At 44.7% G+C, this 57,671-nt stretch carries 49 protein-coding genes, 1 pseudogene and 2 riboswitches (1 of these 52 running past the window's edge); of the genes and pseudogenes, 13 read left to right on the top strand and 37 right to left on the bottom strand.

Annotation, left to right across the window (positions count from 1 at the left end; translation table 11 throughout):
* The 12 genes and pseudogenes from A7D23_RS06635 to A7D23_RS06580 all read right to left on the bottom strand — a co-directional run.
* A protein-coding gene (locus A7D23_RS06635; protein ID WP_019226107.1) for an ABC-F family ATP-binding cassette domain-containing protein crosses the window boundary here: on the bottom strand, positions 1-690 show its start. The gene continues 1,182 nt to the left of window position 1, outside the view; the window shows 690 of its 1,872 coding nt (coding positions 1-690); it begins with the start codon at positions 688-690; its stop codon lies off the left edge, out of view.
* 113 nt (positions 691-803) lie between these two features.
* Positions 804-1,644: pseudogene (locus A7D23_RS06630) on the bottom strand (alpha/beta hydrolase).
* Positions 1,645-1,694: 50 nt separating this feature from the next.
* The gene (locus tag A7D23_RS06625) at positions 1,695-2,255 is read right to left on the bottom strand and encodes a PadR family transcriptional regulator (protein WP_019226106.1); all 561 of its coding nucleotides are present in this window, start codon (positions 2,253-2,255) and stop codon (positions 1,695-1,697) included.
* A gap of 123 nt (positions 2,256-2,378) precedes the next feature.
* A complete protein-coding gene (locus tag A7D23_RS06620) occupies positions 2,379-3,422 on the bottom strand; it encodes a DMT family transporter (RefSeq protein ID WP_019226105.1) in 1,044 nt (347 codons plus the stop codon).
* Positions 3,423-3,484: 62 nt separating this feature from the next.
* Entirely contained in the window at positions 3,485-4,297 is an 813-nt protein-coding gene (locus tag A7D23_RS06615) for a carbon-nitrogen hydrolase family protein (protein ID WP_025205727.1), read from the bottom strand.
* 183 nt (positions 4,298-4,480) lie between these two features.
* The gene (nuoB, locus tag A7D23_RS06610) at positions 4,481-5,296 is read right to left on the bottom strand and encodes an NADH-quinone oxidoreductase subunit NuoB (RefSeq protein WP_019226104.1); all 816 of its coding nucleotides are present in this window, start codon (positions 5,294-5,296) and stop codon (positions 4,481-4,483) included.
* 231 nt (positions 5,297-5,527) lie between these two features.
* On the bottom strand, positions 5,528-7,201 hold the full coding sequence (locus A7D23_RS06605; RefSeq protein WP_019226103.1) for an NADH-quinone oxidoreductase subunit C: 1,674 nt from the start codon (positions 7,199-7,201) through the stop codon (positions 5,528-5,530).
* Between the two features lie 90 nt (positions 7,202-7,291).
* The gene (locus tag A7D23_RS06600) at positions 7,292-8,776 is read right to left on the bottom strand and encodes a hydrogenase 4 subunit F (RefSeq protein WP_019226102.1); all 1,485 of its coding nucleotides are present in this window, start codon (positions 8,774-8,776) and stop codon (positions 7,292-7,294) included.
* Positions 8,777-8,787: 11 nt separating this feature from the next.
* On the bottom strand, positions 8,788-9,447 hold the full coding sequence (locus A7D23_RS06595) for an NADH-quinone oxidoreductase subunit K (RefSeq protein ID WP_019226101.1): 660 nt from the start codon (positions 9,445-9,447) through the stop codon (positions 8,788-8,790).
* Positions 9,440-10,435 (bottom strand): NADH-quinone oxidoreductase subunit H, encoded by a 996-nt coding sequence (locus A7D23_RS06590; RefSeq protein WP_019226100.1) that lies wholly within the window; start codon positions 10,433-10,435, stop codon positions 9,440-9,442. Before A7D23_RS06590 ends, A7D23_RS06595 begins: the two co-directional genes overlap by 8 nt.
* A gap of 40 nt (positions 10,436-10,475) precedes the next feature.
* The gene (locus A7D23_RS06585) at positions 10,476-12,527 is read right to left on the bottom strand and encodes a proton-conducting transporter membrane subunit (RefSeq protein ID WP_019226099.1); all 2,052 of its coding nucleotides are present in this window, start codon (positions 12,525-12,527) and stop codon (positions 10,476-10,478) included.
* 33 nt (positions 12,528-12,560) lie between these two features.
* Positions 12,561-13,118: a TetR/AcrR family transcriptional regulator gene (locus A7D23_RS06580; RefSeq protein ID WP_019226098.1), complete on the bottom strand. Its 558-nt coding sequence runs from the start codon at positions 13,116-13,118 to the stop codon at positions 12,561-12,563.
* A 226-nt stretch (positions 13,119-13,344) separates the two neighbouring features.
* On the opposite strand from A7D23_RS06580, the gene A7D23_RS06575 reads away from it, so the two are divergent.
* The 4 genes from A7D23_RS06575 to A7D23_RS06560 all read left to right on the top strand — a co-directional run bounded on the left by A7D23_RS06575 (position 13,345) and on the right by A7D23_RS06560 (position 18,538).
* Positions 13,345-14,523 (top strand): Ger(x)C family spore germination protein, encoded by a 1,179-nt coding sequence (locus A7D23_RS06575; RefSeq protein ID WP_019226097.1) that lies wholly within the window; start codon positions 13,345-13,347, stop codon positions 14,521-14,523.
* 85 nt (positions 14,524-14,608) lie between these two features.
* A complete protein-coding gene (locus A7D23_RS06570) occupies positions 14,609-16,219 on the top strand; it encodes a spore germination protein (RefSeq protein ID WP_019226096.1) in 1,611 nt (536 codons plus the stop codon).
* The gene (locus A7D23_RS06565) at positions 16,216-17,337 is read left to right on the top strand and encodes an endospore germination permease (protein ID WP_348980998.1); all 1,122 of its coding nucleotides are present in this window, start codon (positions 16,216-16,218) and stop codon (positions 17,335-17,337) included. The genes A7D23_RS06570 and A7D23_RS06565 overlap by 4 nt, the downstream gene beginning before the upstream one ends.
* Entirely contained in the window at positions 17,306-18,538 is a 1,233-nt protein-coding gene (locus A7D23_RS06560; protein WP_019226094.1) for a Ger(x)C family spore germination protein, read from the top strand. The genes A7D23_RS06565 and A7D23_RS06560 overlap by 32 nt, the downstream gene beginning before the upstream one ends.
* An 8-nt stretch (positions 18,539-18,546) precedes the next feature.
* On the opposite strand, the gene A7D23_RS06555 is transcribed toward A7D23_RS06560, so the two are convergent.
* A complete protein-coding gene (locus tag A7D23_RS06555) occupies positions 18,547-19,731 on the bottom strand; it encodes a PLP-dependent aminotransferase family protein (RefSeq protein WP_019226093.1) in 1,185 nt (394 codons plus the stop codon).
* A gap of 207 nt (positions 19,732-19,938) precedes the next feature.
* Here A7D23_RS06555 and A7D23_RS06550 point away from each other — a divergent pair, with 207 nt between their 5' ends.
* Entirely contained in the window at positions 19,939-20,652 is a 714-nt protein-coding gene (locus tag A7D23_RS06550; RefSeq protein WP_019226092.1) for a uracil-DNA glycosylase, read from the top strand.
* On the opposite strand, the gene A7D23_RS06545 is transcribed toward A7D23_RS06550, so the two are convergent.
* The 3 genes from A7D23_RS06545 to A7D23_RS06535 all read right to left on the bottom strand — a co-directional run bounded on the left by A7D23_RS06545 (position 20,621) and on the right by A7D23_RS06535 (position 23,457).
* Entirely contained in the window at positions 20,621-21,457 is an 837-nt protein-coding gene (locus A7D23_RS06545; RefSeq protein WP_019226091.1) for a S1-like domain-containing RNA-binding protein, read from the bottom strand. The two genes, A7D23_RS06550 and A7D23_RS06545, sit on opposite strands and share 32 nt — an antisense overlap.
* A gap of 166 nt (positions 21,458-21,623) precedes the next feature.
* Positions 21,624-22,250, bottom strand: a complete 627-nt coding sequence (locus A7D23_RS06540; protein WP_019226090.1) for a carbonic anhydrase — start codon at positions 22,248-22,250, stop codon at positions 21,624-21,626.
* A gap of 22 nt (positions 22,251-22,272) precedes the next feature.
* Positions 22,273-23,457: a Xaa-Pro peptidase family protein gene (locus A7D23_RS06535; RefSeq protein ID WP_019226089.1), complete on the bottom strand. Its 1,185-nt coding sequence runs from the start codon at positions 23,455-23,457 to the stop codon at positions 22,273-22,275.
* Between the two features lie 503 nt (positions 23,458-23,960).
* Between A7D23_RS06535 and A7D23_RS06530 the strand changes: the two genes are divergently transcribed.
* From A7D23_RS06530 to A7D23_RS06495, 7 genes are all read left to right on the top strand, one after another.
* A complete protein-coding gene (locus A7D23_RS06530) occupies positions 23,961-25,331 on the top strand; it encodes a TrpB-like pyridoxal phosphate-dependent enzyme (RefSeq protein ID WP_025205736.1) in 1,371 nt (456 codons plus the stop codon).
* Positions 25,332-25,534: 203 nt separating this feature from the next.
* Positions 25,535-25,669: riboswitch (cyclic di-AMP (ydaO/yuaA leader) on the top strand.
* Between the two features lie 3 nt (positions 25,670-25,672).
* A complete protein-coding gene (locus A7D23_RS06525) occupies positions 25,673-26,869 on the top strand; it encodes an NlpC/P60 family protein (protein WP_019226087.1) in 1,197 nt (398 codons plus the stop codon).
* A gap of 269 nt (positions 26,870-27,138) precedes the next feature.
* Positions 27,139-27,618 carry a DUF456 domain-containing protein gene (locus A7D23_RS06515; RefSeq protein ID WP_019226085.1) on the top strand — a complete coding sequence of 160 codons (480 nt, stop codon included), beginning with the start codon at positions 27,139-27,141 and terminating at the stop codon, positions 27,616-27,618.
* Between the two features lie 200 nt (positions 27,619-27,818).
* Complete coding sequence (locus A7D23_RS06510; RefSeq protein WP_019226084.1) at positions 27,819-29,576, top strand: ABC transporter ATP-binding protein; 1,758 nt, start codon at positions 27,819-27,821, stop codon at positions 29,574-29,576.
* A 161-nt stretch (positions 29,577-29,737) separates the two neighbouring features.
* Positions 29,738-30,256, top strand: coding sequence for a hypothetical protein (locus A7D23_RS06505; RefSeq protein WP_019226083.1), 519 nt, complete (start codon positions 29,738-29,740; stop codon positions 30,254-30,256).
* Positions 30,257-30,344: 88 nt separating this feature from the next.
* Positions 30,345-31,388 (top strand): DUF4474 domain-containing protein, encoded by a 1,044-nt coding sequence (locus tag A7D23_RS06500; RefSeq protein WP_019226082.1) that lies wholly within the window; start codon positions 30,345-30,347, stop codon positions 31,386-31,388.
* Positions 31,389-31,509: 121 nt separating this feature from the next.
* Positions 31,510-32,481 (top strand): DUF4474 domain-containing protein, encoded by a 972-nt coding sequence (locus A7D23_RS06495; protein WP_019226081.1) that lies wholly within the window; start codon positions 31,510-31,512, stop codon positions 32,479-32,481.
* An 82-nt stretch (positions 32,482-32,563) separates the two neighbouring features.
* Here the strand turns inward: A7D23_RS06495 and A7D23_RS06490 are convergent, their stop codons facing one another.
* On the bottom strand, positions 32,564-33,679 hold the full coding sequence (locus tag A7D23_RS06490) for a DUF6765 family protein (RefSeq protein ID WP_019226080.1): 1,116 nt from the start codon (positions 33,677-33,679) through the stop codon (positions 32,564-32,566).
* 91 nt (positions 33,680-33,770) lie between these two features.
* Positions 33,771-34,535, bottom strand: coding sequence for a MerR family transcriptional regulator (locus A7D23_RS06485; protein ID WP_025205739.1), 765 nt, complete (start codon positions 34,533-34,535; stop codon positions 33,771-33,773).
* A gap of 153 nt (positions 34,536-34,688) precedes the next feature.
* On the opposite strand from A7D23_RS06485, the gene A7D23_RS06480 reads away from it, so the two are divergent.
* Positions 34,689-35,174 (top strand): rubrerythrin family protein, encoded by a 486-nt coding sequence (locus tag A7D23_RS06480; protein WP_019226078.1) that lies wholly within the window; start codon positions 34,689-34,691, stop codon positions 35,172-35,174.
* A gap of 568 nt (positions 35,175-35,742) precedes the next feature.
* Here A7D23_RS06480 and A7D23_RS06475 read toward each other — a convergent pair.
* From A7D23_RS06475 to A7D23_RS06375, 19 genes are all read right to left on the bottom strand, one after another.
* Positions 35,743-37,668: an MFS transporter gene (locus A7D23_RS06475; protein WP_019226077.1), complete on the bottom strand. Its 1,926-nt coding sequence runs from the start codon at positions 37,666-37,668 to the stop codon at positions 35,743-35,745.
* A gap of 35 nt (positions 37,669-37,703) precedes the next feature.
* Positions 37,704-38,129 (bottom strand): MarR family transcriptional regulator, encoded by a 426-nt coding sequence (locus tag A7D23_RS06470; protein ID WP_242871506.1) that lies wholly within the window; start codon positions 38,127-38,129, stop codon positions 37,704-37,706.
* A gap of 253 nt (positions 38,130-38,382) precedes the next feature.
* Positions 38,383-39,135: an SDR family oxidoreductase gene (locus A7D23_RS06465; protein ID WP_019226075.1), complete on the bottom strand. Its 753-nt coding sequence runs from the start codon at positions 39,133-39,135 to the stop codon at positions 38,383-38,385.
* Positions 39,136-39,153: 18 nt separating this feature from the next.
* On the bottom strand, positions 39,154-40,032 hold the full coding sequence (gene hslO / locus A7D23_RS06460) for an Hsp33 family molecular chaperone HslO (RefSeq protein WP_019226074.1): 879 nt from the start codon (positions 40,030-40,032) through the stop codon (positions 39,154-39,156).
* A gap of 148 nt (positions 40,033-40,180) precedes the next feature.
* Entirely contained in the window at positions 40,181-41,749 is a 1,569-nt protein-coding gene (locus A7D23_RS06455) for a hypothetical protein (RefSeq protein WP_019226073.1), read from the bottom strand.
* Entirely contained in the window at positions 41,746-43,839 is a 2,094-nt protein-coding gene (locus tag A7D23_RS06450) for an MMPL family transporter (RefSeq protein WP_019226072.1), read from the bottom strand. Before A7D23_RS06450 ends, A7D23_RS06455 begins: the two co-directional genes overlap by 4 nt.
* Positions 43,840-43,886: 47 nt before the next feature.
* On the bottom strand, positions 43,887-44,465 hold the full coding sequence (locus A7D23_RS06445; protein WP_015042807.1) for a TetR/AcrR family transcriptional regulator: 579 nt from the start codon (positions 44,463-44,465) through the stop codon (positions 43,887-43,889).
* A gap of 466 nt (positions 44,466-44,931) precedes the next feature.
* On the bottom strand, positions 44,932-45,852 hold the full coding sequence (locus A7D23_RS06440) for a cytochrome b/b6 domain-containing protein (protein ID WP_019226071.1): 921 nt from the start codon (positions 45,850-45,852) through the stop codon (positions 44,932-44,934).
* A gap of 224 nt (positions 45,853-46,076) precedes the next feature.
* Positions 46,077-46,613: a hypothetical protein gene (locus A7D23_RS06435; protein ID WP_019226070.1), complete on the bottom strand. Its 537-nt coding sequence runs from the start codon at positions 46,611-46,613 to the stop codon at positions 46,077-46,079.
* Positions 46,614-47,355: 742 nt separating this feature from the next.
* Positions 47,356-47,886, bottom strand: coding sequence for a cob(I)yrinic acid a,c-diamide adenosyltransferase (locus tag A7D23_RS06425; RefSeq protein ID WP_019226068.1), 531 nt, complete (start codon positions 47,884-47,886; stop codon positions 47,356-47,358).
* Entirely contained in the window at positions 47,887-49,398 is a 1,512-nt protein-coding gene (locus tag A7D23_RS06420) for a cobyric acid synthase (protein WP_019226067.1), read from the bottom strand.
* Positions 49,399-49,435: 37 nt separating this feature from the next.
* Positions 49,436-50,557, bottom strand: coding sequence for an alkaline phosphatase family protein (locus A7D23_RS06415; protein WP_019226066.1), 1,122 nt, complete (start codon positions 50,555-50,557; stop codon positions 49,436-49,438).
* Positions 50,532-51,617, bottom strand: coding sequence for a threonine-phosphate decarboxylase CobD (gene cobD, locus A7D23_RS06410; protein ID WP_019226065.1), 1,086 nt, complete (start codon positions 51,615-51,617; stop codon positions 50,532-50,534). Before cobD ends, A7D23_RS06415 begins: the two co-directional genes overlap by 26 nt.
* Before the next feature lie 651 nt (positions 51,618-52,268).
* Positions 52,269-53,234, bottom strand: a complete 966-nt coding sequence (gene cbiB, locus A7D23_RS06400) for an adenosylcobinamide-phosphate synthase CbiB (protein WP_019226063.1) — start codon at positions 53,232-53,234, stop codon at positions 52,269-52,271.
* Between the two features lie 81 nt (positions 53,235-53,315).
* Entirely contained in the window at positions 53,316-53,918 is a 603-nt protein-coding gene (locus A7D23_RS06395) for a histidine phosphatase family protein (protein WP_019226062.1), read from the bottom strand.
* The gene (locus A7D23_RS06390; RefSeq protein WP_019226061.1) at positions 53,911-54,306 is read right to left on the bottom strand and encodes a hypothetical protein; all 396 of its coding nucleotides are present in this window, start codon (positions 54,304-54,306) and stop codon (positions 53,911-53,913) included. The genes A7D23_RS06395 and A7D23_RS06390 overlap by 8 nt, the downstream gene beginning before the upstream one ends.
* Positions 54,303-55,076, bottom strand: a complete 774-nt coding sequence (gene cobS, locus A7D23_RS06385) for an adenosylcobinamide-GDP ribazoletransferase (protein ID WP_019226060.1) — start codon at positions 55,074-55,076, stop codon at positions 54,303-54,305. Before cobS ends, A7D23_RS06390 begins: the two co-directional genes overlap by 4 nt.
* On the bottom strand, positions 55,060-55,614 hold the full coding sequence (locus A7D23_RS06380; RefSeq protein ID WP_019226059.1) for a bifunctional adenosylcobinamide kinase/adenosylcobinamide-phosphate guanylyltransferase: 555 nt from the start codon (positions 55,612-55,614) through the stop codon (positions 55,060-55,062). Before A7D23_RS06380 ends, cobS begins: the two co-directional genes overlap by 17 nt.
* Before the next feature lie 106 nt (positions 55,615-55,720).
* Positions 55,721-57,091, bottom strand: a complete 1,371-nt coding sequence (locus A7D23_RS06375) for a cobyrinate a,c-diamide synthase (RefSeq protein ID WP_068883435.1) — start codon at positions 57,089-57,091, stop codon at positions 55,721-55,723.
* Positions 57,092-57,241: 150 nt separating this feature from the next.
* Positions 57,242-57,418, bottom strand: a riboswitch (cobalamin riboswitch).
* Between the last annotated feature and the right edge of the window lie 253 nt (positions 57,419-57,671).

The raw sequence follows: 57,671 nt of genomic DNA, 5'->3' as shown, positions 1-57,671 counted from the left end.
CGTTTTGTAGAGGCTGCTGGTTTTTCTTTCCGTGCTGATTTCCATTTCTTCGCGCTGAGCTTTCAGCTCCAAATACTTGGTATAATTCGCCGGATAGCTATAGAGGTTTCCCCGGCTGATCTCAATCATCCGGTTGGTCACCCGATCGAGGAAATAGCGGTCGTGCGTGATCATAACAATCGCTCCGCTGTATTTGCGCAGATAATTTTCCAGCCAGAGGACCATCTCATTGTCCAAATGGTTGGTCGGTTCATCCAGAATCAAAATTTCGCTCGGTTTGACCAGAGCACGCGCAATCGCAACGCGTTTCTTTTCTCCGCCAGACAAAAAGCTGACATCCATTGAAAAATCCGTAATGCCCAGCCTGGTTAAAATCGACTTTGCTTCATATTCCATCAAGTCCTGGTCTTCGGATGAGGCTCCCAGAAACACCTGTTCCAAAACCGTCAGATGTTCACCGAATATGGGGTTTTGCGGAAGATAACTGATCCTGACGCCGGAAGCCATCGTCACCGTACCGGCATCCGGCGTTTCAATCTCGGCGATGATCTTTAAAAAAGTTGATTTCCCGGTGCCATTAGTCCCGATCACACCGATTTTATCTCCCTCATTTATGAATAGAGACATATCTTTTAAGAGTTTTTTCTCACTATAACTTTTCGTAATCTTTTCTGCCGATAATAGAATCAAATGAAGCACCTCACACTGGCTAAAAATAGTTTCGCATTCTCGCGGTAAAATAACTCCTTGCAAAGGCAGCCAATGTTAAAGATATCATATCGCACCTAAAATTTCTAATAACATTATTCCTGAATTAAAAAATCATAGATTTCCGTGGTTAGATTGGTAAGTGTATGGCCTGCCTCGGGTAGAATATTGATCTTACCCTGCGGAACCAATGTTTCCATCCGCCGAGCAGTCTTCGCCGAATGAAGCATGATATCTTTGCCGCCGACAAATAAAACTACCGGCATCGTCAAGGACTTCAGTTCCTGATCGGGAAAAATGGGTATCATTTCACGGCGAAAGTTGAAACTCTTGCCAATCAGCAATTGATAATCCAGCACGATATCGGGGATAGGCTGATTACCATTCACTTTATAGAAAAGTTTTTTTAGTCCGCGATCTCCAAAACACATATAGAACATCGCTGTAAAAAGGAAAGAACCCTTTTGCGGTCCGACGCCGGATGGGCAAAGCAAAACAAGCTTTTCTACTTTTTCCGGCCGGAAAACAGCATACTTGATCGCGAGCCAGGCACCTAAAGAAATCCCGATTATACTTGCTTTATTGATCGCTAACGCTCCAAAGACATCATCAAGCCACTCCGCATAAGCAGAACTGTCGAAAGGCAGCTGTTCTTCGGCACTTTTCCCAGGTTCCCCTGGAATATCGACGGCCGCGAAAATGCTTCGTATAGGTCGGCATATCACCCAGCCACATCACGGAATTCATCCCGCTGCCATGGAGAAGAATCAGCGGCGGCGCGTTCGGATCGCCTCCTGCTAAAACAAACGTTTTGCCATACCGGGTAGTCAGATGGATCATCTCATATTGCGTTGACCATTGTTCCAATAAAGCATCATATATCCTGAGAACTTCTTTTTTCCCTTCCGGAGTACGGAAGGCCATTCTGTTTTTCATAGCTTTCCCTCCATTCGATATTCATCTGCCATTTTCTTCTTGTCGTGTATTCATTGCTGGAAATCGCTGCCGAGCTTATTCCGGACCGTTTCCAGCCAGCTCAGTTCACTTTCATAGGATGAAATGATATTCTCTTGAATCATCCCCCACATAGTAAGTTCCCTTCTGCTTCTGGCTGGTGAAAACCTGCCTCTGCGGCTTTTCTCTTTTTCCAGGATGATCTGCATTTTTATTTGCTCTTCATATGCCAACAACAAATTTTTCAATTCCTCATCATTCAGGAGATCCGACCAGGCAAGCTGTATCAGAAATGTTTTTTTGATTTCCGCGATTTCCGGCGTTGAAAGCACCCATTTTTTCAATTCTACGATCCCCTCTGCCGTGATCGTATAGATTTTTTTGGCAGGTGAACTTTCCTGCATCTGGATTTCATTGGTCACAAAACCCAGGTTCAGTAGTTCAACCAAGGCTTTATAGATCTGATTGTTATTGCCGGACCAATACATAAACGATGAATCCTGAATAATTTTTTTCAGATCATACCCCGTCAGAGACTGCGTACTGAGAATTCCCAGAATCGCATAATTAATGGACATCATCATGGACATCATTTGTTCGTCTTCACTTCCATTTTAAAAAATACAGTAACATATGTTATTAATAACATATGTTACTGTATTTGTAAAGTGCTATCCCATTTATAAAGAGTTTTAATATCAAATCAGGTCTAATGCCTAATGCTTGTGATGCATATCCGGTGCATGATGATGCGCATGTTGTATGGTTTCATGTTCGTGCGGATGACTGTGCTCCCCTGTCGTAAAATCAGCGTGAACATGGCTATGATGGCCGTCACCATGATGATGGCGATGGTCATGACACAACGCTTCATGACGATGTTGATGGTCATGTTTCTCCCTAGCCGCATAATAGGCCCCGAATATCATTAGAATGGCTGCAATGATAAAATTACTTGTTATGGGTTCTTTGGCGACAATAAAAGATAAGCCAACGCCAATAAACGGTGCAACAGCATAATAGGCGCTTGTTCTAGCCGCCCCGAGGTCTCTCTGGGCTCTGACATAGAAAAGGATACTGAGGCCATAAGCAAAGAATCCCAGTATCAGCGTAAAAAGAATATAGCTGTAATCGGCTGTCATTTGTTTGGTGACAAAGGCAATAAGCAAGGAGCCAGCTCCAGATCCCAATCCTTTAATGACGACAATCTGCATAGGATCTTTCAGCGAAAGCATTTTCGTAAAATTATTCTCTAATCCCCAGCAGAGACAGGCCAGTAATACAAATATTGAGCCTGCGGAGAATGACAGTCCTTGAAGATCTTTTAGTGATAAGAGTATGCTGGAAGCAGTAATGAGAATGATTGCCGTCCAGAGCCTTGGCCCGATTGTCTCCTTAAAGAGCCACAAGGCAAGAAATGCCGTCGCCGCGATTTCAAAATTGCTCAATAGAGATACATTAGCAGCCGCAGTCGTAGTCAATCCGACCAGGAGCAGGATAGGCGCACTCATATCCAAAAGAACCATTCCAATTGTAAAGGGCAGATCCTTCCTGGCAATACCTGCTTCTTTAGATAACGGCTTATTTACTTTAATTATCAATCGCAGCACCAACATGCCGCTCCCTGCACCCAGATAGAGAAGCGCAGCCATCATGATCGGTGATAAATGGGACAATAGCAATTTGGACAATGGCGTGCTTATCCCGAAAAGTGCGGCTGCCAGGAGTGCCTGGAATACTGCAAACTTTTGTTTCTGCATCGAAAACTCCCTGCCTTACCTTGTCATAATCTCCGCGTTACGTGATGACATTTTGAAGTCAGTTAATACAGGTCCGACCTTCTCTGGGCAAGAAGCGGCAATTCACGGCGTACTTTTGTAACTTCAGCCAGGTCCAGATCCTGCATAATAAAACCTTCCCGTTCATCCATTTGCTGCAAGACATTCCCCCATGGTCCGACCATGATCGTGTGCCCCCAGGACGTATATCTGGCTTCCGGATCACGGGCTGGAGCAGCGCCCACCGTAAAAACCTGATTATCCACTGACCGGGTACGGAAAAGGATCTCCCAGTGGGCCGGACCGGTCGTCATATTAAAGGCTCCCGGCACAATAATGATCTTCGCACCCTGATCAACCATAAGCCTCGCCAGTTCCGGAAAGCGTAAGTCATAGCAAATACAGACTCCAATCGTTCCGAATTCCGTGTCAAATACAGTGGCCTTGTTTCCAGGGCTTAAGGTATCCGATTCCCGAAATTGCTGTCCGCCCTCAATCTCGATATCAAAGAGGTGAACTTTGCGGTGTTTGCCTATTTGCCGGCCTTGGCGGTCAAACACGTACGATGTATTATATATCTTGTTCTCCGGATCTCTTTCCGGCATCGAACCTGCAACGAGGTACATTTTATACTGTGCCGCCAGAGATGAAAGCTTCTGCCAGCATGCCCCGCCCTCTTCCTCTGCATAATCAGGAAATAAAGACGTCTGATACGGACAGTTAAACATTTCCGGAAAAATGACCAGATCGACATTCCCTTTAGCCAGGCTGTCCAAATGTTGTTGGAGACGGTTGAAGTTCTCCATTTTGTCTGGAGATACTTGTAACTGAAGCGCTGCAGCTCGAACAATAGACAAGAAGATCCATCCTTTACACGTTTTTTATTCTTATACATTCTCAATTTATCAAGCTGAACAATCATCAAAATAATATAGCACAAAAAAAATCCTAAAATACTTCTATTTAGGATTTTTATCTGCTTACTATCCATTATCATACACGTCCGGAAAAAGTCAACTGGTACCTTGTCAACTCTAACTTTACTTCATCCGGTCCAGCGCTTTCAAGATGCCGTAAATGATGGCCTGAGGCCTCGGTGGGCAGCCAGGGATATAGACATCCACCGGTACAAGTGAATCTATGCCGTTGCTGGTGGCATAGGAATCCTTGAAAATGCCGCCGCTGCAGGCGCAGGCACCTACTGCTACGACCAGTTTTGGATCAGGTGCTGCATGATACGTCTTCACCAGCGCCAGCTGCATATTTCTCGTCGCGGTGCCAGTCACCAAAAGCATATCGGCATGTCTTGGCGACGCCACAAAACTGATCCCGAGCCTTTCAATATCGTTGACAGGATTGTTCAGCGCATTTATTTCATAATCACAGCCGTTGCAGGAGCCAGAATCCACCTCTCTGATCTGCAGGCTCCGGCCGAACATTTTTTTAATCTTTGCTTCCAGGTCCATGCAGACCGCTTTGTAGGAGGTGTCAGGCAGGTTGTTTTCATCAATAATCAGCGTTTGATTTTTGACAGCCACTGTTTTATCCACGTGGAGCATTGCTTTATCCTTTTCAGCCAGCTCAAATTGATTGGTGGTCGTTACTGCGCCTGTCGGACAGACTTCTTCACACAGCACACAGAAGATGCACGCGTCATAGTTAATCCCAATGATTCCTGCTTCCTTAGCCATCACGATTGCCTGAGATGGACAGCGCAGGACACATTCCCCGCAAAAATTGCACTTTTCAGGATTGATTTCGGTCTGCCCCAGGAACGGACCTCCACTGGCGGGTACTTTGGGATATTCCTGGGTAAGCCTTGGATATTGAATGATCTTTTTTAGCGTCTTAAACATTTTTCGTCTTCCTTGCTCGTACCGTATATTTTGTTATCTGGGGTATGTCTGCATGCCACAATACCGCTTTCGGCCTTTTGTGCCATGGATGGCACAAAAGGCCGGAAAGTGGTATTGTGGCCCTCAGACCTGCCCTAGATAATGGTTTTTGATATATATAATAGAGGATGTGCCAAGAATCTGTATAGGTAATTTAAGAACGTGGTACTCATACATAGTACGCCGCTTGCTTTAGAGATCGTTCCCTGCGTAGGAAAGGTTAAAGCTTTTATTGATCAGCGGAAAGTCCGGCACAATATTGCCTTTGACGGCATGACAGAGGGCCGGCCAGTTGCAGAAAGACGGCGTCCGTATTTTATAGCGGTACACAGTATTGTTCTCGCCTGTCATCAGCCAGTGGATGTTCTCGCCGCGCGGGGCTTCGGTCAAGCCGAAAGCAAAGCGATACGGTTCAACAGCCTCAACAAGTTCCAGTACTTTCCCTGAAGGCATTTGATTGATCGCTTGGATCATCAGGTTAATGGATTCAAAGCATTCCTCAATTTTGGTATTCAGCCGGCAGTTGATATCGCCGTTGTAATGTTTCGGGATATTAAAATTGAGCTGCGGATAAGCTGCGTACGGGAAAGATTTCCGGACATCATAGCGCAGTCCTGAAGCCCGGCCACCTGGGCCGACCGCGTTTAGATCGGCCGCAATTTCCAGCGTAAGGATACCGGTATTTTCAATCCTGTCAATAAACAAGCTGTTGGCTTTGATAATCTCGACAGTTTCCTCAAGCTCGCGGCGGATTTTATTCAGCTGGCCAATCAGACTGGTTTCCTTTCCTGCCACAAAGTCTTTTCTAATCCCGCCCGGCTTATTGACACTTCGCAGGAAACGCATGCCGCACAGTTCATCAGCTAAGGCGTAGGCCCAGCCTCTGATCATCCGAAACTGGAACGTTGCAAACCCATAAGCAGCGTCAAGACAAACACCGCCGAGATCGCCCAAATGGCTGGTCAGTCTCTCCAGCTCGGCAAAAATGACCCGGGTGTAGGCTGCCCTGATCGGAGCCTCGATTCCGGCAATTTTTTCGATGGCTTGACAGTACGCCAGGGAATTTGCAAAGGTCTCATCTCCGGAAATCCGTTCTGAAATATACAGGCATTTCTCAATGCTTTGCTGTTCGGCCAGTTTCTCTATTCCTTTATGGACAAAGTACAATTGCGCTTCAAGATTAATGATCGGTTCTCCGGCCACACTGAAACGGAAATGGCCCGGTTCAATGATTCCGGCATGGACAGGTCCGACCGGAATTTCATAGACCCCTTCCCCTTCAACTTTGCGAAAGCTGATTTCTTCTGCAGCCCGCTGTGGTCTGTACCCTGCTGGAAAAGCTTTGTGCAGTGGATAAACCCCGTTCGGCCAGTTGCTATGAAAAACCAGTCTTTTGGCATCCGGATGGCCTATTGGGATGATTCCGAATAGATCCTTAATTTCACGCTCATACGTTGCCGCAGCCTGGATGACATGACTGATTGACGGTATTTCCATTTTGTCAGGACTGACCAACGTTTTTATCACCGGAAGCAACGTATCCTGTCTGTCCGCAAAAACGTAATAAACGCCGAAGCAAGAATTCTGGCTTTGCTCATCATTGGCAAACATCAGAACGAGCGGATAACCCAGTTCTTTATTTAAGTAAGCGCATATTCCAGGAATACTTTCCGAAGCTATTTTTAGGTAAAGCTCATGCTCCCGGCCCTTCCTGTTTCTCCCGCCAATATCGGCCAACTCTGCAACGAAGAACTTTTCTGCGATTATTTGTTTTAATTCAGATGCCTTCATCATCTCTACCTCTATTTTCAGCAATATTTCATTGACTAGTACAACGTTCTCAAATTCCCTGCTCAAATAATTCATCCAAGCTTGATTAGCCAAAATTAGGTCTGGGGGTCACAATGTTGCTATCTTTAAACCATTTTGTTCTAACAGGATTTACGAATCCCTTCCTTAGATTGTACCCAGGACAATGCTCTGGGCCTGAATGATCAGCTCCCGGACTGTTTCCGGCAGATAGATCCCGCCGGCTGCAACGGCTGTCAGTAAAACAACCAGGCAGACTGTTCCGGGAATGTTGATTTCTCCTGTCCTAGGATCAGCAGCCTCCGTACTGTCCGGCTGACCATAAAACATTTTAAACAGCGTCACAGCGATTCCGGCAAAGACAGCCGCCAGAAGCAGAATGAACACAATTCCGACCCAGAGGTTTAATTGGTTGAAGATTGCGGCGGTAATGCTGAACTCACTCGCAAATACGCTGAAGGGTGGTGTTCCGGCAATTGCAAACAGACCTAGCAGAAAGACCGTTCCGGAAATAGGCAGCGTTTTCAAAATCCCTTTGATCTTGAAAATCTGTTTGGTGTCATATTTCTGCATGATATTACCGGCAGATAAAAACAGCATGGATTTGGTCAGCGAGTGATTGATCATATGCAGCAACCCGCCAAAAATAGACAGCGGTGTAAAGATCCCGATAGCAACAGCGATAATTCCCATATGTTCAATACTGGAATAAGCCAGAAGCCGTTTATAATCCTTCTGCGTCAGAATAAATACAGCCGCGGTAGCAATCGATAAAATCCCGATCCCGATGAGGAGCCTCCCGGTAAAGCTACTGCTCCCCTGATTGTGATTCACAATGGCCGTCGTCCGGATAATGCCATACATCGCGCTGTTCAAAAGAACACCGGACAGCATGGCACTAATCGGAGAAGGGGCCTGACTATGCGCATCAGGCAGCCAGGTATGCATCGGAGCAAGGCCGGCTTTCGTCCCGAATCCGACCAAAATAAAGATAAACGCCAGGCGCAGAACGGAACTTTTTAAGGATGCCGCGTTGGCGTACAGCGCAGTCCAGTCCAAAAATGAGCCGTTCTCCAATATTCCGGCCGAAGAAAGGTGTAGTAAAATGATGCCGAGTAGGGCAACTGCAATACCGACAGAACAGATAATCACATACTTCCAGGCAGCTTCCAGCGCATAACGATTGTTATAAAAGCCGACTAAAAAGGCCGAGGCCAGCGTTGTCGCTTCAATCGCAATCCACATCAGACCCATGTTTTTGACTGTCAGCGCCAGTACCATCGTAAAAATAAAGGTCACCATCAGCATATAGTACAGCCGGATTTTTTTGGCCGGCAGCTTACCCTGTTTGACTTCTTCCTCAAGATAACCGATCGAAAAGATGGCCGCCATCAAACCTATCATCAGGACAATATCCAGAATCATCATGCTCAGGGCATCGAGATAGAAAAATCCGCCCAGCGAAGAATAAGCAATCGCTCCATACAGTATGACTTTATAGGTCAGGACAGCTGCGATGATCAGCAGCAGCACAGCAGATGAGACGCTGACGAGGTGCAGCAGCCGCTTCGGTTTAAGTATAAAGAGCAGCAGTAAGGCAATGATTGGAATGACCAGAAGTAAAAAGCCCATATCGTTGTATCTTATCCTTTCAGATTATTGAGTTGATCCGTATCAATGGAGTCGAATTGGTCATTAATTCGAAACGTCAGCATACCCATGATCAGAACGAAGGTCACCAGGTCAATGAATATCCCAAGGTCCACAATGAAAGGCATTCCCTGCGTTGCGAGCATGGCCGTGATATACAGACCGTTTTCAATGACCAGAAAGCCAATGATTTGTCCAAGCGCTTTTTTACGGCTGATCATAAAGAAAAGGCCGATCCAGATCACGGAAACCGAGTTGACGAGCTGCATATTGGACATCCCCTGGCTGCTGCCGTCAATCGTTGCCAGCGTGAAGTAAGAAAAAACAACCAGTCCGCAACAGACCAGAACCAGAATTGGAATATTTAAGATAAAGTCTTTTTCAACTTTGTACCTTACAGAGGCATATGTCCTGTTCAGAAGACCTGGAATGTAGATGACTTTCAGAACAACAATCAGGATACAGACAATCAAAATATCCCAGCGTCCTTCGTCCGACAGGCTTCTGACTCCCATGACCCCGGCAGCCAGAGCAATCAGCATGGACTGAATACGGAAAGACTTGATATAGGAACTGATTCGCTTATTGGCCATAAGCACAAAAGAAGAAAGTAAAATCAGCACAGATAAGGTTTCCAAAAGATTTTCAGACATGATAACCTCCCAGGATAAAGAATTGCAAAATTCCCAGAAAAGCGAGAATAAAAGATAAGGCAGCCAGATTCGGGATACTGAAAAGCTTAAACTTAACTGTATTGACTTCAATCAACGCGATGACCAGCGCCATAAGGGCCACTTTGAGCAAATAAAGCAGAAGTGACAAAATAACAGCGCCGAAGCCCATAAACGGAATCAGCTGGTCATGCGGAATGAAGATATTCACAAACAGGGTGATAAAAACCAACTGTTTCACGGCTGCACCGTATTCCAGTAAAGCCAGGTGCCGGCCTGAATACTCCAGGATCATCGCCTCATGCACCATCGTTAATTCCAGATGGGTGGACGGATCATCGACCGGAATTCTGGATGTCTCCGCAATGATAACGATCAGCAGCGCCAGCCCCACCATCATATAAACCGGATGAGCCAAAGGAAACCCTGTAACCTGTACGGTCTGCATAATGCGAGGCAGTGAAGTGGACCCGGAAAGGAGGCCTACCGTAAACAGGGTCACAAGGATGGATGGTTCAATCAGTGAAGAAATCATGGCCTCCCTGCTGCTTCCCATCCCACCGAAGGTACTCCCCGTATCCAGGGCTGCAGCCATCATAAAAAACCTGCCGAGTGCCAGGATGGAAACGAGCATAATAAAATCACCCGGAATCAGCACCGGTACAATCTTGGTTGACACAGGAATCAGTAGCGCGGCAGTCAGAGCTGTCGCAAAAACGATATACGGAGCTACCTTATAAATCCACGAAGATACCTCTGAAACGACAGAGGTCTTTTGCAGCAGTTTATAAAGATCAAAATACATCTGCAAGACAGGCGCACCTTTGCGCTTTTGGGTCAAAGCTTTGACCTTTTTGATCAGGCCGCTCACAAACGGTGCAGCCAAAAGAGTAACAATCAGTTGAATTAAAATATAGGTGATGCTGTTCATTGCTTCATTTCCTATCCTTCCCGGTGTACAGTCTTTCATTAAACTTCTGCCTCGAATGCAAATCCCTCAGTCAAATTGTTTAAGCCAAACGGTTATAGAGCATCAGTAAGAGAACTGCCGCAAATATATAGATCAAATAACTATGGATGCTGCCGGTTTGAATTTTATACTTTGTTCTTTGGGAAAACTTTTGAAGTCTTTTGATGACAGGATGATAGAGGTAATCTTCAAATATCGAGGCGACCGTCGTCGCATATTCGATTGACTCCGGATAATAGAAGGAGTCTCCCTCTGTCGTAATTTTCCTGGTTGGTCTGAACAGGATCCTGAAAACAATCTTGATCGGTTTGGAAAAACCGGTCGCGCTGTACTGCATGCGTGCATTCAGCGCTTCAAAGCCGCAGTCCCACGTTCCGTATTTTTGTTCGATATATTTACCGCCAACGATCCGGATGACCAGAAGCGTAAACAGGATGATTCCGGCCAAAGCCAGGACCAGGGCCATCGGAGATATAATGCCCGGGGAAACCGTCAGCGGATAATAAACCAGCATAAAGCCTCCCTGAAGCTGACTGAAGACTGAGCCGCCGCCGAGACTGCCAACGACCGGATCCAAGAGCTTTAAGATCGTTAACGGAAAAAGTCCGATCCCGAGACAGATCAACGCAAGAAGGCCCATCCCGATATTCATGGTTTTGGGAACTTCCTGCGCATTCGCCGCTTGTTCGCTTCGCGGAAGGCCTAGAAAGGATATCCCGAACAGCTTCACAAAACAGGCTGCAGCCAAAGCTCCGGTCAAAGCCAGCGCTGCCACGGCGACCGCCGAAAAGAAGTTTAAGCCGAACTGTCCGGGCAGTATATTGGCAAATAAGGACTGATATGTCAGCCATTCACTGATAAAGCCATTAAACGGTACAATGGCCGATATGGCCAAAGAAAAGCATAGGATCATGAAACCGGTAACGGGCATCTTTTTCAGAAGCCCGCCAAGTTTTTCGATATCTTTGGTATGTACAGCATATTGAATTGCTCCGGCTCCGAGAAACAGCCCCCCTTTAAACAGAGTATGGTTGAACGTATGCAGCAGCGCTGCTGTTAAGGCCAGGCCGCCGATGAGCAAATGGTTTTGGGCAAAGGCGATATACGAGACCCCTAAGCCAATCAGGATAATCCCGATATTTTCTACGCTATGAAAGGCCAGCAGTCTTTTAATATTATGTTCCATCAAAGCATAGGCAACCCCAAGTACAGCTGACAGCATGCCCAGAACAAGAATGACAATTCCCCACCAGGTATTCTGCACCCCTAAATAGCAAAGCACAAAACGGATCAGTCCGTAGATGGCCGTCTTGATCATGATTCCCGACATCAGAGCCGAGACATTGCTCGGGGCAGCCGGGTGAGCGTAAGGCAGCCAGATATGCAGCGGGATAACGCCTGCTTTTGTGCCAAAGCCAACCAAAAATAAGATGAAGGCAATGTTTCTGGCCATTTCAGGGATCGCTGCGCCATTTTGAGCTATCGTCAGGTCGAAAGAATGTGTGTAGTGATACATGATCATAAATCCAATTAAAAGACAAGCCGTTGCCAGATGGGTCATTACAATATATAACGTTCCGGCTTGCTGATTTTCTTCTTTTTCCGATTCAAATACCACCAGGAAATAAGACAGCAAAGACATTGCTTCCCAGGAGATATAGAAAAATACGGCATTGGCCGAGGTTAGTACAAAAAACATTGAAATAATAAACATTACATATAGAAAGTTAAACAGGCCGATGTTCCTTTTCCCGTTGTAATGGGAAATATAGCCGATCGAGTAGATCGAAACACAAAAGACCAGGATCGACAGTGCCAGCACAAAGAAAGCAGAAAGATTGTCAATACTGATATTTAGGGTAATGAACGGAATCGCGGATTGTAGCGAAAAAATGTTCAGCGTTCCAACGCCCGAGAAAATCTTTCCGACTGAAGCTGCCGCTGCGGCTGCGGAAGCCAAGATACATAGCGCATTGACAATTACATTGCCGGTATTTTGTTTTTTGACGAAGAGATATCCAAGGGAAATAACAGCTCCGAGCAGATAGCCAAATATTGAGACTAGATATAAATGATGCAGTAAAAGCTCCATGAAACATTCGTCCTCCATATATGAAATCAACGTTTAACCATTTGAACAGATCCCCCGCCAGAAATTCTCCCAAATCTCCTCAAAATGGACAGTCACATCTTCAGGTTGATAAATGAGGATGCTTGACAGCAGCCCGTGCGTCATGGCCGTATAGGATATTGCCACGGATTCGGGGTCTTGGCACCGGATGACCCCTTTATCCATATTGGTTTGAATAATATCTTTAACCATCTGGAACCGCTCTTCTGATAAGCAGTGGATTTTTGCAATCAGCGTTTCAGCGAAAGCTTTAGGTGGAAAAAGCAACAGCCTCTTCCAGAAATACAGTTTGGTCAGCGACTTGTCATAGTAATCGAAAATCATAACGAACATGCTTTTCAGATCATCACAATGCTCGTTGATCTCGAGAAAGTACTGGTTAATTTCCCGATTGATGACCGCATACAATAAATCTTCTTTACTGGAAAAGTGGGCATAGATTGATGCTTTTTGGATGCCAACTTCACTGGCAACTTCGGTTAGGGAAAACTCTGTCCCTTTGTCTGCAAACAGTCTGAAAGCCGAGTCCATCAGCTTTTGCTTCGTTTCCACCGTCGTGTTCCTCCAAAAAACAAAATGCCTACCTAACGTTAGGTAGCCTCAATAAATTATAGGATTGACCCAATAACTTGTCAAGCACTTTAGAAAAGTTCATAAAGTATCTTGCGCCGGAAAATAATAGACTTATAACGTTCATCAAGAAGAAAAAAGTGAGGCGTTACCACTGAATAAACTACTGAAAAAACTCCGTTTTAAATACATAGGGACCCTCAGCGTTTTGCTCTCACTTTTATTATTATGTTCAGGATGCTGGAGCAGCAAGGAAGTCGAAACGCTAGCATTTGTCACGCTAAGCAGCTTTGATTATACCCAAATCAACGGTCAGGATGTTTGGACTGCGGCCACGCTAGTCCTGGGAACACAAGGCAGTCAGGGACAGAATCAAGGAAAAGAGTCAGGTCCGAAAGTCAATACGGAACAGCTTATCACCGGTCAGGGACCAACAATGCAGGCTGCAATTAGAAATTATTCCGCAAAATTATCAACTGTCCCTTTTTATGGTTACGCTACAGGCTTTATTCTTGGGGAGGAGGCTGCCAAAGAAAAGGCACCTGAAATTATCGAACATTATGCCCGCTTCCCGCAGACCAGGCCACGCGATATTATTTTGGTGGCCAAAGGTGAAGCCAAGGAAATACTTAAGACGGGAGGCACAATGAACCAGTTGTTTTCTGAGGAGACATCCCAGTTTATCGATTTAAAAGCCACAAACACCGGCAAATCTTACGGTATGTATTTCTATAAGTTTGTATCCTGGCTGACAAGCACTGACCGTGATGCCGTTTTACCACAAATTAAGATTATGCCCTTGGAATCGGATAACAAAGAATCCGAAGCTAATCCCAAAACTGAAGGAAGCATTATCGAAGGCCTGGGTGTTTTTCAGTCTGGCCATTTGGTGGGCTGGCTTGATGAGGAACAAACGCTTGGTTTTCTGCTGCTGACGCAAAAAATAAACAAAGGCCCGATTTCCATCCCCGTTCAGAAGGACGGAACCATGTTTAACTATTTTCTAAGCAGTTCAACGTATAAAATAAAACCAGTCGTTACCAACGGAGAGATATCTTACCACGTTACAATTCAGACGAAAGGAGAAATTGATGAAAATAACAGTTTAAGGCTAACTAAAGAAGATATTGAACAATTAGAATCTGTTGCTAGTGAAAAAGTAAAAAAAATAGCCACTGCAACAGTTAACCAGGCCAAAACCTACAAGGCTGATTTTTTGGGGTTCTCCGAAAAGCTGCATCAAAAAGATCCCAAAACATTTCATGCTTTGGGATCGGGATGGCGGGAAGCTTTTGTAAACTCTCAAGTAGAAATTAATGTGAAAGCAAAAATCATTAGCACCGGCAGACTGAAAGAAAAACTAGAAGTGAATCCTCCGAATGAATAAAATTCCTTTTAGAGGTGTTCATAAATTTTCCTTAATTGGGAAATAATACTCTATACCTTTTTAGATAGGATGAGGCCAACAAAAGATGTTTATCAATCGACTGACAAGAACCTTAAAAAGCTGGACAAATAAAGCACCTGAACCCACCGCTGCCCCTGAGCCTCCCAAAAAACAGCCGTTGTCCAGAAATTATGAGGATAACATAAAAAAACTGCAGCAGCTTTTTGCCAATTGTTCGGATGTCCAGTTCCATCCATTTCAAATTAATTTGGAAGAACCGGTAAGGGCTTTCATTATCTATGCCACAACTATCACGGATAATCAAGTGATCAGTGATTCTATACTGAAAACCCTGTTGGAAGAGACGCGCAAACTGCAGCAATTGACAAAGGGCGGCAACGCAAACCTGCTGCAGATCATTCAGGACAGCCTGCTGAATCTTACCGAAACCAGCATGGTTTCTAATCTGGATGAAGTCGAACGAAAAGTGTTTGCAGGCAATGCGGTTCTGATCATCGACGGTTCGTCTTCAGCCCTGGCTGCCGGGGTACGAGGCGGCGAAAATAGGTCCATTGTTGAGTCTGATACCGAACCAGGTGTGCGCGGGCCAAAGGATGGGTTCATTGAGTCCATTGATACAAACATGAGCCTCATCAGAAGACGTTTAAAAACCAGCAGACTTAAGCTGGAAACTTTAGAAGTTGGTGAGCTGACCCATACAAAAATTGCAATCTGCTATATTCAGGGGATCGTGAATGAACAACTGCTGCAGGAAGTGAAGCAGCGGATTGGCAGAATCAAAACGGACAGTATCCTGGAAGGCAGTTACATCGAAGAACTGATTATGGATGAGCAATATTCCCTGTTTCCGCTGGTACAATACACGGAAAGGCCTGATAAGGTCACTGCTTCGCTGTTGGAAGGCAGAATCGCGATTCTGGTAGATAATTCTCCGATGCCACTGCTCATTCCGGCGACATTTGTAACCATGCTGCAGGCAGCCGAGGATTATTATCACGGTTCAGTATTTGCGACGTTTACAAGGATTCTGCGCTTGATTGCCTTAAATTTGGCCTTGTTGCTGCCGTCAGTCACCGTTGCCGTTTTCTCTTTTCACCAGGAATTGTTGCCGACGCATCTCGTCAGTTCTGTGGCAGGAACGAGGCAGGGTTTACCGTTGCCAATTGCTTTGGAGATCCTTGTCATCGAGTTTACATTTGAACTTTTGCGGGAAGCCGGTATCCGGCTGCCGAAAACTATCGGTCAGGCTATCAGCACTGTCGGCGGTCTAGTTATCGGCCAGGCAGCTGTCAATGCAGGCCTGGTCTCCCCAATCTCCGTTATTGTCGTAGCGACCACGGCAATCGCGTCTTTTTCGATTCCAAATTATGATGCCGGCTATGCGCTCAGGATACTGCGGTTTATGTTGATTTTACTGGCCAGCATTCTGGGAGGAGTCGGTATCATGTTCGGCCTGATGATCATCCTGATCCATCTCTGCAGCCTACGTTCTTTCGGTGTCCCCTATTTGATTCCGTTTGCTCCTTTAAGCCTTGGCGAAATCAAGGATATCCTAGTCAGGGCTCCATGGTGGGCTATGTCCAAACGGCCAAAGTCGTTCCGTACGGTGGATCCTATCCGGCAGAAAGACAACCAGGGTCCGTCGAAACCAATGGATAGGAGGAAAAGGTCATAAATTCAGAAAAGATATCCGGTGTCCAACTTGCTTCTTTGATGTTTATGATTGTCATATCCACTGCGCTCCTGTTAATCCCCGGCATAACAGCGGAAAAAGCCGCAGAATCAGCCTGGCTTTCCGTCCTGATTGCGCTTGCTGTCGGGATCGTTAACCTCATGCTGATTTATTATCTGGGAAAGCGGTTTCCGAAGCTGACGCTGCCCGAATATGCCGAAATCCTGCTCGGCAAAACCCTCGGGAAGGTCCTGACTTTCTGCTATGTATTATTCTTTTTGATCATAAGTATTACGGTATTAAGAGAATTTACTGATTTTTTGAATATGAACCTTATGCCCGAAACTCCGCCTTATGTTTTTCAAACGGGTTTGATGATTGTGGCTGCCTATGCGGTTGTTAAAGGAATCGAAGTGATTGTGCGGGTCAACCAGTTTATTCTGCCTTTGTTTATACTGTCTCTGGCGATCTTGCTGGCGTTAGCCGTCAGAGATATGGATCTGAGCAATCTGCAGCCTTTTCTGGATAAGGGCGTCCTGTCCGTTGTGGATGCTTCCCTTGTTCCTATAGCCTGGTTTGGCCAGATTGTTATACTCGTATTTTTATTTCCAAAAGTAAACCAGGCAGAGGATATTTTAAAAAATGGCATTTTCGGAATTATCGCTGCCGGTATCCTGCTGACTTTCATTACTGTTGCCACCCTTACTGTTTTTGGGCCGGAATATACGGGTGATATGTACTTTGCTTTTCTATATTTAGCTAAATATATCAAATTCATTACAATTCAAAGGCTTGAATTCCTTGTTATATTTATCTGGGTATCCGGTATCGTCGTCAAAGTAGCCGTCATGTATTACCTGGAGACAATGACCTTAGTCCGGATGTTTTCTCTCCAAAGCAAGAAGTATGTTCTCCTGGGGCTTGCTCTACTAAATATTATTCTGCCAAACTTATTATTTGAGAGTCCTGTTGATGTCGGCCATTTTCTTAAGAATATATGGCCATTTATTGGTTTAACGTTTGAGCTGCTGATCCCTGGTCTGCTGTTGCTGCTGACTGTCATCAAAAAGAAAAAAGTGGGGCGTACCATTGAAAAAACTACTGAAAAAACTCCGTTTTAGATACATAGGGACCTTCAGCGTTTTGCTCTTACTTGTATTATTATGTTCAGGATGCTGGAGCAGCAAGGAGGTTGAAACGCTAGCTTTTGTCACGCTAAGCAGCTATGATTATACCCAAATTAACGGTCAGGATGTTTGGACTGCGGCCACGCTGATCCTGAAGCCGCAAGGCAGTCAGGGACAAGATGAAGGAAAGAAGTCCAGTTTGAGCGGCAATGCAGAACAGCTTGTTACCGGTCAGGGACCAACAATGCAGGATGCAATTAGAAATTATTCCGCAAAATTGTCAACCGTCCCTTTTTATGGTTACGCTACAGGCATGATTATTGGGGAAGAGGCCGCCAAAAAAAAGGCACCTGAGATGGTCGAACATCGTGCCCGCTTCCCGCAGACCCGGCCACGCGATATCTTTTTAGTGGCCAAAGGTGAAGCCAAGGAAATACTTAAGACGAGAGGCACGATGAACCAGTTGTTTTCTGCGGAGGTATCCCAGTTTATCGATTTAAAAGCCACAAACATCGGCAAATCTTATGGTATGTATTTCTATAAGTTTGTATCCTGGCTGACAAGCAATGACCGTGATGCCGTTTTACCACAAATTAAGATTATACCCTTGGAATCGGATAACAAAGAATCCGGAGATAATCCCAAAACTGAAGGAAGCATTATTGAAGGCCTGGGTGTTTTTCAGGCTGGCCATTTGGTGGGCTGGCTTGATCAGGAACAAACCCTTGGTTTTCTGCTGCTGACGCAAAAAATTAACAAAGGCCCGATTTCCATCCCCGTTCAGAAGGACGGAACCATGTTTAACTATTTTCTAAGCAGTTCAACGTATAAAGTAAAACCAGTTGTCTCCAACGAAGAAATATCTTATCATGTTACAATTCAGACGAAAGGAGAAATCGATGAAAATAACAGTTTAAGGCTAACTAAAGAAGATATTGAGCAATTAGAACCTGTCATTAGTGAGAAACTAAAAAAAGTAGCCACCGCAACAGTTAACCAGGCCAAAACCTACAAGGCTGATTTTTTGGGTTTCTCCGAAAAGCTGCATCACAAAGATCCCAAAACATTTCATGCTTTGGGATCGGAATGGCGGGAAGCTTTTGTGAACGCTCAAGTTGAAATTAATGTGAAAGCAAAAATCATTAGCACCGGCAGACTAAAAGAAAAATTAGAAGTGAATCCTCAGAATGAATGAAATCCACATCAGACAAATTCGCGCAGGACACCGGCAAGGCTTTGCAGTCCTTCTTCAATTTTATCGTCAGGCATATTCGAAAAATTGATCCGGAAAGTATTTTCCCTGCCGCCGTTCGGGAAGAATGAACCGCCGGGTACAAACGCGACGTTCTGTTCCAGGCTTTTGATCAGCACATCCCTGGCATTGATATCCGTCGGAAGCTCAATCCAGGCAAAGAGCCCTCCTTTGGGTCTGGTAAAGGTGACTCCCTCGGGGAAATGATCCTCCATCAATTTTATCGTCAGATTGCGGCGTCTTTTATAGACTTTGCGAATTTTTTCAATATGTTCATCGATATTATATAATTCAAGGTATTTGGCAATTTCTCTCTGGGCCAGGGTGTTGCACTGCAAATCCGTTCCCTGTTTTACAAGGACATATTTTTCAACAACCTTCTGATCACCGGCAACCCAGCCGATCCGGTAACCCGGGCAGAATATTTTGGAGAACGTTCCGAGGCTTAAAACACAGCCCTCGTGGTCAAAAGCCTGCAGGGACGGAAGCGGTTCATCCTCAAAACGCAATTCACCATAAGGATTATCTTCAATGATCATGACCTGGTGTTTCATAGCTGCCTTAACCAGGTATTCCCTGCGGGGCAGTGTCCAGGTTCTGCCTGTCGGGTTCTGAAAGTCAGGAATCACATAAATGAGTTTGACGTTGGGCGTACTGTCCAGTATCCTGTCCAGTTCCGCAGGGATCATGCCATCCTCATCCGTCGGCACTTCTTTGAATTCGCAGCCATAAGCTTTGAACGCACTGATAGCAGCAAGATACGTCGGACTTTCGCACAGCACGACATCTCCTTCATCAAGAAAGACCTTTCCGGAAAGATCCAGGGCCTGTTGTGAACCGTGGGTCAAAAGGATATTATCCGGCTCAAATTTGGTGCCCAGCCGGTTATTCATGCGTGCTGCAATCCATTTCCGCAAAGGAAGATAGCCTTCAGTGGTCGTATACTGTAAAGCCTCCGTCCCTTCTTCTTCCAGCACGATCCTGCTGACTTCCTTGATTTCGTCGAGTGGAAACAGCTCCGGTGCCGGGAGTCCGCCTGCAAAGGAGATGATTTCCGGATTTTCCGTGACTTTTAGTATTTCCCTGATTTCTGAGGCTTTTAAATGACTGATTCTTTTTGCATAGTTGTATTCCATGACGCTCTCTTTTTCCTGCCTTTTCGCACAAATTCACATATTTATTAGTATCCCACATTTGATAGGAAGATTAAAGTCCTAATCTAGTAGATCGATTCGTAAATCCCATAACAACAACGGTACCTTGGTTTGCCCGGATTAGCCTCCAGCTTTTGTAAATTAATTTTGCGAGAGAAAAATGTTATAATAAGTAGCGAGGTGATAGGAATGCAGATTCTTAAAAATGACTGGCATGATTTGCTTCATGCCGAATTCGATAAAGAATATTATCAGAAGCTTCGGAGATTTCTAATCGATGAATACCGATCCCGGATCGTCTTCCCGGATAAATTCGACATCTACAATGCCTTGCATTATACGGCGTATCAGGATGTAAAAGTGGTCATTCTGGGCCAGGATCCCTATCATGGCCCTCAACAAGCCCATGGTTTAAGCTTTTCTGTCCAGCCTGGTGTCCAGGCCCCGCCGTCCCTGATGAATATCTTTAAGGAACTGCACGATGATTTGGGATGTTATATTCCAAACAACGGTTATTTAAAGAAATGGGCCGACCAGGGCGTCTTGCTGCTCAATGCTTCGCTGACCGTCCGGTCCGGCCAGGCCAATTCCCACAGTAGCATAGGCTGGTCCAAGTTTACCGATAAAATCATCGCGCTCTTAAATGAGCGGGAAGACCCTGTTGTTTTTATCCTCTGGGGAAAAAATGCCCAGTCTAAGCTGAGCATTCTCAATCCATCCAGGCATTGTATCATCAAATCTGTTCATCCCAGTCCGCTGTCTGCCCATGCCGGTTTCTTCGGCAGCAGACCGTTTTCCAAAGCCAATCAATTTTTGGTCTCGATTGGCAAGAAGCCAATTGACTGGCAAATAGAAAATCTGCCTGCCTCATCTACCACATTAGCCGGATCGCATCGTCCGTGATTTGGACTGCGCCTTCTTTGAGCAGCCTGCCTAACGCCCGCTTGAAAGCGGATTTGCTCATTTGCAGTTCCGACTTGATTTTTTCAGGAGAACTGTTGTCATTGAGCTTAAGCACACCGCCGTTTGCTTTTAACTTCTCTAAAATGACCCGGGCATCCGTCTCTATTTGCTGCGCGATCTCTTGTCTTAAACTTAATTCCAGCTTGCCATCCTGTCTTACCTTCTTGATTCGGATGTCGACCTTATCACCGATCGCGATGCTGCCACACAATTCCTTATTTGGAATCATCCCGTGATATTGATTATCCACGGCGACAAACGCACCAAACTCAGGATTAAAGTTATAGACAGTGCCATGGGCATTGTCATTTTCTTTATAAGGAGAGTTTATTTTGAGCAAATCATATATTTTCATTGTGGCATATAATTGATGGCTGTTATTGAGCGCTAATCCCACCAGGTAGGCTCCGCCTTTTTTGACCTCACTGACTTGCTCTTTAAGCGGCAGCAATAAGTCTTTCTCCAAACCCCAGTCTAAAAAAGCGCCAAATTCTGTCGTATCGACGACAGTTAAAGCAGCCGTTTCACCAAGTACCAGCCTTGGTTTTTTTATGGAGGCCATGATCCTTTCTTTCGTATCCTTATACACAAATACTTCGATTTTATCACCTATTCTGATATCCTTTGGAGCCAGGCTTATCGGTAATAATACACTATTTTGCGTATCGTTCTTTGCATTCAGGATATACCAATTTTGAGATGTTTTCACGACTTTTAGTTCCTGCATTTTGCCATATTCAATCATCCAAATTTCCTCTTTATTTCATATATCTGATATCAGCTCTTAGTATTTCCTATTATATCTTTATTTAGAAGATTGTACTACTATCGGTCATTTTTATACTAAAATCCAGGAAATCATACGATCTTTGACTCCCTGGATCAAACGATATCCAAGTCTTGATTCGCAGTTAATTCACAAGTTCAAATTCACTATTATGCCGATTGTAGCGGAAGACCTCACCCGTTTCAATAATATAGTACCAGCCTTCGATTGTCAGCGTCTGATTCAGGACTCTTTCCTTGATAAACGGATATGATAACAAATGTTTGAGCTGCTCCACAATGTTGATTTGTTCAGTCATCCATTCCCTTTTCGCCATTTCCGATTCTGGAATATTCATTGCTGTAATCTTTTCTTTAACATTCCCTGCCAATTCCAGCCATTTTCGGGTGTGCGGAATCGATTGCATTTCTTTCTCCGAGGCATATAGCGATTTGCACCCTCCGCAATTGGAATGGCCGCAGACTACGATATGCTGAATGCCAAGAATATTGACGGCATATTCAATTGCAGAAGTCGTGGCCAAATACTCTTCTATATTACGGTAAGGCGGTACAATGTTGGCGATATTCCGGATAACAAACAGTTCTCCGGGTAAAGTTCCGGTGATTAAATTGGGTACCAGTCTCGAGTCCGAACAGCCAATGAATAACGTATGCGGGCTTTGAGAATTCCCTAATTCTTCAAAAAGCTGCCTGTGCTCCTGGAAATCCGTTTCTTTAAATTGAATAAGGCCCTGAAGTAATTTCTCCATATTTTACATCCTTGCTTCTTATTTATACCTCGATAATGTCCGTTCCTCCGCCCGTGAGACATCTGCCGCCGGCAGCACTTACCACATAGGTGTCTTCCACGCCCACCATGCCAATGTTGGGCAGACCCTTTTTCGGTTCGAGCGCGATGACCATATTCTCAGTGAGTTCCGCTAGAAAACCATTCGTAATCACAGGCAGTTCATCGACATGGAGTCCAACGCCGTGCCCGAGAAACTTAACTTGCCGTTCCCCATACCCCATAAAGTTCCGTCTGAAGTCTTCACTGAGCGTGCTCATTACCGATTGATAGATTTCCGACGGTATCGCCCCTGGAATCAGTTTTTCTGCCAGACGCTGCTCAATTTCCATACAGGCGCGATGCGCCTTCACAACATCGGCATCAGGCTTGGCTCCAAAAATATAGACCTGGGTTTTATCGGAATGATAGCCATTGCAGCCAAAACCGACATCGACAAAAACCAAATCCCCTTTTTTTAGCTTTCTTTCCCGGCTGCCTAACAAAGGAACGGCAGGACACATACCATAGGCCCCACCGGGGCCGTCAAAGCTGGTTGGGTAAAGAGAGCTTTCGCCAAAACCAATCTGTCCGGCAACCATTTCCGTCTGAAACATGGAAAAACGGCTAACACCATGATGCCCAATCTTAATCATGGCGGCATAAAGTTCCGCTACAAAATTGGCCTCGCTCATACCTTCCCTGAGCAGCGGCGGAACAAGTTCATGCAGCAGCTTACAATGGTTTTTTCCTGCTTGTTCCACCCATTCCAGCTCGTACGGCGATTTGACCGCTCTGACCGACAGCACCAGCTTGTCTACTGAATGAATACTTGTCATCGTGAAGTACTTCTTCAGCCGCTGCAGCATGGCGAGCGGCACAATCTCTGTTTCAAGATACGTATTCCCTAGCCCAGGTCCGATCATCCCGGCCGCATCACGGTAACTTTCCATCGGATAGATCGTTGTCAGAGGCGATTCAGCTTTGGCGCGATCATAACTACGGCGCACAAAATAGTGCCGGGTCCGGTCTTTTTGAATTACAAGCATGCCGTCCTGCATTGTTCCTGTAAAATAATACTGATTCACTTTACCAAGTATAAGGATAGCATCCCATTCAGGATAGGTCTGATCCATGAGGTCGCATAAGTGATTCAGTCTCCGGTCAAGTTCGTTTATCATAAGTGCCACAGCCAATTCCTCCGTTAGACAATGTATCGCGTACTTCTCTAGAGTTTACCATACTTTGCGTTTTTTCAAAATGGTGCAATTCCCTGACTTTGAAGTTTTACATTTTCTTGACAAAAAGTTAATTTCAAGCTAAGATTTAAGCAATATTTGATACTGTTAAACCGCAGAATGAGAGTAGTAACATGATGTTTGCTGTTTCAAGAGAGCCGCAGTCGGTGGAAAAGCGGTAACAGCACTGATGTGAATGGACTCATGAGGGCCGTGCAGAGATTACAAAGAATGATTGATGTAAGCGTATGCAGGCCGGGAACTCCGCCCGTTATGAATGGAGCGTATGTCCGTCATACGTTTTAAGCGGCGTGTAAACGCAAGTTGGGTGGTACCGCAGAGATCAAAGTCTTTGTCCGATAGTTTGGACAAGGCTTTTTTTTAATAGATTTTCGTTTATTCAACGAAGATTAATCAAAAGATAGTTAATAATAATCTGGAAAGGAATGAAGACCATGACAAGCATACCTTACAAAATCTATTTACCTGAAGAAGAGATGCCCAAGTACTGGTATAATGTAAAAGCTGTTATGAAAGAGCTCCCGCCGCCCTTTATTCATCCGGGCACGATGAAGCCCTGCACCGCAGATGATCTGCGGCCGATCTTCTGTGACGAACTGATTGAACAGGAACTGAACAACACGGACGAATATATCGAAATTCCTGAGGAAGTTCGTGAATACTACAGGATGTACCGTCCTTCCCCGCTCGTGAGAGCCTATAATCTCGAAAAGCTGCTGGATACACCAGCAGAAATCTATTTCAAATTTGAAGGCACGAATACTTCAGGTTCCCACAAATTAAACTCTGCAGCTGCCCAGGTTTATTATGCCAAAAAACAGGGTCTATCTTCCCTGACAACGGAAACCGGTGCAGGACAATGGGGTACGGCCTTATCGATGGCCTGTGCGTTTTATAATATTCCATTAACGGTCTATATGGTGAAGGTGTCTGCAGAACAGAAGCCTTACCGGAAAGCCGTCATTGAAACCTATGGTGGAAAAGTCGTTCCATCTCCTTCCGACACGACGGAAATCGGCCGGAAGATTCTGGCTGAAAACCCCGGCACAGGCGGTTCTCTTGGCTGCGCGATTTCGGAAGCGATTGAAACATCTGTCAAAACCGAAAACTGCCGTTATGTACTTGGCAGCGTACTCGACCATGTCCTGCTGCACCAGTCCGTGATCGGTGAAGAAACCAAGCTTGCCTGTGACAAGTACGGCATTGAGCCTGAAATGATCATCGGCTGTGTCGGCGGTGGGTCAAACTTTGGCGGTCTGGTTGCACCCTTCATGGGTGACAAGATCCGCGGCAAAAACAATATCGAGTTTATTGGTGTTGAACCGGCCTCCTGCCCTTCTCTGACCCGCGGTAAATATGCGTTTGATTTTGGAGATACAGGAAAAACGACGCCCCTGATCAAAATGTATACGCTCGGATCAGGGTTCATTCCCTCTCCGAACCATGCCGGAGGCCTCAGGTATCACGGTATGAGCGGAATTGTTTCCAAACTGTACAATGACCGCTATATGACAGCCCGGGCAGTTGAACAGTCCAAGGTATTTGAAGCAGCTACAGCCTTTGCGCGCTGTGAAGGCATCCTGCCTGCTCCGGAATCCGCACATGCTTTGCGGGTTGCAATGGATGAAGCGCTCAAGTGCAAAGAAACTGGTCAAAAGAAGACCATCCTGTTTGGCCTGACTGGCACCGGATATTTTGATATGGCTGCTTATATGAGCTATAACGCCGGCACAATGACAGACTATATTCCGACCGATGCTGATCTGGAAAAAGGCTTTGCTACGCTGCCAAAAGTGGATCTATAGAATCAGCATTCCTAACAGACTTCGTGATAAGGGAATGTATCTAAACACAGCCTATGAAGGGCGCTTCAAATATAAATTGAGGCGTCCTTCCTTTATATCTCTTGGGCGTTGTAGCTTTGCACAGCGTTATAAAATTTTCGTTCCGAGGCAGGATATTTAAATTATGTGTCGAAATATTACAAAATTGCGTATTATAATATGAACTAAATAAAGAGCTGAATCCAGGCCAGCCTGGAGCGGGGGAACTTCTTTTTCTGGGGTGAATCGCATTTTGCGTAGGGCCTATACCTTTGGTCCGAATCCGTCAACTAACCTCGTAAGCAAAGAAAGGTGAAAATTTGATGCATTTTAAGCAGATCATTTGCGTTATCTTGGCCTGCCTTAAAAAAATATCATGGAAATCACCGCGCCTGCTCGGTGGTTTATTTATTACTATGATATTAATCGGGTCGTTTGCCTGTTACCTTGCCGCTCCAATGAATGCCATCGCTGTCTCAGTCAACGGGAAACAACTTGGACTCGTCTTTAACCAGAATACCGCAGATACACTTATGGCGTCTGCAGCCAAAGAAAAACCTTACGAGATGGCCTATACCAATATCACCGTCAGCAATGCCGATTATCTTCGTTCTGCGCTGCGGCCAAACAATGTTGAAGAAAAAATTAATCAACCCTACGATGCCTATCAGTTCGCCATTAATGGTACTGTGATTGCCGTTTTGCCGGACGCGGAAGATATTGATCAGGTCTTAAAAGAATTTCAGGCGTATTACGTGAAACCAACGAAAGATAATGTCGTGACTTCCGTTAAGATCGCCGAAGACGTCATATCCTCCAAAACAACGGCCGGGCTTTCTCAAATTCAATCACCTGAACAGGTTTTGAAATCTCTGATTGACCATAACTCCCTTACGGTCATCTGTCAGGGAAAATATACGGAAACGCAGAAAATCCAATATGATACCATCACCAAGAAGGATTATAAGCTCGGCTTTGGTAAAAAAGAAGTGATTACGGCAGGCAGTGACGGATCGAAGTCCGTAACCTATTCTTATGTCCAGAGTAACGGCAAGTATTCGGAAAAGCAGGTTGTCAAGGAAACGATTCTCCAGGACGCTGTGACTGAAGTGATTGCCGAAGGCCCGACTGCCAAGCCGATCCTGGTTGCTTCCAGATCCAATAGCTATTCAAATGTCGTTGATTATGCACTGGGCTATGTCGGATGCCCGTATGTTTATGGCGGAATAAGCCCCGGCGGGTTTGACTGTTCCGGATTTACCCGCTATGTATACGCTGCGGCCGGTGTCTCCCTTCCCCATTCCTCTTTCGCGCAGTATGCTTCCGGTACCCCGGTTGGCAGGGATGAGCTGCAGCCGGGAGACCTTGTCTTTTTCTCGACCTATGCCCGGGGCGCCTCACACGTCGGTATTTATATTGGCGGAGGACAATATGTGCACGCCTTTAATTATTCAACCGGCGTTGTCGTATCCAATCTAAGCGCGCATTCGTCCAGTTATCTTGGTGCCCGCAGATATTAACAACTTTGCTGGCAAGAGTTATCAAAACGAACACGATGATGCTAATAGTTTACTTTTAGCATCATTTTTATTTGCGAATCTCTTCCTAATCTCAGCTGATCGTAACCGGCATTGCCAGATTGACACTCTCTGTCATAACCGAGCTGTTTGCATTAAAAAATTGAATTTTTCTTTCCAATCCAGTATATTTATACGGGTAAGCAGCAAATTCATTGGTTATTATCATAGAACATATGAATGATCCTATCTGAAAATGGAGGGAAGAAAGAATGGATATGATTGCTTTAATCATTGCGGTTGTTCTCTTTATTGCGGGTATTGTTGGAACTGTTCTTCCCGTTTTGCCCGGCGTCATTTTGATCTATGCAGGCATGCTGGTCTATGGCTTCATGACAGGCTTCGCAACATTAAATGCCTACTTTTTCATCCTGCAGGCCCTGGTCGTAATCCTGCTGTTCTTTGTGGATTATTTTGCCTCGGCTATCGGAACGAAACGCTTCGGCGGAAGCAAGCAGGCAGCCTGGGGCGCAGTGATCGGCACCATTCTGGGTTTGATCGTTCTTGGACCGCTTGGTATCATTCTCGGTCCGTTTTTGGGGGCGATTGCAGCCGAACTGATCCGTGGTACGGAATTAAAGAAGACAATCCAAATTGGTTTAGGTACACTGCTCGGTGTCCTTGGCGGTACTGCTGTCAAGATCGGTGCCGAAATCATTATGATTGTCTATTTTTTCGTGCGCATCTATTAATGACTTTGCATAAATATTCTATAGAAAGCACATTTCCCCTTTGATTTCTGACAGAAATATTAATTTCATTGTTTCCATAGAATGGGATTTATCCACCTGATTTTTTAATTTTAATGAAATATGCTATACTGTTCCGAGAAAAGAGTAGGATTCCTGCAAGTATTTGCAGGCTTTATTTTTAGAAAGTGTGGCTCTGCAGCATGAATATCCTGAACCGTTTTGTTCGTTATTATAAGCCTTACCGCCTGTTGTTTTATACGGATATGCTTTGTGCAGTGATTGTCTCCGTCGTCGATCTGTCCTTCCCTCAAATCCTAAATCACTTAAACAAAAATGTTTTTACTCAAGGCAGAGAGGTGATCCTGCACAGCATCGGCTTTTTCGGCGCAGCATTGCTGACACTCTACATAATCCGCTACTTTTGCCAGTATTTTATCACTTGCTGGGGCCATATCATGGGAGCCCGGATGGAAGCCGACATGCGCAGGGATTTATTCACGCAGTTTCAAAGGCTTTCTTTCTCTTACTACGACCAGAACAATACCGGTGAGCTGATGTCCAGACTCGTTAACGACCTTTTTGACATTTCCGAACTGGCGCATCACGGACCGGAGAATATCTTTATTTCCTTCCTGAAAATCATCGGGTCATTTGTTTTGCTGATGCTGCTGAATGTGCCAATGACTCTTATCCTGCTCGCTGTCACAGCAATCATGGTGATTTTCAGTATTCAGCGTAATCTCAAGATGAAAGCGGTCTTCTTGGATAACCGGGTCAAAATTGCCAAAGTCAACACAAGCCTTCAGGATAGTCTGGCTGGAATCCGGGTGGTCAAGTCCTTTGCCAACGAAGAAGCAGAAAAAATGAAATTCCGGAAAAGCAATCAGGACTTTCTGGCATCCAAAGCCAGCAGCTATAAAATGATGGGAGGTTATTTTGCCTGGAATTCCTTCTTTTCCGGGCTGCTTTATATTGTCGTCATTATCTCCGGCGGCCTGTCCATTGCCGGTGGATCACTAACGCTTACGGAACTTGTCATTTACCTGCTTTACATCAATATCTTTGTTCAACCATTGGAAGTACTGATTAATTTTACCGAACAGTTTCAAAAGGGTTTTGCCGGGTTTAAACGCTTTGAGGAAATTATGGAGACAAAACCTGATATTATTGAAAAACCAAACGCCCTGCCTCTGGAAAATGTCAAAGGTGAAATAGAATTTTCCAATGTTTCTTTCCGATACAACCTCGATGATGATGTCCTCCAAAATGTCAGCGTCCGGATTCCTACCGGAAGGAAAGTTGCTCTGGTGGGTCCCTCTGGCGGCGGAAAGACAACATTGTGCTCCCTACTCCCCCGTTTCTATGACGTTACCGAAGGAACCATTACGATTGACGGTAACGACATCCGGGATGTCACGCTGGATTCCTTAAGAAATGCAATTGGGATTGTGCAGCAGGATGTCTATATGTTCAGCGGTACGATCAAGGAGAATATTGCCTACGGCAAAGCGAATGCCTCCGACCAGGAAATCATCGAGGCTGCCCGCAGTGCCAACATTCATGAATTCATCATGTCTTTGGGACTTGGTTATGACACGTTCGTCGGTGAACGGGGCGTCCGGCTTTCGGGAGGACAAAAACAGCGACTTTCGATAGCAAGGGTATTTTTGAAGAACCCGCCGATATTAATCCTGGATGAAGCGACTTCGGCACTGGATAATGAAAGTGAACGCTATATTCAGGAGTCTCTGTCCAAGCTATCGCATAACCGGACGACGATTATTATTGCCCATCGTCTGAGTACCATTAAAAATGCTGACGAAATCATTGTCATTACAGATGAGGGCGTTCAAGAAAGAGGCACTCACCGCCAGTTGGTTAATCTTGACGGGATCTATGCCCGGTATTACAACATGCAGTTTGAGGGAATCGATACACAAGAACGTCAGCCGGAGTAATGCAGATCAACGTAAACGTATTCAAAGTAATTATTGTCCATAAGCACTAATGATCGGTATTATTTTGCCGAAAAATTTTTGCAGAAAAATTTAACTTAATAATATTTTTGTTATTTGACAAAAATAAGTTAGGTCATAATTGCTTATGGAGGTAAAGATAAATGGATGAAAAAAACAAGACCATCTTAGCTTCTGCCAAAAAAGACATGGAAGTTAGTGAGGAAATCGGCGATCTAAGAAGCCAGTTATCCGCAATGGAAAACACCATGAATCAGTTGAAACAAGTATCATTCAGTAACTTTTCTTCTCAGGGTAGTACAGTAAATCAGAACGAAATCATTCAGCAAAGCCAGCAGGCAGCCAATCAGCTGCAGCAGCAAATTCAGGGCTTCCGTAACCAGACCCAGCAGCAGAAACAGCAGGCAGATCAACAGCTACGACAAGCTATCCAAACGGCGATGACCGCTTTGACACAGGCCAATCAGCAGATCCAGGCTCACCAAGTACTGGAACAGATGGGGCAACTTATTGATCAGACTCAGGGCCAGTTATTTCAGATGAGCCAGCAGAGTCAAAATATGGTCAGCCAGCAGGGCCAAAGCCAGCAGCCTTCTCCTTCTCAGTATGGGCAAAGCATTCAGGGTCAGGGTATGCAGGGACAGAGCAGACCGAGTCATTAATCTCAATTTATCAATACCCAGTATTTGCATACTGGGTATTTTTACATATTATATCCATATATTGGTATTCTATTAAGGAGGAAGGAAGATGTTATTATTTAACAGAAATGCCTCATACTCTTATTATCAAAGTATGCAGCAATCAACCTGGGATAAATCAATAACCGATACTGGGACATCAGCGGCGACATCAATAGAGACTGAGACTGAAACTAGAACAAAGACTGAAGCTGATTCAGCACTTGCAACAGAAGAAAATAAATCTCATACCGGGTCTGTCTCCGTTGGTACCGGTAACGAAGATCTTGATGAAATCATTGAAATTGCCGGTTATTCCTATGATGCGCGACAGGATATTTTTATCTCGAATATGAAGCCCTGGCAAAGGTATATCGGTTACTGCCGGCTTTTTGATGAGGCTGCCGCACCGCTTGGCATGATCATCGACTGTGAACCCATAACCTTTGATTACCTCAACGAAAAGTGGATGGTTGGCCTTTGGAAAGGTCAGTATGATTTGGTCAACGGCGGTGAAATCGGCCTGTATAAGTCAAACGGTCTTGTTTACCAGTCCGTCAACGATAAGGAGCTTCTGGACATGTCGTATACCATCAAGAAGAATGGAAAAAAACTTTTCTCCAGAAAAGCAAAACATTGGTGGCTGACCGGTTTCAAACTCGGAGAATTTGCTGAGCCGAATGAGCTGACGATGGATATCTGCCTCACGTTGAAAGACGTTAATATGAGGAATGCTTTTCTTGCAGGAATGCGTAAAGCCGGCTACAACGAGCACGAATTAGCCGTAGAGGATAACAGCGTAAGCTTCACGTTCGATATCCCCAAGACGGCCCAGCCCTGGACCCGCACACGATTGACTGATCAGTTGATCCAGCGCAAAAATAAATTCTTATGTGAAAAATATCAGGAAATAACCGGCTCTGAGGGTACCGTCCAGGAACGGCTCAAATTGTTGGAAAAACAAGATCCCGGAATGTACAAGAAAGTGAAAAAAATTGGCAAACGCACCCCTTCCCTGGAAGTCTGGATGGAAGTATTGATGACAGCTCTGATTATTATCCTCTTTTTAAGAGCCAATACAGTCAGATTACAACGTTTAAGCATTGAATCCTAAAAATTTATTCATTTTAAAAATTTTATTTGTCACGGACAAACCTGTTCCAGAGTTTGTCCTTTTTACATAAAATATTATTGTCAAATATTCTAAAAATTAAATCTGTTAAGGGGCGAATCCAATGTTATTTCACAAATCCAACGCTTTCATTCGCTATCCTATTCAAACCGGAATCTCCAATCCTGAAATTATGGAACGTCTTGCGGTTCCCGCTCAAGGTACCGGTGACCCCGATTTGGATCAGGTGATTGAAAATGCCGGTTATCGGTATGATCCAGGACAGGATATTTTTTACGCGACTTTAAATCCATGGCAAAGAAATGCCGGGTATTGCCGAATTTATGATGAGGTATCAGCCCCGACGGGTATGATTATTGATTGTGAACCGGTTTATTTTGAATATGACGGCAAGAAATGGATGATTGGCTTCTGGAAAGGTCAGTACGATCTGGTAACCGGCGGAGAAATCGGGATTTATACCGGAGCATTTCATTTTACGCTTCCGGGAATTTTTAGCGGAATGTTTTATAAATCTGCTGACAACGATGAATTGCTGCCGATGTCCTTTGTGTTAAGGAAGAATGGAAGCGTGCTCTTTACCCGATCAGAAAAACACTGGTGGCTTACAGGTTTTAAATTAGGCGAATTTTCTGATCCTTCGGAATTAACGATGGATATTGATCTTGCTTTTCCGAATACAGCAATGCGGGACGCTTTTCTAAACGGTTTAAGAGATGCCGGATACAATGACCAGGAATTTTATTTTTCCGGAAATAACGTATCTTTCACTTTTGCTAAGCCGCATACCGTCCAGCCAAGAACGCGAAAACCCAGTACAGACCGGCTCATTCAGGCTAAAAACAAATTGTTATGTGACAAATATCAGGAAATCACGGGTCCTTACAGAACAATGCAAGATAAAATGAAAGCGATTGAGAGCCTAGCCCCGCAGTTATATCAAACCGTCTTAAGACTCGGAAAGAGCAAGGAATTTTATGAATTGTGGATGAAGGTTCTGATCCTGGGCTTAGTTGGTCTTTTTGGTTACAGAAGAAGCAGAGAACTTTTCGAACATCAAAGAATCAGTGAATAGCAGCAATTTTCGGGACAAAAGGTCCTTTTTTTTTGCCTATTTTTTACGATCCCCTCCCAAACCTACCTCTTTGTTCTCTTCGTTATTTAGGAATAAACAGTTTGTTTTGATGACAGCATTCAAAGAATCTTTTTTTATACCACTTGACCGCCTGATAAAAATGGTACCAGTCGGATTCTGCAAAATGATCAGCAAGAATCACATTGTCTACTCTCCTGTTGTTAAAGGTTTGGGGATTAAAATTTTGAAACGCTTTTCTCAACCATTCACTCTCCTGATAGACAATGCCAGACCATTCATTTTTCTGAAACATCCCGTATTTAAGCATGAAGGCAATCCAGCTTTCTTCCCTGTTTCTATCCGAATCTTTATTAATCAGCTGGCTCATAAGTTTAGGGGTATCATCGAATTGATAATTTGAATCCCGGAATTCAGGATGTTTTTTTAAATAAATCTCAAGGTACCCTTTTATTTTGGCCAAAGCTCGCTGATACCTTTCTTTATTGTCAATCTCCACAACGGTGTATCTGCCCTCGAAGGTATCGCTGCTGTCATACCGATAGGACCAAACAAGGTAAGGCAGATCAGGAAAGGTCAACGCCTGCCCGTGGCCATAAGCGGGCACAATACGGTCAAACATTTCGTCATATTTTTCTCCGCATAACTGTTTAAACAAATACAAAATCAGATCAGGTATTCCTAAGTAGACTTCATTGCGCGCTCCGCAATGATTAATATCATTCACTTTGCTGAGCATGCCGCTGAAACCCTGATGTGAAAAAGTATCGGCATAAGCATGCAGAACAATCCCAAATTTAATCAGATTATTGTCGTCCAGGGCCTCATTTAAAAGCACCAGGGCCACTGGCGACTCCTCTTTACAGCGGAGTTTCTTAGTGAAGTTTTCTCCTTTGCAGCCAGGAACAAAATGGAAGGCACAGGTATTGTTGATCATTGCCTCGTAATTAAACGTTTTTATTTTAAAATAGGAATGACAGGTTGCCATATTTAAAAAAACGGCACGGTTATCAGAGCGGTCAACACTGACTTCCGGTGCCGGATTTTGGATCGTCATCAGATTAATTCTGGCATCATCCACATACTGCGAAGCATAGGCAATTTTTCTGGAGCTTTCCTTGTTGAACCCACATGACCTGCAAAATGCCAAAAGCGCATAATAATGAATATCTCTTTTCAATAGAAGGCTCCTCCTTTGCCATGTCCATCTTGATCTTATACAAACCTTCAAGATAATATATGGAAATGGCAAAACGGAAGTGAACCTTTTTCTATTCGTTCATCCCGGTATAAATAAGAATCGCATCCCGTAAAAAGGCTGCTGTCCCAGGATGCTTCTTATCATAGTAGGCTGTAAACCTCGGGTCATCAGCATACATCTGTCCCAGACCGGCATGTGCTTCTTTGCTGTATTCCTTCCAAAAATAGCTCAGCCAGTTACGGTGCAGCTCTGCGGTTTCCTGAGCAAGTCCGGAGGCAGGATCACCTGTTTGGAAAGCTGCTTCAAGCTTTTCCGTAATCATGGCAGAAAGCCTAGTCATTTCTTCATACTCCTCAGGTTTCATGCCCTGAAATTTTTGATTGGACTGATCGACAACATCGTCTCCATATTTTTGGCGGATTTCCTCGCCATAAGTTGTTTCATTTTCTTGAATCATTTTTTTCTTGAGTCCTTCAAATTTTTCTTGGTCAGACATGGTCAGTCTCCCTTCATAAGACGCAATCGTTTTCTCAATATTCACGATAAGGCTTTCAAGCTGCGCTTTTTTTTCCAGCAGCTGTGAACGGTGCTCTCGGAAAGCTTTTAGTTCATTAAAAGACGGTGAATTGATCACTTCCTTAATTGTTTCCAGCCCCATACCCAGTTCACGATAAAGCAAGATCTGCTGCAGCCTGTTTACTTCCGCCTGTCCGTATAGGCGATAGCCTGAAGAATTAATCCTGGCCGGCTTTAGAAGCCCCATCTGATCATAATACCTTATTGTTCTGGGACTGATGCCTGCCAACCGGCTAAGTTTCTGTACAGAATATTCCACACCACTCACCTCAAAACTAGGATACACCTTGACGTCGCGTCAATGTCAAGAAAAATATTTCCGATACTTTGGGACAAAATAAGATATAATATTACAATTATAGGCTATTTATGGTAATATTATGAAAGTGGAGAATGATAAGGAGGGATTTATATGACATCGCAAGACAATATGAAAGAATCTTTTGCTGGCGAATCTCAGGCTAACCGAAAATATACCGCTTTCGCTCAGAAAGCTGAAGAAGAAGGATATAACGGCGCTGCCAAGCTATTTCGGGCAGCAGCTGAAGCTGAAGCCCTGCATGCGTTAAGCCAGATGAAAGTGCTGGGTATGCTGAAATCAACAGAAGAAAATCTCAAAGCTGGGATCGATGGTGAAACTTTTGAGTTTACGAAAATGTATCCGCGTTTTCTGGAGAAAGCAAAAGATGAAGGCGATTCTGAAGCACAAAGAGTTTTTCACTTAGCTAACGAGGCTGAGAAATCGCATGCCGCCTTATACAAAGACGCACTTAAAGATTTAACGGCAGACAATGACTATTATTACTGCCAGGTATGCGGCTATATCCATAAAAACGAAGCACCGGAAAAATGCCCCGTTTGTGGTGCACCCTCTTCAAAATTCAAGAATGTGCAATAAAAAGCCCAATCAAGAGCACTGCTACAACGCTGCGACAATTTTGCCGGCAGCGTTTTTATTGTTTAATAGTAAACTCTGGGTTTACATCATGTAGCCTAACTGCTCTTCGGCTATTGCGCCATCCATGGCGCAAATAGCCGCGCTCCGCATCGTGCTCCGCTTGGCCGCAGATAGACTACATGACGTTATATTTCGGGTCCATTAAGCCATTATATAAAGGTCTCTCGTCGCTTATTTGCTGTTCTGAATGCTTTAAAATGGAATTAATGTTTATTATATCAATGCCAGACACTTCATACTGCTGAATTCTTCAAATATTGTAGCCTTACACAGATATGGAGTCGAGCGTTAAGTGTCAGTGGCGTTAAGCGAGCAAAAACCGCAGCGTCAAGACATGCCAACGGTGAACATTCTAAAAAGCCCAGAGGTTTTGGCATGTTAGCGAGGATTTGTGCGAGTAGCCACGAAAACGTGCGAGCGGAATATCTGTGTAAGGCTGCAATTACTCAAGAATATAAAAAGAAGCAACTCAAAATATTAATTCTATATTTGCGGCTTGTGTTTAGCCCTATCCTTGCTTATTGACTGGTTTTCTTCGATAGAAGCACAGGAAGATCAAGCCAATCAGAGAAGAAATCGTAACTGTCAGATACACCTGCTTAAATCCGCTGTTTAAGGTTTTTTGGAATTCTGATTCAATGACCGTGCTTCTCTGATCAATCTCCGCGAGATAATTTTGTTTGGCTGTGTCAAAAGCTCCCGGGACGGCATCTTTTAAGACCGTCATTTTTTCTATCGTATCCCGGAAGGATACGCTTGACTGGGGCATCGATTCCACAACCGTAAGCTCATCAATTCCGTTTTGAATCCCGGTTTGAATATTCGAAATCATATCCGGAGCCATGCCAGCAAAGAAGCTCCCTGCAATCAATTTGCTGTTCTCCGTGATGGTCGTAACGTCAGAAGATTTTATTTTGTCCATCAGCTCGTCAGGAATTTGATAGTCACTGCTGCTGTTCATATTGATTTCAATCTTTTCCAGATAGGAAAAGTTGGGCATATCGACGGTTGCCAGAACATTTTTCATCATTGGATTGCTTTTCATCTCATTGATTTCTGTTGTAAGTTCCTGTGCATACGGCAGTTTCGGCATGGAGACTTCTTTGGGCAGCAGGTTCATCACATTATTCTGAACCGCCACTCCGGCATGCGCCAGAAAACCAACCATGACTGCCGGCGCAATCGCCGTTCCGATCGATCGAACAAGAGACAAGGCGGCGAGTGCCGAATTGGACTCTTCATCTTTGGCATTTTCCAGCATCATATAATTTAATGGTGTGCCCATCGTAAAGCCCATACCAAGACCCATGAGAACCAGACTGATGTTTACCATCAGCATACTGGGCTGGTCAGCTGCGACAAAGATCAGAAACAGCGAACCAAGCAAAGATATCAGAAAACCTAGACCTAGAATCATTTTAGGTCCGTATTTATCGATCAGCTTTCCGGATAAAGGAGCGCCAACCCCTGCAAACAAACCGAGAATGATAACAAAATAGCCGCCGCTCCCGGAAGCAATTTTCAGTGAGTTTTCGGCAAACTGCGGTACAAAAATCATCCCCATTAACACAATTCCGGTAATAAAGGCAATGATAAAGGTGATCATGATCCTCGAGTTTGTAAAATACGATAAATTCATCACCGGATCCTCTGCTTTTTTCTCAGCCAGGATAAAGAAAGGAATAAGAATCCCAAACAGAGTCAGGAAAGGATAAACACTCGTACTGATTAAAGTTGACTTGAAATCAAAGAAGTCAATATTTTTAAGTCCATACATTAAAGCGAGAATCATCACGGTCAGAATTAGGATTCCACCGATATCAATCTTTTTGACATTGTCATTTCTGTTGTTTGGCAGACAGAGAAAGCCGGCGATCAGGATAAACAGCGTGATCGGCAGATTCACATAAAAAATAAACTGCCAGTTGCTCTTGCCGAAAATATCCAGAATTGCACTGCCTGCCGAAGCACCGAAAATATTGGCAATCCCGTATACTCCCCCAACCAGTCCCAGGGCCATCCCCCGTTTTTCCGGAGGAAAAGTCGTGCCAAATTCAGCAGTCGCAACCGGAAGGATTCCGCCTCCACCAAGCGCCTGGACAATTCTGGCTGCGAGCAGGACCGTAAAGCTGTTAAACTCCTGGGCTAAACCGCAAAATAAAGAACCCAGACCAAAGAGAAAGATACTGGCAAGATAAATGTACTTGCGTCCGAACATATCAGCAAGTTTACCCATGATCGGAATACTGGCCGCATAAGCCAGTGTATAAATCGTAATCATCCAGATCCCGGTTTTTTCATCGACCAGCAAATTATTTTGAATTACTGTTCTGGCCGGTGTGACAATTCCCGTGTCAATCGCACCCATAAAAATACCGAGCAGATATAGAATCATAACGAGAACAAAGCTCTTTTTCGTATTTGATTTGTTCAACTTGCTTAACTCCAATCTTTAGATTTTTGATTGGTCTAAATTTTCTCGCATTCATTGACGGCTTTCATGCTATTGGCGGCAATGACCGACATTATTTTTTGGAACTGTGCGATGTCTTCTTCGTCAAGCCCTTCATAGATGGCTGTATGCCAGTCAGTCAGGATTTCCTGCATGTTGTCCATGATTTCCAATCCTCTTGGCGTTAGGGTTATTATTTTCTCGCGGTGGTTTTCAGGGTTTATCATTCGATTGACATACCCTTTTTTTTCGAGCTTGCTTAAGCTTTTGGCAACCGCTCCCTTGTCAATGACAAAAAAAGTAGCAATCATATCTTGATTTACCTGATCGTTTTTAGATAAAAACATCAGAATTTCTTGTTCAGAATGCCCCAAATGATATTTACTCAACCTTCTCATTGAATAAATGCGATTAAACCGAAATATGACCGACAGGTCTTTCATCAGCAACACGAATCACCCCCTTTACATATAGTTGTATTTGCAACTGTTGTACTAACAACTATCTTATTCGTTTTCTTTATGTCTGTCAACAGACGACATCAACCCATCCATATAAAAATATCTGATAGGGTGGATAAGTACGATCTAAAGAATAACCATAAGAATAACAAAATAACAAAAATCCGTTGAAACAATATTTCAACGGCGGTGCATCAGTCAATATATTCAGTAAATATACCCGAAGCAAGGATTTCTAAACAAATTTTTCTTTTTGCAGTTTATAGAGAAAATACAACAGTATTTTTTGAGGCAGGATTTTCATAAGGGCAAAGGCAGCCTTCATCAATATCCCGGGAATAATCATCCTTTTATGTTTGAGCATCCGGTCAACCGTATACCTGGCTACATAAGGGCTGTCCAGTGCTTTTACCCCAAACGTGATCTTGGCATTTTGTTCAAACTCGGTATGCACCGGCCCTGGACACAGTACGCCTACATACACTTTGCTGTTCGTTTTTTGCAGCTCCTTATGTACAGCTTCCGTCAGTCTCAGTACATAGGCTTTCGAAGCATAGTAAGCAGCCATCAAAGGCCCGGGTAAAAAGGCAGCCGAAGAAGCCACATTTAATATATACCCTCGGTTACGCCGCTTGAAGTCCTGCAGAAACAGTTTCATTAAGATATGAACTGCTTTGATATTGGTATGAATCAATTCCAATTCTCTGGTAAGATCCGTCTGATCAAATTCGCCGTATACAGCAAACCCGGCATTATTGATCAGCATATCAATCTCCTGATTTTTAACCAGGTCATAGAGTCGGAAACAGGATTCCTCCTGTGTAAGATCGAGGCTGATCGTCTGGACATTGCAGGAAAGCTCTTTCTTTAATTCTTCCAGCCTGTCAAGACGCCGTGCAACCAGGATTAAATCATAGCCTTTCGTGCTCAGCACTCTGGCAATATCCCGGCCAATACCTGAACTGGCCCCGGTGATTAAGGCTTTCATATCCTGTACTGTTCCTTTCTACCTTGTGGCATCCTTCAGCGTCTCCAGTCCCTCTCTCGAAAACAGGTAGGTCTCGTTGCAAAAATGGCACTGGGCTTCCGCCTGGCCGTCGGTTTGAATGATCTCTTCGATTTCCTCTTTGCCTAAGCTGATCATCGCGTTGCCGATCCGCTCCTTGGAACACTGGCATTGAAATTTTACCGGCATTTTTGCCAGTACCTGAACATTATTTTTGCCTAAGATTTCTTCCAACATTTCCTCTGGCGTAAACCCATGCTGAATCATCGTTGAGACCGGCGTAATCGTTTTAAGATGTTCTTCAATTTCAGAAATGGTCTCTTCAGCAGTTCCTGGCAATAGCTGGATAATAAAACCGCCGGAAGCTTGAATTGTATGATCCGGTGCAACCAAGACACCGAGTCCGACCGAAGAAGGGATCTGTTCGGATTTGACGAGATAATAGGTAAAGTCTTCCCCGATTTCTCCGGAATATAATGGAACCTGCCCGGTAAAGTAATCCCGCATACCCAGGTCCTTAACAACAGACAATGTGCCTTCAGAACCTACAGCTCCGCTGACGTCTAATTTCCCGATTCGATTTAGATCCAAATGCGTTTGAGGATTGGTGACATAGCCCCTGACTTCCCCGTACGCATTGGCGTCAACCAGGATAATACCCAACGGGCCGTTGCCTTCAATCTTGACAGTCAGTTGTTCATCGCCTTTGAGCATTGCCCCGAGCATTAAACCGGCGGTCAGTGTGCGGCCGAGTGCCGCCGATGCTGTCGGCCAGGTCTGATGCCTGCGCTGGGCTTCACCGACGGTTTCCGTCGTTAAAGCTGCGTAAGCGCGTACCTTGCCGTCATAACCCAAAGCCTTAACTAAATAATCGTTCATTTCAATCTCCTTATCTATCGCTGAAATTGATCTTCAAGGACAAACAAAAGGCTGAAGAAATCTGTCATCAGCCTTAGAAAAAGCTTTTTTAACACCGTCATTATTAGATCATAATTAGCACAAAAGTTCAATATTCTTCTGAAAAAAATCAACGAAATAGATTGATAAAACGCTCCCAGAAAGATAGCCTTTCTGGCTCCGTGACTGTACTCTTTTCATCTGCTGCAGCTTTCAAATCTGGAGTCCGGATAACAAACTGAACACTTTTCGGGGAAATCTTCGAGGACACAAAAGATGCCGGCTTTGTCTCTTCCCCGCTGCCAAATGAGAGTGTTTCCAGCAATCCGGAAGCTTCGTCAATACCGTTTTTAAATTGCTTTTGCCCGTCTATCAATTTTTGAACCTGATCAGGCAAAACCGCTGCACTGGATGCCAACTGGTTTAAGCCGCTGGTCAGCGCTGTTGAACTGTTGGCCAGTGAGACTGAACCTGATTTTAATTCCGTCCCCTGCTGTGCAAATTGATCCAAACCTGTTGAAAATTCTGTGATTCCCTGGGCAGACTGGGCTACGCCTGTTGTATAGCTGGACAGACCGCTGCCATATTGGGATAACTGAACCTTCAGGGTTCCAATCTGTTGAAGATAAGCCTGTCTTTGTTCAGCTGGTAGAGAATCTAGCAGCGGCGTTAATTGATTCATCATTGCTGTTACGCCGGAGGAAAGGCTGGTATACTGGGCTGAAAGTCCCTGTCCCTGCTGGGAAAGCTGAGCAGTGCCACCGCTGATCTGTTTAAACTGCGCCGCGAGACTTGATGCTCCGGTTGAATATTGTTCTATCCCCTGACGCATCGTGCCGACTCCCTGCTGAAGTTGGTCAGAGCCCAAAGCAATACTTGCCATGCCTTTATTCAATTCGATTAAACCTGTCTTCAGTTTCTCCGTACCGGAAACAATTTGCCCGGCACCGCGTGACATTTTCGTTATACTGCCGGCATCCATGTTAAGATTCAGGAAATTGGAACTATCAAAATAGGAGCAGGTCATCGTCATGGACGCCATCTGGAACTTTTCAGTATCATAAACCACTGTATACTGCGCATTTTTCTGCGGAAGCACCATGTAGGCCAGCGTTAGGGTCTTGCCGGAAATCATGGCGGAAGCGCCTGATGAAGAAACGACCGTGTTTTCATCCAGAGCCAGCGGCAGCTGGACCTGACAAAGATAGTTTTCCTGGTAATACACTTTGGCTTCAGCATTCGGCTGAATTTTCAGCGTAATTTCAATTCTTCCTTCTTTACCGACAATGTCCTCGGGCTTAACCTCCTGGCCGTTCAGCCGATAGGTGATACGAAACGTAAACGGCAGTTCTCCCTTCGTCAGTTTGCCCTGATAGTAGAAACCTTTGTCCCGTGCCGGCAGCTGCCAGGAAATTTTGCCGTCCGTAAGCACTGGAGTTCCACTGCCGGAAAGGTTGGTAATCGAATCGTAGACACCGTAGTCAAGGTAAATGCCGGACTCAGGCGTATCAATCCTATTGACGACTGTAATACCGGAAATACCTCCATCCGTTTTCAGGTCCGCATAAACGGTCTCATCTTTGACAACGGTCATATTTTGGTTGCTTGCCGTACTCTCCGTATCTGAAGCAGATGCGGATAAAGATAATACGGGAATCAGCAGTATTACAGTCAGAAAGCATGCGATTAGTTTTTTCATCGGATTGTCTCCTCCCTCCCACTTTCTTTCGCAGACAAAGTGGTTTTCATCATTACTTTATCAAACGTCATCAGCAGCACCGGCAGTAAAACAAGGACCATCAGTCCTGACAGTGCAGCACCCCTGCCCAGCAAAATACCAATATCACTGATAGCTTTAATTTGGGAAAGAAGTCCTTCCGCAAAACCCGCCACGGCAAGAATCAATGCTGAGATCATCACGGTGTTCCCGGCAGTATTCAACGCAGACAGTACTGCGTCTCTGGGTTTTTGCGTCTTTCTGAATTCGAGATAGCGGTTGGACATTAGGATCCCATAATCGATTGTTGCGCCAAGCTGGATGGAACTCACCACCAGATAGCCGATAAACACCAGACTTGATCCCTGAAAATAGGGTATCCCCATATTGATCCAGATAGAAGACTCAATGACTGCGATCAGCAGCACCGGAACAGATATGGAACGGAACGTCAGCAGAATAATCAGACCCACAGACAGAATTGAAAACAGGTTAACTGTACGCGTGTCCTGTTCAACAGTATTTTTGATATCGGCGATACTGGTGGCATTCCCCGCGGCATACCATTCACCAGGGTAATACTTTTGCACCGACTGTTCGAGTTCTGCAACGGCTTCAAAAGTCTCGGGCGTTTCACCGGCAATGTTCATAAGAACGATCATACGGGTATAATGTTCCGACAGGAACATATCCCTGACGCTTTGCGGTAGTAAAGAACGTGGGATTGCAGGATCTGCCAGCGTAACCAGGGTCTGAACGTCACGGATATATTTCTGTTCCTCCAGTTCCTGGGCCAGCTGTATTTCATCAGCAATATCGTCATTTGGAACTAAAATCACAACAGGATTATAGACGCCGAAGCGGCTTTCAATGTTATTTCTTTCCTCGGCAATGGTTCCCTCACTGGAACTTCCGGAAGTATTCCCATATAAAAAGTCAGTATTCTTTTGTGCCAGGAAAGACGGAATAACAATCATCACAACCAGGGCAAACAATAGATATCTTACTTTGATTGTGCCCCGGCCTATCTTCATAAAAGGCGGAACGAGGGGCCTGTGCCGGGTTTTGTCAATCGTTTTGTGGAAGATCGCAATCAGAATCGGCAGCAAAATGATCACACTGATATAGCTCAGACAGATTCCCTTAACCAATACCAGTCCAAGATCCTTACCGATCCCGTACTGCATAAACAGCAGGGCTAAAAACCCAGCTATAATCGTCAGCGCGCTCGCCGAAATAGATGAAAGTGTATTTTTTACTGCTTTGGCAATTGCAGAAAGAACCTCGGCCCCGGCATCCTTTTCCTCAAGATAGCGGTGGCAAAGAAACAACGAAAAATCCATCGAAATGGCGAATTGCAGCACCGCAGCAATTGAATTGGTGATGAAAGATATGTTATGGAAAAAGGCATTCGTTCCGGCATTGATAATCACAGAAACCCCTATAACGCTTAAATACAGCAGCGGTTCTATCCAGGAGTAACATGCCAGCATCAGGATGAGGACGCAGAGCGGAATAACGATGATCATAATCTTGGACATTTCCGAGCCAAGCACTTCCCGCATATGGCTCGAATCTTCAGCTTCTCCCGTGATACTGACATTTTCGCCTAACGAAGCCCGGATCGCCTTCAGGGCATCCCCTGTTCCCATGGAATAATCCCCTTGAGCAAATTCAACTTGAAACAAGGCAGCTCCATCTTTATAGTAACTATCCAGAACGTTTTGGGAAATAAAGGCCTCCGGAACCGTAACATCTGTGACATCGTCCAGCCAAATCACATTTTTTACACCCGGAACCTCTTTGATTTTTTCCTTGGCTTCAAGGGCTTCCCGTATAGAAATGCCTTCCACCATGACCTGAGCAGTTCCCGGATAACCAAACTCCTGATCCACAAGCGTAATCGCCTGCTTGGTCATGGAGTGTTCCGGCAGATATTCCGCTAAATCATAGTTAACTGTAATACGGGGTACAAGCGCAATACTGGTAATAATGACTGCCAAATAGATTAGTAAAACGACCCGTTTATGGACAATAAGGCCTTTCACAAACTTTTCTATAAACAGCTGCATATCTTTATCATCCTTTATCGTTTCTTTATCATCCGTTACCGTTTCTTTTAAAGTCTCTTTTGGATATCTCCGATAATCAATAAAAGAAATTTGTTCAATAGATTGGCAAGACGCACTTCATCTCCGCCATACTTATTAAAAATATTAATGATTCCTTCAATAAGAGCCAAGGCCAAGGAGTCGGCAAGCAGCATATCACTTCCAGGCTTGGAACTGCTTAGGAACAAATCGTTCTCCAGACGCTGCTTGACAAGCTCAATCAGTTCCACCTTTATATTTTCGTATTTGGAACCCTCGACACTTTTCATTAGGATTAAAAACTGCGTTCTGTTATCCAGAAACACCTTGGTTATCACTTCTGTGATATAGGTGATGCTTTGCATCGACAGGCTGCTTTTATCGCATATGTCAATGAATACCAGCTTTCGTAGCTGCTCTATAGTTGACTGAAGGATATTATCGAGCAGGTCATCCTTACCTGAAAAATAGGAGTAAATATTCCCTACAGTAATCCCGGCTTGCTGCGCAATACTCCGCATTGAGGAATGACGGTAGCCTGAGACTAGAAACTCCTCTTCCGCAGCCTCGATAATTCTTTTTTTAATCTCTTCTTTTGGTACTTGCATAAATAAACACCCATTCATTATTCTTATTTTTAGTATATCGCGGCCGAAATCCAGTTGTCAATATTAAACATGAGTTCATTTATACTGCAATACTCTTATTCTATGCGGCCATATTCCGGATATGTATCCTTTTGCTCATCACGCTTCCCTCAGATTCCACCTCACATTGGATACTCTTGCTCTGGGCTGATATTTGGCAACTGCCAGCCCCCATAGTAGACTTTCACCGCTTAGTTACGCTCCATGCATGGCGCACGACAAAAAAACAACCGGGATTAAGCTCGGTTGTTTTGCTTCGTTTTTACTTAGTTTTGCTTAGTCTTCCTTATTTTTGTTTAAAAGAGCGCCAGGAAAATTCCATAATCTTTTCTAAACGATGGCCAGTAAAATTTATCAAAATCTGCTGTTTTCAGCATCGTAGGTAAATGTTATGCATTTGCTGCCGTCCTTACAGCGTATTGTTCGCTTATATCCCGTAAAGTTCCTGATAGTCCTGTTCTGCTGCCCTTATTTCACCTTGAGCCTTATCGCATTGCGGATACAAAAGAGAGCAGTTTTTATGGCAACCGTTACAGTGCAGCTGGGACAAGTATTCATCAAAACTGATCTTTTCTTCCGGACCGGTGGTATCCCCAACAGTTGCATCCGTAGCGGAATCATTTGCCGAAACAATAGTATCAGCGTCTTCTGAATCATCATTGTCAGAACCTGAACCCTCCGAATAGGTTATGTTTTCATTATATTGACTTTCCGTTGGGGAGTCAGTCCTGTTTTGGGATGTACTTGGCGATGTCGTAATCTGGGTCTCTGTAATTTTGCCTAATTGATTCTCATCGCTTGCCGAAACTGTTGAAAGAACCCGGGTATACAACATGACGACCAGTAGGCACGCCGCACCAAGGCGAACCAATGTTTTTCTGACATTACGCTCTTTCAGGTTTATGATGATCCTGCCGACTGATTTCACAAAATAGCTGGCATGAATCGCCAGATGCGTGATCAAGAAGCCCAGACAGATGTATGATGTCCATTTATGGACCAGATAGATCCATTCACCATAAATCGTATCTGAAGGAAATAAAACCTTCGATATCAGTACTCCCGTAGTCACAATGATCGAAATACTGATGAAAATTGCGAAGTTCAAAGCATATTTCATCTTTACGGAAACTGCGGTCCGATTTTTAAGCTTGCTTTGTAGTAAATTCAACGTTGTATTTTTTACCCAGGACCAGTTTAACAGAATATGGATACTAAAAAGAGCAAAAATAAATAACCCTGCAATCTCATGAAAAGTTAATCCAGTTCCAAAAGCATCCAACAGGAACACAAAAAGTATGCTCATCGCAATATCCAATACAATTTTTGTCACTAATTTGCTGCTCATTCAACCCTCACCTAACCGTTATGTATTCGTATAAATTTCTAATACTAATCATTTCTTATCTTGCTATGTATTCTATACGGCTCCTGTGTTGGTTCTATGGCAGAAAGATGACAATTTTATGAACAATCCGTCTGCACAGGAATAATACCGCCGAAAGGCGGTATCGTATAAATGACGCAAATGCAAATTGCATTTTAAATTGATTCTACTCACTAAATTCTATATTACTCGAGGCCAATAATGGCTTTAATAACCACAGATTTTTTTACGTAGAAATCTTGAATGACAGTTCTTTGCCCGTGAGGTCCCAACAAATATTCCTGTTGCCTCGTGCAATAAAATCCTGTCAACCCCATCGCTTCCTGTGGGATCGCAAATGCACCTAGTATCGGATGGTCCGGGGAATAAACGACTTCAATATCCTGATGCCAGGTCCATCCCAATTGGTCTCCTGAAAGGTATTTCCATAATCTGGCTTCCTGCCAGGCTCCCGCACCTAACGGCGGGTTAAAATGAATCATTGGATCAAAAAGTTTGTCCCATTTTCTTTCGACAAAAACAATGTCTGTTTCCTTCGGATTAAATGGCTCTGGAGGCAATCCTTGAAGAAGTGCTTCCCAGTTTTCCAGTGTTCCGATAAACATTCTGGCCTGAGCGTTGTAACCGTATTCGTCAAATTCAGCATAAGCAACCCCCGGAATGGATAGGATCATGATTAGAAGCAGCAGTACTGGGTAAAGAAGTCTGCGTTTTACTTTCACGCCGTTTCTCTCCTCTCACGGAAAATTTATTTATACAATTCTCCGTTAGTTTGCCATTTCCTTCCATAAATACCATCGATAGGGTAATCTAAATTTTATTTATTTACAGAACGTTTATTTACAGAATGATTACAGCACTTACAAAATGACTTACAAAATGATTATTTTGATTAAAACGTTTTGGTTAAGACTGCCATAATACTGGCACACAAATTAACGGCCCCTTCGCATTAATGCGAAGAGGCCTTAAGTGTATAACCCGCAAAATTCCTCATGGACACAAACAGATAATTTTACTCGAGTCACCTACTTTAACCCAAATACATGGAATCACAAATGGGACTTACGCTACTTTCTCTACGCCTTTCTTGAGAATCACCCGGATAATGGAGTCTAGAAATGGAGCCTGGTGAAAACCTAAGGTCAAACTGATCTACTGAAACAACATACTTGTGAACCTGAACGTTAACTGGAAATTGATGGGCCTCAAACACGAATCTTAACGGAAAACTGAGAAATTTTGCGGGAAACTGATCTGAATAAATAAAGCCAACCCTGAAGGTGGCTTTGAATCCGTCCGGCAACATCCCATACATCCCTCTGACCTGTGCCCCGAATTCCAACCTGACCTGTCAGCAAAAGGTAACACTGTATGTTTTTAACCATCATGTATTATATTTTCTGATTTTAGTATAAAGGGGGGACCGGATTTTTGTCAAGATGAAATCAAGGCTGTAAAATATTACCGCTCAATGCCGAGGCGCGCTTTGATCCCTTTATCATAAGGATGTTTAACTTTCTTGACCTCAGAGACATAGTCTGCAAGATCAAGCAGTTCTTCCGCAGGCCCCCGTCCGGTCATCACAACCTCAAGCCCTTCAGGTTTCGTACGCAAAAATTCAAGCAGAAGCGAACGGTCAATGAGGTCATAATTATAGGAGGCTACTGCTTCATCAAGAATCAGCAAATCGACCTGACCTTCACGGCACGCTGAAATCGCCTGCTGCAGGATCTTATTATAAATGATCCTGCGTTGCTCCTTCTGCTCATTTGTTTCCTGATTATAGAAACCGAAGGACTCTTCGCCGCGCAAAAACATTATCCCCGGAATTTTCTCCAGGGTGTGCAGTTCTCCTGTATCCTGGCTTTTTAAGAACTGAACAATTAATACCCTACGCCCTCTGCCTGCACACCTGACTGCCAGACCGAGAGAAGCGGTCGTCTTTCCTTTGCCGTCCCCGCAGTAAATATGGATAAGACCCTTTTTCATCAATTATACACCTGCCTCCAAAATATTCATGATTGCAGCCATGTCGACGTGTTTCCGAATTTCATCAGCTAATCGGTCGTACTGCTGCTCTTTATATTGTTTATAGCTTAACCGTTTGAGGCTGGTTGAATCCAACCCCTTTTTATTCAACAGACATTCGGCAATCGCTACAGAGACCCCTTCTTCATCAAATATTCCATGAACATAGCTGCCCATAACATTCCGCTTTCGGGCACCTTCCGTCTTTTGCACCTGAAGGCCTGACTCTATGTCGATATGCGTCAGAGGCTCGGTATCCCCTGTTTCTGTCACGCCCATATGAATTTCATAACCGTGAAAACGGATCGAGGATAATCCGGAAAGAACACCATCAAGCTGACTGAACCGGCCTTCCACCTGCGTCCTGGTCTTCTGTTTGGAGAATATTGTTTTCATATCCAGCAGACCCATTCCCGTGAGACTTCCGCCCTCTTCTACGCTAAAAGGATCTTCCAACGTTTCTCCAAGCATTTGGTAGCCTCCGCATACGCCAAATACGATTGTTTCCCCGTCAGCAGCCTGCTTTTTAATCTTTGCTTCCAGACCGCTCTGACGCAGCCACAACAAGTCAGCCATCGTATTTTTCGTCCCTGGCAGGATGATCATATCCGGATTCTTCAGCTCAGCCATGGATTTTACATAGCGCAGGGAAACTCCGGGAATCAGTTCAAAAACATTAAAATCAGTAAAATTGGACATCCTTGGCAGCCGGATCACTGCAATATCTACTGCTTGCACTATTTTGTCCACAGCAATTCTTTCGGATAAACTGTCTTCATCTTCAATGTCGATATTCAGATATGGAACGACACCGATGACCGGAATATTGACTTTTTCTTCGATCATCCGCAGCCCGGGCTTCAGAATTTCTACATCTCCGCGAAATTTATTGATCACAATTCCTTTGATCATTTCCCTTTCATCTTCACTTAAGAGCATCACCGTGCCGTAAATAGATGCAAAAACGCCGCCCCTGTCAATGTCAGCAACAAGCAGGACAGGAGCTTTAGCCATTTTGGCCATCCCCATATTGACGATATCATCCTCCTGCAAGTTAATCTCTGCGGGACTGCCTGCTCCTTCGATGACAATAACGTCATTTTTCTGGTCAAGCGTCTGGTAGGACTCCATAATGTTTGGAATGAGCCTGGTCTTATATTTAAAATAGTCTGCTGCATTCATATTACCCAACACTTCACCGTTGACAATGACCTGCGATCCCTGATCGTTCGTCGGTTTCAGAAGGATTGGATTCATCAGGACACTGGGTTCCTGCCCGGCAGCTTCTGCCTGGACAACCTGTGCTCTGCCCATCTCCAGCCCTTCTTTGGTAATATAGGAGTTCAACGCCATGTTCTGGGATTTGAAGGGCGCTACCTTATAACCTGCCTGTTTAAAAACACGGCACAGACCTGCCGTGAACAAGCTTTTCCCGGCATTAGACATTGTTCCCTGAACCATGATTGATTTGGCCATCGTGTCACACCCGCTTTCCTGTTTGTTCTGTTATTATTTACTCTGAAATCAGATACTTCAAGGCCTTATTCGCTTCTAAATCCCCCGGCGGAAAGGTTTCCCCGGCTTTTCGGAGGATATACGGAACGTCCAAGGCCGAATGCTTACCGCTGACAGGGCTGGTAGCATGATCGGCACAGACAAGGATCCTGGTTTCATTTGCCAGGTTCTGACGCAGAAAGGCAAAAAACTCCCGGTCAATTCTTTCAATAAATTCAATTTTTTCCCGATAATCATGCCGGTGAGCGGCTTCATCTGCTCCATTGATATGCACAAGCACAAAATCATGACCGGACAACAGGCGGCAGGCTGTTTGAGCCTTAAGGGCCAGATCTGTATCCGTATCTCCAGTTGCTTCTTCTAGTTCAGGAACATCCATCTTCAAGGCCAATGCAATCCCTTTGGCAATTTCTGCACCGCAGACTGCCGCAGCCTTTTTGCTATACAATTCTGCAAACGCAGGTAAACAGCTTTTCCCGGATATTCCCCACGGATAAAACATCAATTGCTGTTCTTGGCTGCTTAGGTGTTTTAACCTGTTTTTTCCCTCAGAAACAAATTTTTGTAGTATTGGGGCTGACGCGTAGATGTCCGCTAATAAAGCATCTGAATCACCGCCCAAAAATTCATGCGGCGGATAAGTCTTACAATCCAGCGTTTGAAAGTAATGCTTTTTGACAATGATCAGGTTCCTATATCCGGATAAATGCAGCACCTTGATATTTGGATCGATATCGGCCGCTATCTTCGCTGCTTCCTCCATATCCGGACCGGTCAAGTTCCCGCCGTTAAAAGAGCTTAGTATTCCGTGACTGTCAAGTGCGGCAAGATTACAGCGCAGAACGACTTCATCCTGTTCCAGGCAGTAGCCGTTGGCAAGCAGTTCGAGTGATGCCCTGCTTTGTGGAAAATAAGCAGGATCAATACCTAAAAGATTGAGGATACACGGCATGCTTTCCGGCAGGTAACCCTGCGGGCAGGAACTAAACCAGCCGGTATAACCTCCGGCGGCAATTTGGTCAAGTTCAGGATGACGGGCAGCCTCAAACGTGGTTTGCCAGCCTAATTCTTCAATTTTTTCATCCGCAAGTCCGTCAACAATGACCATGACTGCTTTCATCAAATATCACATCCCTGAGTGCGGCGCTGAGTTTTAAATTATCTTCGCGGCTTTTTACAGCAACCCTGAAGTATTCATCATTCAAATTGACATAGTTGGAGCATGGACGTACCATAATCCCTCTCTTGATCAGCTTTTCAGTTAGGTCTGTACGCTGAGTCCGGAAAAATATGTAGTTTGCTCTGGAGCCGATGATCTGGAGACCAAGGCCCAATAACGAATCAATCAGAAATCTTCTTTCTGTTTGAATCAGCTGCTTCGTTTGCTGCAGATAGGCTGTTTCTTTCAAAGCAGCGATGCCAGCCATTTGGGCCGGCGTTGAAACACTCCAGTCCTGACCGGCGGACCTCATTTGTTCGAGCAATTTTTTGTTGGATGTCAAAGCGTAGCCAAGTCTAAAACCCGGCATCGCAAATATCTTGGTAAAAGCTTTCAGAATAACAAGATTTTCATACTGTTCAATACAGTTTTGCACAGAAAATTGTTCTTTATCTTCGACGAAGTCCATAAAGCATTCATCAATCATCACAATTGCACCGATCTCCTGGCTCTTGGCAAGCACCTTTTGCAAAAATGCACGTGAACACAATTGACCGGTAGGATTATTGGGGTTACAGATGATCATGAGGTCCAGGCCTGGGCTTATTTGATCCAGCAGGTCCTCACGAGCTGAAAAATCGTGCTCTGGCCGTAAAAAATAATATTCTACCGAACAATCCACCGTATGCAGCGCTTTTTCATAGTCTGCAAACGTCGGAGCAAAGATCAGCGCCTTTTTCGGTTTCAGAGCCAGCGCAAGTCTGAAAATAATCTCTGCAGCCCCATTGGCGGCAAGAATATATTCAGGATCCGTATACTCATAGTTAGCCAGAGCCGCAACAAGATCCCGGCAAAACGGGTCAGGATAGTTCGTACATTCATCAAGCGACCGGATCACGGCTTCTTTCACAGACTCCGGCAGCCCAAGTGGATTGACGTTGGAAGAAAAATCAAGAATTTCCTGCCTGCCCGTCAGTTTTTTTACCGAATAAATGTCTCCGCCGTGGATATATTGGTACATCTGCTCTCACCTGTCTCTGTAGTATTTGTAGCCTAAGTTTATCTTAAGTTTGAGATTACTCTTGGACGAATATATAGGTTCTAATCTATAGATTCTTTTCTGTGGCTCGCGTCTCTTCGTAACCGCCTTTTCGGCTATTGCGCCATCCGTGGCCGTCAAAAAGCCGCGCTCCACATCCATGTTCCGCTTGTCAGGTCGGTTACTAAGATACGCTAATCTGTAGAAAGTCTTGTAGAAAGTGTCTCGGCCGGTATTCCTCACTTTGTTGGCAAGCACAAGTCTAATATCCTAATTGCCGCCATGTGAAGCACGATGTAGGGCTTTGTGTTCAGAAGCAACAATGCTTAGAAGGTACTGGTACAAGGAGCAAGTCATAAAAAAGCTAGTTACGGAAGGCAAAGTAAACCTGCTTATTAAACTTGATAGTGCTTCTTGAGCCGCCAAAGTCTTCCACCCTTAAGATCAGTCTGGGAGTCACAGTTCCGCGACGAGCGGAGCCTGGATGGCGTAGCGCGGCCTTTTGCGTCAAGGAAGACGCAACGGCCGAAAGCGGTATTGTGACTCACAGACCTGCCCCAAAGAACATTTTACCGCTTACAGGCTGGCGTAACAGCAGCAATATTCTTATACCCCTGCTAAACAAAAATACTATCATCCAAATTGCACGATAAACGCTCTGACAGCGGACCCAAGAATCAGGCCGACAAGCGACGTCGCAACCATCAGCTTGTTGGCGCGGCGGATATCTTCAGCCTCGATCTCCCGGATCGGATCACCGATCGTTGGCTTGACCACCAGCTTGCCAAAGTAAGAATTGCTTCCGGCAAGCTGAATATTCAGGGCTCCGGCACAGACGGCTTCAGTGTGGGCGGAATTCGGACTGGTATGATTATGACGGTCACGCCGGTAGATTCTAAAAGCGTTTTTAAAATCATAACGAGTCAGAAAAACTGCCAGGAGCATCAAATAGGCAGAAATTCTAGCCGGCAGATAATTTACGACATCATCCAGTTTGGCAGCAAACCGGCCAAAATAAAGATATTTGTCATTTTTATAGCCAATCATCGAGTCCAGGGTATTGACCGCTTTATACAAAAAGCCCAAGGGGGCTCCGCCAACCAGAATGAAAATCATCGGGGCGATGACGCCGTCGGAAAGATTTTCAGCCACGGTTTCCACAGCGCCTTTCGCTACCTGGGAGCTGTTCAGGTTCTCCGTGTCCCGTCCGACAATCCACGATAATTGATAACGCGCTTCCATAATATCGTTCTTCTGCAGAGCATCATATACCTTCATGCTCTCAGCTTTCAGCGACTTGGTAGCCAGAATCTGATAACACATTAAGGCCTCGACAATAAACCCTAGCAGTGGACTGATGCTTTTAAGCAAATACAGCAGGCCTAACGGCACGAGAAATGTTATCGTGACAATGAAAGCAGTCAGCAGTACCCCGCACCAATACTGGCTTCGATTCGTCTTGCAACTGATCCGGTGCAGGTATTTGTCTCCTGCGGCAATCAGCGAACCGATCCAGCGGACCGGATGAGGCAGCCAGGAAGGATCACCAAAAATTAAATCCAAAATATAACCTGTAATTAAAGCATAAAGTGTAATCATTCAATACCAACTTCTTTATCATTTCGTCATTCACCAAAAAACAAGCGGGTGATCAAATTCGGACCTTTATATCCTTATCCTCTAAATCTTCTCTATCGCCGCCAGCTTTCTGTTTTCGGCCCATAGATCCTGATCAATGGTCAGTTGATAGCCTTCGCCGTTCTTTATCTGCCAATGGAAAAAATCAAATATTTCCGGAGAAAATGCCTCAAGCAGCATCATGATCGTACCGCCGTGAATAATCAGTCCGGCCTGTTCTATTCCGGCTTCATCTACTTTCTGAATAACGCGGCTAAAACCCTCCAGGCAGCGGGACTTGAACATTTCCGGCTGATCTCCCCCCGGGATTTGCTGTTTCCCGCCGCTGTCAATCCAGCTTTGGTACTCGGCAAGGTCCTTCAGCTGTTCATACGATTTGTTCTCAAATATACCGAAGCTGCATTCCGCAAGTTCAGGAATTATACTGTAAGGGACATTCGGATAAATCAGCTCCTTGGTCTGACGGCAGCGGAGCATCGGACTGACAAAAACATGTTCAACTGCCGTATAGCGGCCGGCAGCAATATGCTCGCGGAGTTCGAAGATCCCCTGTTCAGATAAAGGCTCATCCGTAATTCCGATATACCTGCTTCTCAAATTGCCCTCCGTCTTGGCATGCCGGATCAGGTAAAGGAACTTATTCATGCTCTTCACCTTTAATCAGAACAGGAATGGAGCAGAAGACGCGATAGACCTTAGCCGCTTTCTGGGCGGCTGCACAAAGGATCCTCCCGGTCGTTTCCTGCATTTCCCGGTCATCTTTCAAAACCGGCACCACAGCTGAGCTTAATTCATCACAAATCAGAATCATGTCGGGGTGCTGCTCGATTCCGTCAGCGATAAATTTCCGTGCATCAAGGTCGGCTCCCTGCAAACGTCTGATCAGCAGATGCAGATGGTCAAGCACCGGACGCTGAAAAGCCTCTTCGAAGCTGCAAGTCCCTCCGTCCGTAATGTTTGCCGAAGCGATATCCCATCTGCTCCTGACAAATTCCAATTTCCCCTGACTGCCGCCTCCGATCACCAAAATCATAGCATAACGCCTCCTGCTATTACTGAAATTAGGAGTATTCCTGTTTCACTTACCACAATATAAAAGCCTGCCAGATCACCGGTTATACCCCCAAAATACTTTTGGGCCATCAGGTAAAATAAGTAAAAGGACAGCACAATAAATAGAACTGCAATGCTTCCGACAATCACACTCACGTACAGCATTGCCGCAACACATAATAAAGCGATCAAGCAAATGATGGTTCTTACCGTTTTCTTCGAGGCATAACCTGCAAAGATTGAAGCAAGTCCTGTATTTCTGACACACGGAAAGCAGACGACTGCCAAAGCGGCCATCGATCGTGACAGGATAAACGAAACAAGAACGAGAAAGAAAAAGTCTGGTGTCAAATACGTCTCATACCACGCCGCAAACTGCAGCAGCAGGACAACCGACGTATAGATGAGCGCGAACGCTCCAACATTAGGATCCTTAAGGATTCGAAGCTTTTCCTCTTGGTCCTTATGGGAATTCAAGGCATCTGTCGTGTCACAATAACCGTCGAGGTGAATTCCGCCAGTGATCATGACGTTAATAAATACAGCTGCAGCAGCAAAAAAGACGGGACTGAACCCGAAATATTGCAACAATAAAAACAAGAAATAGAGAACAACGGCAATGACAGCCCCGACCACAGGAAAAAAGATAAAAGAATAACGCATATTCTTCTCGTTCCAGTCGATTTGAGGCATCGGAATCTTAGAGAACATCGAAAAGGCTGCAACAAACGATTCAAACAAGATTTTCATAACCGGAAAGCTCCTTCATTCCTTTATGGATAAGCGGGATTGTGCAGACTGATTCAATCACTACATCTGCAGCAGCGGCAATTGCCGAATTTATTTCAGCCAGTACACGGATATAGCCGGCTGTAAAATCATCATAGGTTTTGAAATCCTCAAATATCGTACTGGTTACGATAACCGTGTTCGGTACGGTCACCGATAGCAACCGGATATCATTGATGATACAGTCAATGGTATCCTGCGGGCTGCGCTCCTGCAGATACATTTCGTTGGCAATCAGGTTGCCCATGCACTCGAGTAAAGTGGTATGGCAGCCGCTGAGAACAGGGATCTTATCGGAAAGCCCGTAAGGAAACTCAAAGGTATCGAACCCTTTGCCGTCCCGCATTCGACGGTGCTTGACCACCCGGTTGCAGCACTCTTCATCTGAGGCAGCCATTGTTGCAATATAGGCCATTTTTCCTTTATTCAAACTGACAGCTAAGTTTTCTGCTATTTCAGACTTTCCGCTGGCAACGCCTCCGCTGACCAAAGCCAACATTTACTCACCGCCTCTTTCCTTTCACAAAAATATCCCTTTATCTATTATTATCTATCATCTATCGATCATCAAGCGATTCAAACTTTTCCAGCTTATACACGCCTGACTAACCCATCCTAGCGGTTTGAAAGCTGCGGCATTTCCGGATAAACGAGCGGGCAAACTCCGGATTCCCCCAGAGATGAAGGTGGGGATAGCCGGCAACGAGGTTCTCATCGGCATGGATGCAGTCCCACGTTTTACTGCCGGATGAATTTACTGCCGTAAAACTGCTGCCGTTGGCTGTCGAATCAGAGTAATGAAATTCATGCGCATTGATCTTGCCGCCTTTGTCGCACAGCAAGTTGTCCTTTTGCGCCGTCAGTGAAATATAACCGAAACGGTTCAGTTTATCCGTCAGTACAGCATCCCCTTCTAAATGTCCTGCCATTGGATAAGGTTTGCCGTCCTTGTCAGCAATACGTTCCAATAAATACATGAACCCGCCGCACTCAGCTATACAGGGAGTATTATTGGAGAGAACATGCCTGATGCTTGCCAGCATCGATGTATTGCTGGCAAGCTGTCCGGTATATAATTCCGGATAACCGCCGCCGAGAATCAGTCCGTCACATTCCGGTACAGCTTGATCATCAAGCGGACTAAAATACTGCAGTTCCGCTCCCAATGTTTCCAAAAGGTCGAGGCTGTCCTGGTAATAAAAACAAAAGGCTTTATCTCTGGCTACGGCGACTTTAACAGCAGAGATTCTCTCGATCCCGGCCTCATGATAGTCTATTTCCGCGGCCCCTCCCGCAATACGCAGCAGCTGTTTCAGATCAATGGATTCTCTGGCCTGTATGGCCAGTAATTTCATTTTTTGCTGTAGGTCTTCCACTTCGGATGCTGTAATTAATCCAAGATGCCTGCTTTCCAGCGCGCATTCTTTGAGCTTCGGAAAGTAGCCGACCACCTGGATATCCGTCTCTTTTTCGATCATTTCCTTATACTGCGGGTATAGGGAAGGTGTAAGATTATTCAGAATAACGCCCTTGATCCCGTTGTCCGGTCTAAAATGGCAGAATCCTTGGATCAAGGCTGCAATTGAGATAGCTGAACCGGCACAATTGGCAATAAGGATAACAGGCGTTTGCGTTACTGCAGCCAAATGGTAAGAACTTGCCACGGTACTGCCAATGCCTAGCCCGTCATAATAACCCATTACTCCTTCTAAAACAGCGATTTGCGACTGTTCGGAATTCTTGACCAGCAAATACCGGCATACCTCTTCCGATAGCATAAACAAATCCAGATTCCGTGATTTTGTCCCAATGACTTCGGTATGAAACATCGGATCAATATAGTCCGGCCCACATTTAAACGCAGCAGGATTAACTCCTTGCTCCAGAAGGGCTTGTAATACCGCACAAGTGATTGTGGTCTTGCCGCTGCTGCTGCCTGCAGCCGCAAACATAATACGTGGAATAACTGCTTTCATTGACTTGTTCTCCATTTCTATTGAAGCTCTCCATGGACATCAAAAAACCTCTCTAACCGGCGGTTGGAAGAGGTTTTACTTACACAATCTGCAAACAGTCCAAAACACTTCTGCATGATTCGTATGCTACACCTTTCATCCTCCGTGAAAACAGTGCAAAATGGCTCAGGCAGGTCTTCCGACTCGGTTTCAAAGCAAATTCAGCCTTCCCATTGTAAACAGTGGCAACTTTGAATTTGCTCCACCTTACGGCGGCGGGACCGTACAGGTATTTCACCTGTTTCCCTATTATTGCAAAATGATGCAACCTAAGCGATTACATTATATCAGAAGACGCACAGCGTGTCCACCCACAATCTGCGGGACAGTATATAGCCTTCTCCCTACCCTCAATTGACTTTGTAAATGCAACCTATACATTACTGGGTGATTGCATTTAAATCTTCAAACAGGATAGTGGCATTAAGTCTTACAATCGAAAGTCTCCTTTTTCTTCACTCCCCCATGGGGGAGTGATTGCATTTAGTCTGGCAATATTCCGACAAGAACTTTAGGATGTGTTCTGCGGGAATCTTTGAGT

This window comes from Dehalobacter sp. TeCB1 (genome assembly GCF_001707455.1).
In the GTDB taxonomy this organism is placed as follows: domain Bacteria; phylum Bacillota; class Desulfitobacteriia; order Desulfitobacteriales; family Syntrophobotulaceae; genus Dehalobacter; species Dehalobacter restrictus.
This window is presented reverse-complemented; position numbering and strand designations above follow the sequence as displayed.

Excerpts from the sequence above, each read along its gene's own strand:
- A7D23_RS06625 (WP_019226106.1), bottom strand. The coding sequence starts at position 2,255 with ATGATGTCCATGATGATGTCCATTAATTATGCGATTCTGGGAATTCTC.
- A7D23_RS06620 (WP_019226105.1), bottom strand. The coding sequence starts at position 3,422 with ATGCAGAAACAAAAGTTTGCAGTATTCCAGGCACTCCTGGCAGCCGCA.
- nuoB (WP_019226104.1), bottom strand. The coding sequence starts at position 5,296 with ATGTTTAAGACGCTAAAAAAGATCATTCAATATCCAAGGCTTACCCAG.
- A7D23_RS06605 (WP_019226103.1), bottom strand. The coding sequence starts at position 7,201 with ATGAATTATTTGAGCAGGGAATTTGAGAACGTTGTACTAGTCAATGAA.
- A7D23_RS06600 (WP_019226102.1), bottom strand. The coding sequence starts at position 8,776 with ATGGGCTTTTTACTTCTGGTCATTCCAATCATTGCCTTACTGCTGCTC.
- A7D23_RS06595 (WP_019226101.1), bottom strand. The coding sequence starts at position 9,447 with ATGTCTGAAAATCTTTTGGAAACCTTATCTGTGCTGATTTTACTTTCT.
- A7D23_RS06590 (WP_019226100.1), bottom strand. The coding sequence starts at position 10,435 with ATGAAAGACTGTACACCGGGAAGGATAGGAAATGAAGCAATGAACAGC.
- A7D23_RS06585 (WP_019226099.1), bottom strand. The coding sequence starts at position 12,527 with ATGGAGCTTTTACTGCATCATTTATATCTAGTCTCAATATTTGGCTAT.
- A7D23_RS06570 (WP_019226096.1), top strand. The coding sequence starts at position 14,609 with ATGTTTATCAATCGACTGACAAGAACCTTAAAAAGCTGGACAAATAAA.
- A7D23_RS06555 (WP_019226093.1), bottom strand. The coding sequence starts at position 19,731 with ATGGAATACAACTATGCAAAAAGAATCAGTCATTTAAAAGCCTCAGAA.
- A7D23_RS06550 (WP_019226092.1), top strand. The coding sequence starts at position 19,939 with ATGCAGATTCTTAAAAATGACTGGCATGATTTGCTTCATGCCGAATTC.
- A7D23_RS06545 (WP_019226091.1), bottom strand. The coding sequence starts at position 21,457 with ATGATTGAATATGGCAAAATGCAGGAACTAAAAGTCGTGAAAACATCT.
- A7D23_RS06540 (WP_019226090.1), bottom strand. The coding sequence starts at position 22,250 with ATGGAGAAATTACTTCAGGGCCTTATTCAATTTAAAGAAACGGATTTC.
- A7D23_RS06530 (WP_025205736.1), top strand. The coding sequence starts at position 23,961 with ATGACAAGCATACCTTACAAAATCTATTTACCTGAAGAAGAGATGCCC.
- A7D23_RS06525 (WP_019226087.1), top strand. The coding sequence starts at position 25,673 with ATGCATTTTAAGCAGATCATTTGCGTTATCTTGGCCTGCCTTAAAAAA.
- A7D23_RS06515 (WP_019226085.1), top strand. The coding sequence starts at position 27,139 with ATGGATATGATTGCTTTAATCATTGCGGTTGTTCTCTTTATTGCGGGT.
- A7D23_RS06510 (WP_019226084.1), top strand. The coding sequence starts at position 27,819 with ATGAATATCCTGAACCGTTTTGTTCGTTATTATAAGCCTTACCGCCTG.
- A7D23_RS06505 (WP_019226083.1), top strand. The coding sequence starts at position 29,738 with ATGGATGAAAAAAACAAGACCATCTTAGCTTCTGCCAAAAAAGACATG.
- A7D23_RS06500 (WP_019226082.1), top strand. The coding sequence starts at position 30,345 with ATGTTATTATTTAACAGAAATGCCTCATACTCTTATTATCAAAGTATG.
- A7D23_RS06495 (WP_019226081.1), top strand. The coding sequence starts at position 31,510 with ATGTTATTTCACAAATCCAACGCTTTCATTCGCTATCCTATTCAAACC.
- A7D23_RS06480 (WP_019226078.1), top strand. The coding sequence starts at position 34,689 with ATGACATCGCAAGACAATATGAAAGAATCTTTTGCTGGCGAATCTCAG.
- A7D23_RS06470 (WP_242871506.1), bottom strand. The coding sequence starts at position 38,129 with ATGAAAGACCTGTCGGTCATATTTCGGTTTAATCGCATTTATTCAATG.
- A7D23_RS06465 (WP_019226075.1), bottom strand. The coding sequence starts at position 39,135 with ATGAAAGCCTTAATCACCGGGGCCAGTTCAGGTATTGGCCGGGATATT.
- hslO (WP_019226074.1), bottom strand. The coding sequence starts at position 40,032 with ATGAACGATTATTTAGTTAAGGCTTTGGGTTATGACGGCAAGGTACGC.
- A7D23_RS06455 (WP_019226073.1), bottom strand. The coding sequence starts at position 41,749 with ATGAAAAAACTAATCGCATGCTTTCTGACTGTAATACTGCTGATTCCC.
- A7D23_RS06450 (WP_019226072.1), bottom strand. The coding sequence starts at position 43,839 with ATGCAGCTGTTTATAGAAAAGTTTGTGAAAGGCCTTATTGTCCATAAA.
- A7D23_RS06445 (WP_015042807.1), bottom strand. The coding sequence starts at position 44,465 with ATGCAAGTACCAAAAGAAGAGATTAAAAAAAGAATTATCGAGGCTGCG.
- A7D23_RS06440 (WP_019226071.1), bottom strand. The coding sequence starts at position 45,852 with ATGAGCAGCAAATTAGTGACAAAAATTGTATTGGATATTGCGATGAGC.
- A7D23_RS06420 (WP_019226067.1), bottom strand. The coding sequence starts at position 49,398 with ATGGCCAAATCAATCATGGTTCAGGGAACAATGTCTAATGCCGGGAAA.
- A7D23_RS06415 (WP_019226066.1), bottom strand. The coding sequence starts at position 50,557 with ATGAAAGCAGTCATGGTCATTGTTGACGGACTTGCGGATGAAAAAATT.
- cobD (WP_019226065.1), bottom strand. The coding sequence starts at position 51,617 with ATGTACCAATATATCCACGGCGGAGACATTTATTCGGTAAAAAAACTG.
- cbiB (WP_019226063.1), bottom strand. The coding sequence starts at position 53,234 with ATGATTACACTTTATGCTTTAATTACAGGTTATATTTTGGATTTAATT.
- A7D23_RS06395 (WP_019226062.1), bottom strand. The coding sequence starts at position 53,918 with ATGAATAAGTTCCTTTACCTGATCCGGCATGCCAAGACGGAGGGCAAT.
- A7D23_RS06390 (WP_019226061.1), bottom strand. The coding sequence starts at position 54,306 with ATGATTTTGGTGATCGGAGGCGGCAGTCAGGGGAAATTGGAATTTGTC.
- cobS (WP_019226060.1), bottom strand. The coding sequence starts at position 55,076 with ATGAAAATCTTGTTTGAATCGTTTGTTGCAGCCTTTTCGATGTTCTCT.
- A7D23_RS06380 (WP_019226059.1), bottom strand. The coding sequence starts at position 55,614 with ATGTTGGCTTTGGTCAGCGGAGGCGTTGCCAGCGGAAAGTCTGAAATA.
- A7D23_RS06375 (WP_068883435.1), bottom strand. The coding sequence starts at position 57,091 with ATGAAAGCAGTTATTCCACGTATTATGTTTGCGGCTGCAGGCAGCAGC.